This is a genomic window from Streptomyces sp. NPDC001513 (genome assembly GCF_042894695.1).
Lineage (GTDB): Bacteria > Actinomycetota > Actinomycetes > Streptomycetales > Streptomycetaceae > Streptomyces.
This window is the reverse complement of record NZ_JBIAVU010000004.1, coordinates 337,436-391,713: the sequence shown is the minus strand read 5'-3', so window position 1 is coordinate 391,713 and position 54,278 is coordinate 337,436. Positions and strand designations below refer to the sequence as shown.

Below are 54,278 nucleotides of genomic sequence, written 5' to 3'. Positions count from 1 at the left end.
AAGTACGTGATGTCGAAGGTTGCGTACGTCTCCGGGGCGCGGGCCACGGAGCTGTGCCTGGTTCGGCTGGGTGATCTGTTCTGGGACCAGGGACAGTGGGGCCGGTTCCTCGTCCAGGGAAATGGAGCCCGTGGCTCGGGACCGCGCGAGCGGATGGCGTTCATGTTCGCCGAGGGCCGTGAGCTGCTGTGGTGGTACGTGGAGGAGGTCCGGGGCTTGTTCCCGGACGTTGCCGAAATCGTGGAAGCCCGCGCCCAGGGCGACGTCGACGACGCACACGGGGCAGCCACGCTCCTCCTGGCCAGCATCGAACTTCTGGACCGTTACGAGAGCGCGTTGAAGACTCACGGCACCCGGCACGAAGCCGAGGGGGCGCTGCACACAGCGCCCCCGCCCCTGACCCGCACAGCACGGAGCCCGTAGCTCACCAGTAGAAACAGCGCGGATCGCCACCACCGGCGGCCCGCGCCGCCGCATGCCCGGGCCTCGGCTCCCGCGCCGGCGCCCAGGCCCGCGCCGCGGCCCCGCCGCATCGTCCGGTGGATCATGACCCATCCGGGCAACCTCCCGGACGAGGACACCCTCACTCTCAAAGAGATCCGCGCCGGCTGCCCCGAACTCGACGCGGTCACCGACCACGTCCGCGACTTCGCCGAGATGATGCGCGACCTGCGCGGCGACCAGCTGCCCCAGCGGATGGAGCGGGTCGAGCAGGACCCCTGCCCGCACTGCACCCCCTGGTCAACGGGCTTCGCCGCGACCAGGACGCCGTCATCGCCGGACTCTCCAGCCCCTGGAGTTCTGGCCAGGTCGAGGGACAGAACACGCGAGTGAAGTTCATCAAGCGGGCCGGGTACGGCCGCGCCAACTTCGACCTTCTGCGCAAGCGGATCCTGCACAGAACCTGATGGCCAGTCACAAGATCAGCGCCCGAGCCCACAGCCCCGCAATCGCCGATCACGAAATCGCGACGGCAGCCGCGACCGGGCCCCAGCGTCCCTTTCCGTGCTCCTCCATGGCCGGGCGTGCGCCCGTGCTGGGTGGGCCTGTGGTGGCGCCGGCCAGCGGCGAACCCACGGCGTCGGGGCAGCGAGAGTGGCGGGATGGACGGACTGGGTGGGGCGCTGGAGCGGGCAACTGCGGATGGCGATGTGGTGGACGGCTGGCTCCAGGGGCTGGCGGGCAATCAGGTGCTGCCGGTGGAAGTGCTGGCCCGGCTGCTGGAGTTCGACGAGCTGCCGATGCCGAGCTTCTGGCTCAAGTACAGGACCTTGGATGCCGCAGCGACGGAGCTGCTGGTGGCTTCGCCGCAGATCCAGCACCGGCTGGACGTGACGGAGAACGCGACGGCGGACGTCGACGTGCTGGCCCGGCTCGCGCGGGATCCGGAACCACGGGTCCGGTTCGTGTACGCGGTGGTGCTCTTCGAGTACAAGCGCCGTATCCCTGCCGGGGTGCTGGAGATCCTGGCGCAGGACCTGGAACCGAAGATCCGGCGGATCGTCGGCGAGAGTGAGAAACCGCCCGTCGCGGTGCAGGAGCCGCCGCCCGTGCTGACGGCGGAGCAGCGGGTGACGCACCCGGATCCGGCGGTGCGGATGAAGGCCGCCGCTGATCCCGAGGTACCGACCGTCCTGGCCATGCGACTGGTGGAGGATCCCGAGAACGACGTCCGGCTCGCGGTGTCGATGCGGGAGGAGCTGACGGAGGAACAGCGCACGGCCATCCCTTGCACGGTGTGGCAGCACTTCTGGTCACCGCCGCCCTGGATCGCACGGCAGGCGACCGACCCGGAGGCGGCCCGCCGGATCGCGCGGTCGGCGCACGTCGGGCTGCGGCGGGTGCTCGCGGCTCAGCCGCACCTGACCCCGGGCGTGGTGGCCCTGCTGGCCGCGGACGAGGACGAGTGGGTGCGGCGCACATTGGCCGAGTCCTGCGAGGACGCGCCGCACGAGCTGCTGGTGGAGCTGTACGCCACGGTGCAGGACCGGTACTGGTCGGGGTACCGCAACCACCGCAACTTCGCCCGGCCCGGGTTGGCCCGGTTCGCCGACGACCCCAACCCGCGGCTGCGGCACGCCGCGTTGGACGACCCGGAGGCCGGGCCGGAGCTGGTGCTGCGGCTGGCCGACGACCCTGAGGTGGGTGGCTGGGCAGTGCGCGACCCCAGGCTGCCCGCCGATGAACTGCTCCGGCGGCTCACCCTGCCGGCACATGCCGCCGCTGCCGCAGGCAATCCGGCACTGCCGGTGGCGGTCATGCACCACCTGCTGGACCTCGCCCGGGCACGCTGACCTTAGGCGACCGGCTGATGCATGGCCTGCAGGGCGATCAGCCCGCCGTCCAGCGAGAGGTATGCCGTCAGGCGGACGCAGCGTCACAAGATCAGCGACAGAGCCTGAAGTTCCCCAGGTGCTCGTGGTGGGGGCGCTTGGTGGGTCGCGGGTCAGTCCCACCAGAGCACGACGAGCAGGTGGCGCTTGGCTGCGTCGACGTAGAAGTCGCGCAAGGCGGTGAAGTGCTGCAGCAGGTATGCCCTCAGACCTCCGGTGATGGAGCCCACCTGGCCGATCAAGGATTCGGCGTCACGCTCGTCGGCCGGCAGGGCGGCGAGAAGGACAGGCATGTCGATCTGGCCAAGCAGCTCGGAGACACGCGCCACTTGAGAAGCGGCCAGGCCGGTGGGGGCGTCCCCGAACGGGGCTATGGCGTGTGGGGGCGTGTTGAGGAAGCCGAGGTCAAGAGCCGTATCGCCGTCGGTGGCCTGGCGCAGAGCATCGCGATGGACCTCTTCGAGTCCGGCCACCTCCCCGGCGCGTTTCAGCAGCGCCGGTGCCCAGTCCAGGTCCAGTACGTCGTACGCCGGTGGATCCCAGTGGGGATCGCGGTCCGATGACGCGGCGGCGGACTGACGGCAGGCGGCGAGATATCCCTCGGGGATGCGGGCGAGCTGCTGAGTAACGGCCATGACGGCAGTATCCCTGCCGCGTCTACCGGATTTCGGGCTGCAGGCTTGGAGGCACCCACGGTCGCCGTCCCCATGGGGACTCGTGACCGGGAGGGGGAATTACGTGACGCTCAGGTCCCGAAGCCTGGGGAAATACGTGACCGCTCACAAGGGGCAGGCGGCGGGCCGGCTGCGGGTGCCGGTGGCGGCGTGGCGGTGGGCGACGGGTTCGGGTCTGGTCCCGGCCGCGGACGTCGGGCCGGGCCGGTGGTCACGTGCGGTGGTGAGGCCGCCGACTCGGAAGCGGCCCGCGCTGCGCTGTGGGGTCCGGTGGGCGCAGGGTGGGCGGCGGACCGGCTGACGGAGGCCCTCGGGCTGCGGCTCCCGATCCTCCGGCCGAGGGTGACCGCCTCGGCGGTCGGCCACCTCGTCAAGGCCGGCCTCCTGATCTGCCTCGGCGGGGCACCGAGTACGTCCAGTACGTGGGCACGCCGTCAACCCGCCGATGCACGGCACCGGACGGCGCGGCTTGACGGGCAAGATCCGAAAGAGACGACCTACCGGCCGGCGGTCGGGTCGGGCAGCGGCTTGCCGTCGCACGAGGCATCCTCGGTCGGCATCCGGCCGTCGACGAGGAAGCCCTCGACGTACGCGTCCACGCAGGGGTTGTGCGACTGGTAGACGCCGTGGTCGCCGCCGCCGACGGTGATCAGCCGGGATCCGGCCGTCCTCCGGTGGGCCCGCAGCGCGCCCTCGTAGTGGGTGGCCGGGTCGTGGAGCGAGTTGAGCATCATGATCGGCGGCAGGCCCCGCCCGGTGACCTGCACCCGGGGCGCCCGGGAGCGCGGCCAGGCGGCGCAGACCGAGGCGAAGGTCAGCTCACGGGCCCCGGCCATCGGGTGCGCGGCGCTGTCGGCCACGCTCCGGCGGACCCAGTAGGCGCTGTCGTGGTTCCACGGGGTGTCCTGGCAGATGACGGAGAAGAAGTCCGCCGCGAACTGCGCCCCCAGCGGGTGCTTCAGCTTCTCGGCCAGGGCCTTGCGGGCGGCCGACGGAGCCGCCTCCGGGTGCTCCAGGACACCGAGCAGCATCGCCAGGTCGGGGAAGCGGTCGCCGCTGTAGATGATGGAGGTGGCGGCGGCGTCGAGGTGGTTGGGGGTGACCGTCGTCCCCTCCAAGTCCAGCGGGTGCTCGCCCAGCGCGCGCCGCAGCCGCTCGTACGAGGCCTTGGCCTCCTCGGCGGTCCGGCCCCAGTGGTACGTCGCGTCGTTCGCGGCGAGCCAGGGCAGGAAGTCCTGTTCGAACCGGCGCTGGAAGCTCACCGGCTGGCCCGTCAGGAACTCCTGCCAACTGCCCGTGAAGCCGATGTTGCTGTCGAGCACCACCCGGTCGACCCGGCGCGGGAACTCGGTTGCGTAGTAGGCGCCGAGGAAGGTGGCGTACGAGGGGCCGTAGTAGGACACCTTCGACTCGCCGAGCAGCGCCCGGAACAGGTCCATGTCGTGCACGGCCTGGTCGGTGGTGATGTACGGGAGCAGGTCGCCCGACCGCCGCTCACAGTCCCGTACGAAGTTCCGCGCCCGGTCCACGGTGGCGTCCACAGCCCGGCGAGAGTGGTCGCGCAGGTCGCCGCTGGTGAACAGGGCGTCCACCGCGTCCTGGTCGGAGCAGACCACCTGCGTGCTGGCCCCGACCCCGCGCTGGTCGAAGCCGACGACGTCGTACGCGGCCGCCAGCTTGGGCGAGTACGCCGCCAGCCCCGCCGGCCGGCCCAGCCCCGAGGCGCCCGGCCCGCCAGCCGCCATCATCAGCACGCCCCGCCGCGCGGCGGGGTCCGCGGCCCGGTGCCGGGACACCGCGACGGTCAGGTCCGCCCCCGTGCCCGGGCGGTACCAGTCGCGCGGCACCGTCATGGAGGCGCACTCCTGCGCACCGGACTGGCACGGCTGCCAGTCGAGGCGCTGCTGCGCGTACCGCGCGGGCACGGCCGGCGCGCCGCCTTTCGCTGCGGCGGCGCTCGCCGGCGACGTGGGCAGGGCGGCGAGGGCGAGCAGCCCGCACGCGGCGGCCGTGGCCCACCGCGCGGGCTTCTTGAAGAGATGCATGTGGGTGGTTCCCCCGGTCGGAGCGATTCGGTACACCCCGATCCTCGGAGAACCCGGCCCACCGGACGATCCCCCCAATGCCCGTATCCGGGGTGGTGCCAGCACCACCCCGGCCTGGCCAGGCCGCCTCGACCCCGTCGAGGCCGGACGCGGCTCGGAAGTCGGAACTTTCGGGTGCCCTGCCTGGCCGTGTGCCAGGCCCCCCTCCAACCACACCGGACGGTCGTTGCCCGGGTGAGCGCGACCTGGGCGCTTCTCCTTGGCGATCCGCTGCCGGTCCCTGGCACAGGCATCTTCGCGGGCCTCGGGGGAGACATGCTTGCCGCAGGTGGTGGTCGCGGCGCTGTCGGTGACCGGGGCCAGCGAATACCGGATGGGGGAACGCGTCGCCTTGCCGGGGAGAGGCAGGCGGGCGACACCGTCGGGAAGTTCGGCGTGCAGCGCCCCGTGCCAGCGGACCCACAGGGCGGGGCGCCCGCGCAGGGCAACTACTGATCCTCTAGCGGGTCCACGTACGGATGGAATCGCTCGATCCGGCGGAGCCCTCACCACTTCTCGGAGAGTCCTTCCAGGGGGGCGGCAGCTCCGGCCCGGTTGATGCGGTCGGCAGTGGCGATGGCGTCGGTGATCCAGGCTCGGGCACGGAGGGTGGTGCCAAGGTGATCGGCGAGGGCCGCGGTGATGTCCTTGAGCTGGGCGTCGCGGTTGAAGACGTCCAGGACGAGGGCGGCGAGCGGGGCGAAGTCGCCGTCCTGGGCGTGCTCGACGGCGGCGGACATGCTCGAGCGTATGCGGTAGATGCCCGCAGCCTGCTTGAGCCCGCGCCAGAACCGGGCGTCGTCGTGGCCGGGAAGGTCGTTAAGGAGGGCGGCGAGCCGCTCCTGGTCGTCGGTCATGGTCGACTCCTTCGCGTCGGCGTCCCGCCAGTATCGGAGCCGGTGATCGCGGAGGAGACAGTTTCGGGGAACTCACCTGGGGCGGCTACGCGGCTACGCGGCCACCTGGACCGCCTGACAGAAGACGGCTCCTGGCGAGCGCCCGCCCTCGGAGCAGGTCCGCCACACGGTGCTGGCCACCCGCCAGGTCCTGACCACCCCATTGGAGGCGCGGCCGGGCCGCGGGCCTCACCGGCGGCCGCCCGTTCCCGCTCCACCACCCCCGCGGCCGCGCCCGGCCATGTATGTGTGGCCCTGCCGAGGCCGCGGTACCCGACCGGACCGGACTGGATCGGGGCTGGTGCTGGCGGGGCCGGCCACGGAGCCTGCCCGACAGCCGGCCCGGATCCCAAACGTGGTCACGGGGGTGCGCCAGTTCCTGCTCCACGGCATCACTACGAAGGCGGTGCCGTCGGCCGTGATGGCCCAGCTCTACGAAGTGGCCAAGGACTGGGAGCTGCCGATCGAGGTCGGGTCGCTCGCAGCGCACGGGACCGGTTCATCGTGATGCTGGGGCGGGCCGGGTTGCGTCCGGGCAGGCGCGGCCGGCCTGCGGGCTTGGAGGTGGCGAGTTCCGCCTTCAGCGACGCGATCGCCTGCGCGGCCTGCCGCTGCTGCCGGGTCAGCCCGCCTCGACCGCCCGCCAGCTCGCCAGATGCGCCGCCAGCTCACGTATCGGGCTCCGGCTCGGTGACCACGAACGCGTCGCCCGCCCACCGCACGCTCACCTCACGCACCCCGTCGGACCCCTTCCTGGGCGGCCTTCCACAACCGGGTCCGGTCCTCGCGGTTCCGCCCGGCGGTACACCAGTGGGGGTGGGAGTCGATCCGCTCGGCCAGTGCGAACAGGTCGGCCCGCAGCTCCGAAGAGGGGCTCGGCGCCGCCCCAGCTGGCGAGGGCCTTGCCATTCCGGTAGGCCTCGGCGAGCAGCGCCATGACGCGAGGGCCTCTGGCGGCGAGCCTGGTGTCTCCGGCTACGTGTTTCTGATTTGCGCAGGCTGCGGCATCACAGGATGTGCAGAAAGTCGGAGGCGCCGCTGTCCGCGCGTCTCATAGCATCGGGCCGCACTGACCCGTCGAGTATCACCAAGGACTTTGTGAATCACTCCGATCTCCTCGCCAAGGCCCCCTCGCTCGCGGCCGATATGGCTGCCGCCGAGCACAGCCCGGACATCCAGCTGTCCCAGACTCGTCACCGCGCCGCGCTCGTGGCGAGCTGGCACATCGCGCCGGGCTCAACCGTCCTCGAACTCGGCTGCGGCCAGGGCGACATGACCGCCGTCCTTGCAGAGGCGGTCGGGCCCCAAGGGCGCGTTGTGGCCGTTGACGTGGCCGCACCCTCCTACGGGACGCCGGTCACGCTCGGAGGATCCGCAGCCCGGCTAGCGGCAGGCCCACTCGGGCCACGCATTGAATTCCGCTTCGACACCGACGTCCTCGACCCGTCAGTCGACTTCCCCGAAAACACCTTCGACCACGTGGTGCTCGCACATTGCTCTTGGTACTTCACATCCCTCGGACAACTCCGCGACACACTGGCCCGGGTACGGCCGTGGGCGCGGCGACTGTGTTTCACCGAGTGGGACTTGACGCCTGCCTCCGACGACCAGTTGGCGCACCTGATCGCCGTGCTGATCCAGGGGCAGATCGAGGCCGCAGGATCGCATGGCGAGGGCAACGTGCGCACAACTTTCTCCCGTGAGGCCCTGCTGCGGCTCCTGCCCGAGGCCGGCTGGACGGCCGATGGCAGCAGGCCGGTCGATACCGAAGAACTTCAGGACGGCGACTGGGAAATCGCTGCATGCCTCGACCTGGTGGAAACGGAGGAGCGTCTGGCCGTGCTGCCCGAGCCGGTGCGACAGCTCGTCCTGAGCCAGACCGACGTTCTCCGGGCCATTGCCAAGCCGCACGGCAACCGCGCGCTCACCGCGTATTCAGTCACCGCGCGCTGAGTGAGTGTTTGAGATCTATGGTCAGGGGGTCTGTACCGCTGGACGATGGGGCTTGTGGCGTCCGGTGGACTGGCCCGGTGGTACTGCCGGGAGTGTGGTGTTCCGCTGTCGGTGACTTCGTCACCGACAGTGGTGTTTTGCTCGGGTAGGTGCAGGTCCAGACGGTGGAGGGTGCTGGAGCACGCCCGGCGGCGGGTGGCCGCGATGCAGCGTGGGGACGAGGTTGTCTGTCCGGCCTGCGGGCGGGGATGGGCGGTGGGGGTCGAGCGTCGGCGGTCGGCGGTGTTCCGTTCGCCGCGGTGCCGCACAAAAACCTGGCGGGAGAAGACGTCACCGAATGACGTCACGGTGACGCCATAGCCGAACGCCGCCTCATATGTCTCGTTTGCCACGGCGAGACCTGGTGTTCCGCAGAGGTGGTGAAGAGCGGGTTCCGGGCACCTCGCGCGCCCTCGGTCTGCGCCTGCCGCCGTCGGTCATGGACGCTTCATTCTGATCCTGACCCGGGCCGAATCCCCTGTGGTCACCATCTGGTGGCCGGTCCGGCCGGGGGCAAGGGGCGGTGGAAGTACAGGTCAGAACGAGTCGGGAACGTCACCTGGTCGCGTTACGAGCAGATCGTCGCCGAGGCCCGCGAGCTGGTTGCGCAGGTCGCTCGGGCTGGAAAGGTGGCTGCAGGGGTGCATTGGGCGGGGGACCGTAGGTGCGACCGGAGGTGCCCCCGAATTTGATGATCTTCCGTTTCCCCAGTTCAGTGGCCCTGGGCAAGCCCCATCCGTCAAAGCGGTCTGCGGTGCGGTGGGCTCTCGGCCGCCGCTCTCCCCTGTCCCTGCCCGCCACTGCTGCCCAGGCTGACGGCCGGGACGACGGCCTGTGGGAACGTGCCACTCCGTTGCTCTCGCGAGGGTCGTCCGCCGTTTCGTCCGTTCGGAGGACGGGATTGAACAAGGAGGGTTGGTGAGATGGAGGGACCGATTTCCCCTCCTTCCGTTCGTCCTCAGGAGATCCCATGCCTACTGCCACTTCTCCCACCGGTCTTCGCAGGTCGGAACCCGACTTCCTGGAACTGCTTCGGATTCCGGTGATTTCCAGCAGGTATTCACAGGAGCAGGAACTCTGTGTCGCCGCTTGCGGTTCCTTCTGCTTTCAGGGAGGCAGTAAGCGGCGGTCGCCGAGGGTCCGAGCCCGAGCCGAGATGACGGCCCTTGGCTGACCCGCCTTCGGCCCTCAGTGCTCGGGGTGGTTCCCCGGCCTTGCGGCCTTGCGTTCCTCCGCTCGAACAGCGAAGGAACGCAAGGCCGCACCGGTCATCTGGAACACGTCCGACTTTCCACTGCGGCGTCGTCCGCGCTGGACCCGACCGCACCCCTACGCTGCCGGGTCCCTAAGTGGCTTTTGTTGTTCCGAACTTGAGGAGTGCTGGTCGAGCGGGAGTCACCTGAACTTCCGACCCGACCGGTCCTCCTCCCCCCCCCGCCATCGTGACTTCCGCGTCCATCACATCGAGCGGCAGCAGGACCGCGCGCACCGGGTGGACGTCACGTCGCCGAGGTGCCCGGCCGCACGGCGGGGCCAGAGCACCCACAGGCACGACGCCTGACGTACCGCCACCACCAGCGTCCTCGCAGCAGTGCGCAGCTTGTCACCGGAGCGGTGGGAGACGAGGACGTCCGCACTGGCCAACCGGCGGCGACTGCGAAAATCGCTGTCCGATGACCGGGGCACGGTGATAGACATCCGGCGTGGAAAAGAATCTTGAGTTCCCTGACCTGTTGCGACTGATCGATGAACGGTCGACCGCCTTCCGCGCCGTGGTCGCCGCCGCGCCCGGTCTCGACGCGCAGGTGCCGACCTGCCCCGGGTGGACGCTGTTCGATCTGGTGAAGCACCTGGGTGGGGGAGACCGTTTCTGGGCCGCCATCGTCGGCGCGGGGTCTGCCGACGCGCCCCCGGCCGAGGCCGTCGCCGCGCGCGCCGCGCTGGAAGTGCCGCAGGAGCGTGAGGCCCTGCTGGCCTGGCTGGACGCGTCGACGCAGCTTCTGCTGGGCGCCCTGCGCGCGGCGGGACCGGAGAGCGGTTGCTGGACGTGGTGGCCCGCGTCGCAGTCACCTCAGACCGCCGGCGGCACCGCCCGGCACCGGGTCCAGGAGACCGCTGTGCACACTTACGACGCCCAGTTCGCCGGGGGCTCCCCGCAGCCGCTGCCGGTCGAGCTGGCACTCGACGGTGTGGAGGAGTTCCTGTTCACCGTCTGCGCAACGCCGAGTGCCTGGCCGCACAAGCCCACGGCCTTCGACTTCCACGCCGCCGAGGGCCGCTCCTGGCGCCTCACCGTCGACGGCGACGGCGCACGCATCACCCGCATCCCCGCGCCCACCGCCGCGACCGGCGAAGACTCGGACGCAGCCGGCGCCTCCGTCCACGGCACGGCCAGTGAGCTGGTCCTCTACCTGTACGACCGGATCCAGGCCGACTCCTTGCACGTTGACGGAGACGCAGGGCTGCTCGACCTGCTCCGCGCCTGGGAGCCGGAGGAGAAGTAGGACGTAGCGGGGGCGGTTGGCCGCGCCTCGAGCCGGTAGGACACGACTCTTCGCCAGGTTCGTCAGTCGCGGCACCGGGCTCAAACCCGCCCTGTTGTCGCATTTCTACGGCAACGCGGGATTGGGGCCCACTTCAGCCACTCTCGCGTGTGACTGTCTGGCTCACAGGCTCGGGAACGCCAGAGACCACGGGGCGCGCGAGCGTGGGTATCCCACCGACAGGTCGGACGCCGAGTGGGCGGTGGTCCGGCCACTGCTGCCGGTGCCGGGCTCGCTGCGGGGCCGGCGCGGGGCGGGGCGGGCAACCGGAGGCTTATTGCCACCGCGCGATGCCGGACGCGATCCGCTACCTGGTCGACAACGGCACGAAGTGGCGGGCCATGCCTGCCGACTTCCCACCTTGGGACCGGGTCTACGCGTTCTTCCCGCGCCGGCGCAACCACGATCTGGTCCGCGAGTTCCACGACAGGCCCCTCCGCCTGGTCCGCGAGCGGGCCGGGCGGGCCTCGGGGCCGGGCGCGGGCGGGATCGACTCGCAGTCGGTCAAAGCGGACGCGGTCGTCGGCTCTGACAGCCGCGGCTTCGACGGCGGCAAGCTGATCAACGGGCGCAAGCGGCACGTCGTGGTCGACACCCTTGGCCTGCTGCTCGCGGTGATGGTCACCGCAGCGGATGTGGGCGACCGCGCCGCGGCCCAGGTCCTGCTCACCCAGGTCACTGCCGCGCACCACCTGCCGGCCCTGGTCTGGGCCGACGGCGGATACACCGGCAGCCTCGTCGAGTTTTGCCTCGCGGCCCTCGCCCTGGTCCTCGCCATCGTCAAACGCAGCGACGACATGCGCGGCTTCGTCGTGCTGCCCAAGCGTTGGATCGTCGAGCGGTTCTTCGCCCACCTGATGCGAAGTCGCCGTCTCGTGCGCGACTTCGAGCGTTCCATCCCCAGCACGGAGGCGATGGTCTACTGGTCGATGACGATGCTCATGACCCGCCGCGTTGCCCGGCCACGTCCTTCGCGAGCGTGAATCGGCCAGGTGCCGGCTCGATCAGCCAGCCACGCGCCGTCAGCCGCTTGGCCTTCGATCGCAGTGCCCCCACCTTCCCGGTACGGGGTCCAGGCCGAAGCAGGCGGCCATCTCCTGGCACGTCAAAGCTCCTTGACCGAGCCAGTTGCGGTCACTGAAGGCCTGCAGGATGCGCTGGTAGTCCACCGACAGCGCCGACCAGGCCAGCCCCGCGCGCCACACCGGCACCACTGTTTTCGGCTTCGCCGCCTCCGCCGGTTCGGGCCGCGCCGGCTGCACACCGGGAGCCGGCAGACCCTCGGAGGCGGCGGGGCCGACGACGGCGTCGTTGCCCGGGGCCAGTACAACAGCGAGCTGCACGGCCAGGTGCTCGACCACCGGTCACGGCACCGCGAGCGGGTCCTCCAGGAACAGCCCCACGTACCGGACCGTGTACATCTGGAGCGCGAAGCCCAGCTGATGATGATGCGTACGCCGCAGCGCGATCAGGTCCCGGTCGACGTCGTCGAGGAAGAAGAACCGTTCCGGCTCCGGCCTCGTCGGCTCCTCGGCGAACTTCCCGTACGCCTCGGCCTGATCATCAGTTGAGAACTCCACCGGGGGCTCTTTCCGCTAAACGCAATGGGTTTGCTTTAAGTCGCCGCCATGCCTTAGTGTCACTTAAAGCAAACTGTTAGCTTTTGGTGTGGGGGATTGCTCCATGGCTCCAGCTCGATCAGGAGAGAACGCTCATGTCCGCTGCTGAACTCACGCCGCCGGAGGCGGCCCTCTGGGGCGACCGTGCAGGGCTCCCGCTGCGGGCCGACCGGCACGCCGCGGTGGCCGCCACCGCCAACCACATCCACTCCGTCGTGACGGTCCTGCGGGAACTGGACTTTGGGGACACCCCGCCTGCCGCCGCCTACCGCGCGGGAGAGGAGAAGAACGATGCAGCCGTATGAACTGTCCCTCGCCGCAGCCGCCGACGCGATCCGGGCACGGAAGCTGTCCCCTGTCGAGCTGGTGGACTCCGTCCTCGACCGGATCGAGAAGACCGAACCGCACCTGAAGGCCTACGTCACCGTCACCGCGGAACAGGCACGCCTGGGAGCGCGCGAGGCCGAGCAGGAAGTCGCGGCCGGCCGCCTGCACGGCCCGCTGCACGGTATCCCCATGGGGCTGAAGGACCTGATCGACGTCGCCGGCGTGGCCACCACGGCCAGCTCCCGGGTCCGCGCGGACCACCGCGCGGAGGCCGACAGCACGGTCGCCGCACGTCTGGCCGCGGCCGGCGCGGTCTTGGTCGGCAAGACCCACACACATGAGTTCGCCTACGGTCTGACCACCCCGCAGACCAACAACGCCTGGGACCGGGATCGGGTCGCGGGCGGCTCCAGCGGCGGATCCGCCGTCGCCATCGCCGCAGGCACCGCGACCTTCACGCTGGGCACCGACACCGGCGGGTCGATCCGGGTGCCCTCTGCGCTCAACGGAGTCGTCGGCCTCAAGCCGACCTACGGCCTCGTCCCGCGCCACGGCATCACGTCACTGTCCTGGTCGCTGGACCACGTCGGGCCGATCACTCGCACCGTCGAGGACGCGGCCCTGGTCCTGACCGCCCTGGCCGGCCACGACCCCCGCGACCCCGCCTCCCTGGCCACGTCCGCCGCGGACTACCGGCCGGGCGCGGGTACGGATCTGACAGGGCTGCGTGTTGGTGTGCCGCGCAACTACTACTTCGACCACGTCGACCCGGAGGTCGAGGCCGCCGTCCGCCGCGCCATCGCCGAACTCGAGACCCTCGGCGCGCGCCTCGTCGAGGTCGAGATCCCGATGACGCGCTACATCCAGGCCACCCAGTGGGGCCTGATGGTGCCGGAGGCCACCGCCTACCACGAGCGAACCCTGCGCGCGGCCCCCGAGCTGTACCAGGCGGACGTCCGCATCCTCCTCGAAGCCGGCGAGCTGATGCCGGCCGGGGACTACCTTCGCGCCCAGCGCTCCCGCACCCTCATGCGGCAGGCCTGGGCGCGCCTGCTGGAGGAGGTCGACGTGATCGCCGCCCCGACGGTCCCGGCGACCGCGGCGAAGGCGGACCAGTCCACTCTCACCTGGCCGGACGGCACCGTCGAGGGTGTCTCCGACGCCTACGTACGCCTCTCGGCCCCCGCCAACATCACCGGGGTGCCCTCGCTGTCCGTGCCGGTCGGACACGACACGACAGGCCTGCCCATCGGCATGCAGCTGCTCGGCCGCCCCCTCGGGGAACGGGCGTTGTTGAGGGTCGGCCACGCCTACGAGCAGACGCAGCCCGCGCGCCGGCTGGCGGCGGTATGACGAACCGACCGCGTGGCCCCGGCCGGAACGGCCGGGGCCACGCGAGTCCACCCACCTTTCAAGAGCGGAGCATCGCGGCGCCTCCGCGAACCAGACCCCCAGTCATCGTCGAGACCGTCCAGGATGCAGTCGGCGGTGGCGGCCGGCGAAGTGAGTCCTGTCGTGTCGGCAGGGCTCAGTCCCGTGAGGCTGACAAAATTGGCAAAAGATGCTCTGCGGGACGTCTCAGGCCAAGATGCCTTTGAAAGTCAGGGGCGGATGCCGACAAGAACCCGGTCCGTAGTGCCGCTGCTCGCGATCTGTGCGGGCTACTTCATGGTCATCCTGGACGTGACCATCATCAACGTCGCCGTTCCCGTCGTGGGACGGGAGCTGTCGGCCTCACTCACCGGAATCCAGTGGATCACCGACGGCTACACCCTGGCCTTCGCCGGCCTCCTCCTCACCGGCGGCGCGCTCGGGGACCGCCTGGGCAACCGCCGGGTCTTCTGCACCGGGGTCGTGGTGTTCACCGCAGCCTCGGCAGGCTGCGGGCTGGCCCAGCACACCGGGACCCTGATCACCGCCCGGCTGCTGGAAGGAGCCGGAGCGGCGCTGATCGTGCCGGGCTCGCTCGCCCTCCTCCAACAGACCTACCCCTCACCCGCCGAGCGCTCCCGCGCCTTCGGGCTCTGGGGCTCGATGGCCGGCATCGCAGCCTCCGCCGGCCCCCTCCTCGGCGGCCTCCTCGTCACCACCATCGGCTGGCGCTGGGTGTTCTTCATCAACCTGCCCATCGGATGCGCCTGCCTGCTGCTGACCCTGCACCACGTGGCCCCCTCACCCCGGCACACCTCCCGCTCCCTGGACTGGCCCGCCCAGTGCGCGGTCGTCGCCACCGTCGCCCTGCTGACCGCCGTCCTGAACGAAGCCGGACGGCACGGCTGGACCGACCCGCTGATCCTCACCGGAGCCGGCCTGTGCCTCGTGGCCGCCGCCTCGTTCGTCCTGCGCGAACACCTGGCCACCGCACCCGTACTGCCCCTGCGGCTCCTGCGCTCTCGCGCGATGAGCGGCGGCGCCGTGATCGGCCTGCTGTTCAACCTCGCCTTCTACGGCATGGTCTTCACCGCCAGCCTCTACTTCCAGCAGCACCGCGGCCTGAGCGCCCTGCGAACCGGGCTCGCCCTGTTCCCCGCGGTCGCGATGACGATGTTCGCCTCCGTCCTGTCCGGGAGACTGGCACGACGCACCGGAGACCGCCCCCTGGTGGTCGCCGGCATGCTGCTGGCAGCAGCGGGCCTGGCCGGCTGGGCAGCCGCCGGCACAGACCCGGCCTATCTGCTGCTCATCGCACCCATGATGGCCGCGGGCTTCGGCACCTCCTTCGCCCTCACCGGCTCGACCACCACCGTCATGACAGCCGCACCCGAGGCCTTCTCCGGCACCGCCTCCGCCCTGTTCAACACCACCCGCCAGATCGGCAGCGCCACAGGCGTCGCACTCGGAGGCTCACTCCTCGCCTCCACCACCGACTTCACCACCGGGCTGCGCACCAGCATGGTCATCGGCGCGGCCGCCTACCTGACAGCGGCCGTCCTTGCGCTCTACTGCATCCCGCCGAAGCGGAACCACCGCACAGCCACCTGAAGGCCCGGCAGCCGGCGACCGAGCCAGCGAGGCGACAGGGTCAGCGCTTTCCCGTTACAACCCCTTCGAGGCACCCGACCTTCCGTGGTGGAAGCGCCGAATCGAGCTCTGACCCCTTTGGCCGACGGCCCTACCGCTGCCGGGTGCTGCTACTTCTCGGTTCTGGCACAGACCTTGGGGAGCGGTTGCGGAGGGTGACGACGTCGTTCGATTGAGGGGGTGGTCACGAGCCTGACTGTCCGGCTCGAACGCTCACCTCGTAGCCTCCGCGTATGACTGATGATCCGTTCCAGTGCCGCTGCGTCCTCTGCCACGACTACGGTGACCGGGACGAAGCGGACCGCACGGATCTGACAATCACCGAGAATGTGCAGCGTCATGGATGGCATGTCGTGATGGTTCCCGAGGACGACATTGGTCCAGGGTTCGCCTACACGATCGGCCTCGCGCACACTCACAGCGCACCTGAGCTCGCCATGTTCGGGCTCGATATCCATGTCATGCACCGCATTCTCAACGGGCTCGGAGGGAAGGCCGCCGCGGGTGCTGTACTGGCTGACGGTCAGAAGCATCCTGACGTTGTCGACGGCCACCAGGTCGCGCTCAGGCAGGTCGATCTGCGTTGGTACCGGACCTTCTTCGGGCAGGCCATCGGGTTCTACCGGCGGCCTCCTTTCCCTGTGCTGCAAGTTGCGTGGCCCGACGCGGATGATCGATTTCACTGGGCCGAACAGGCTGAGGAGAGGCATCGGGTGTCGCAGCCTCAGTTGTGGCTGCCACCGAGTGAGCACCCTGTCGGGATCTGGACGGCCGAGCTCTGACCTCGAACGTGCCGACCAGCGACGGAGCAACTGTCGCCAGGGGCTACTGGAGCAAGATCATTTTGCGGACCAGCTCGAATCCGGCTCGGCCGTAAAGCTGTCTCTTGATCTTCTTGATGCGGTTGACGGCGCCCTCGATGCTGTTGGAGCTCCAGTCGAGTGTGAGCCCTGCTGTCACGGCGTCGAGATCTCGGAGCAGGTGGAGTGCGAAGCCGGTGAGGCCGGGTAGCTGGATGGCGTCGACTGCATCGATCCAGGTGGGGAGTGTGGAGCCGAGGTGGCATGTGAGTATCTCGCCAAAGTCGCGGACGTGTCCGGCAGCCTTGTCCAGTTCGGGGCAACGGGCCAGGACCTCGTTCAGGCCGGCCCTGTCCTCCTCGGTCAGGGCCGTGGGGTGCCGGGTGAGCCAGCCGGTCACCTGCCGAACTGACGGCGGCCGCGGTGCCGCGCCGGCCGAAGCCCTGCGGAGGGTCGCGATGTGGGCGCGGACCATCTGGCAGGTGACGGGCGCGTTGGCGGCGATGAGTTCGCCGTGCAGTCGGGTGACGCTGGTGCATCCCTCGGAGAATCGCCGCTCCACGTAAGGCTTGTAGGGGTCCAGCCTGCTGGGACGGGCCGGTTCTCGCGGATGGTGTCCTGCCGGCGTGCGGCGTTCGCATACCGGAGGACGGTGTTGAGGCCGCAGCCCAGGTGTCGGGCGATCGCCCGGCGTGAGTGGCCTTGGGCGAGGAGCTGGTGGACCAGCGCGTGTGCCGCCTTCTTCCGCTCGGCTCGTCGGCCAGCGGGCTCCGAGTCGTCCTGCGGCCGAACGGAGGCCCCTCCGGTGGCCTCCGGCAGCATGCTGCTGGATGAAGAATTGCGCAGGCAGTCGCGATGGGCGGCTACGCAGGTTTCCACGGCTCGGCCGAGCCCTGCCACAGGTGGAACCTGTCGGCGACCTGCAGGGCGTCGGGGGCACCGCGTCGTGCGCCCTCGGCGTATGCGCCGGCCCGGTCCCGGCAGATGATCTCCACGCCGGGATGGTGGAGTAGCTCTGGCCGCGACGGATCGCCAAGTCGTCCACGCTCAGTACTCGCGGCGTGCTGAACCTTGGATCGGGCAATGCCATGACCCTGCGTAACAAGGTCATCCGTCCCGCGCCGAAGCCCAGCTGGGCAGTGAGCCGGGGGAACGCCTCGGCGAACGTCCGGCGCGGGCAGTCCGCCGCTCCCTAGATGAAGCGCCGGACCGTCAGCCGGATCACAAAGCCCTGCTCAGCGAGTGGACGGTCCTTCAGCATGCGCTGGTATCGGTCGTGGACTCGGTCCGAGAAGCGCGGCCGCAGTCCGGACATTCGGCGTCGGCCGGGCGGCCTCTCGTCACCACCTCGACTGTGCCGAACGCGGCTGTGACCGCCTCGACATCCACATCGTCGATCCCCTCGAACACCAGCGAGTTCCAGAACGGTGCATCGGTCTGAATGACCAGCACCACCACCGTCCAGAACCGACCACAGCAGCGGCCGACAAGGGCGAACCGACTGGCGCTTTGTAAAGGACCACATCACCCTGCACGCACGCCGAGCTGAGGCGACGGGATCCCTAGTGCTGTGGCCGCACGGGTTCGGCGGGCCGGAAGGGGTATCTCTTGGGGCCTGGCCGTGCTGAAGTCGATCCGCGCCGCCCGATTGGTGATGTCATGAAGCCCCGAGCAGGTTTCCCTGCGGCACGGTCGCGACTGGTCTCAGGTTGTCTTGGTCTGGCCGCCGTCGATGAGGAATTCGGCGCCTGTGATGTTCGCGGCGCGGGGTGAGGCCAGGAAGAGCACGAGGTTGGCGACCTCTTGAGGTTCGGTGAAGCGTCCTGTGGTGATGCCCGTCTGCTGGGGCACCACCAGGTCCATGGCCTCCTGGGCCGTGGTCCCTGCGCTGGCCGCCACGGCGTCGGCGAAGCCGCCGGGGGCGGTCCAGAACGGGGTGCGGACCGGTCCCGGAGCGATGGCGTTCACCCGTACGCCGCGCGGCGCAAACTCCTCCGACAGTGCCTTGGTAAGGCTGGTCAGCGCGGCCTTGGCCGCCGAGTAGTCCACCACTGTGGGGAAGGGCATCCGGGCGTTGATGGAACTGATGTTGACGATCGCGCCTTCGCCGTCCGCGAGCAGGTGCGGCAGCGCGGCGCGGCTGGCGCGGACGGCGCTGAAGAAGTTCAGGTCGAAGCCCCGCTGCCATTGTGCGTCGTCGATGGCGAGGAAATCGGTGCGGGGCTTGGTGGCTCCGACGTTGTTGACCAGGACGTCGATCCTGCCGTGATGTTCCATCGCCGCCTGGATCAGTGCCTCCACGCCTTCGCTGGTAGCCAGATCGCCGGCGACGAAGGCCACGTCATATGTCTCACGCAACGCGGCCAGCTCACGGGTCTCGGAACGGCTTCCGGCGACCACACGCACGCCCTCACGCAGGAAGGCCTCGGTGATGGCCAGGCCGATGCCTTTGCTGGCACCGGTGACGACGGCGACTTTGTCGGTGAGCTCCAGATCCATCGGCACGCACTCCTGTGTCATGAACTCGGCATGGATTTTTCGCATGAATCGTGCATTTATGGGCATTGTGTGCGTCGGATCCTATGCGCCCTCGCAGGCACGCCGTGCCCTGCTGTTGGGGCATGAGACCACCGTCAGCTGCGGCCGGTCCTCGACTGATCCGCTGGCCCTGGAGATTGCAACGTGGTTGCCGACCCCGCACGGCCCACAGGAGTGATGACCGGGCGGTAGCTGCACAAGCAACCAGTGACATCGAGATGCGGGGCCACACCGGCAGGACCCGGAGAGTTGGGACGTAGGGTCGAGGGATGCGTGGACAGGGGTGGGCGAAGCGGATCGGCGCGGTGGCGGGGGCGGGCGCTCTGACGCTGGCGTGGGTGTTGGTGGGGTGCGACTCGGTCATGGAGGCGATGGGGGAATCGCTGCCGACGGGTAGGCCGGAACCCTGCCCGGAGGGCGGGGTGCGACTGGTCGAGGGTGAGGGGAACGCGGCGATGGGGCTACGGGTGGCCGACTTCCAGCTGATCAACTGCGGTTCGGCGGCCTACCGGTTGGAGGGCTACCCGGAGATCCGGCTGCTGGACGGGGAGGACCGGCCCCTCCAGGTGGACATCGGGCACGGGACGCACGGCGTGACCTCGTCCGCCGCGGCCGACGGGGACGCGCCGCCGCGGCGGGTGACGCTCGAGCCGGGCCAGGCCGCTACGACGGGGCTGCTGTGGCGCAACCTGGTCACCGGCTCGACCGTGCCCGCCGCCGAGGGGCGGGTGCTGGAACTCGTCCCCAAGCCGGGCGCACCCCGGCTGACGCTGCGACTGAGCGCACCAGTGGACTTGGGCGACACCGGCAAGTTGGGGCTGAGCGCCTGGTCGGCGCCCGGGCGCTGACCGCCGGCCGCCCCAGGCCGCCGCCGTCCGGCGATACCCGGGCGCCGGGCATCGTTCTGCCGCGCGTGACGGAATCGGAGGGTATCGGCTACGCCCGGGGGCTCGGGCCTCGTGGTGTCTCCGGCTACGTGTTTCTGATCTGCGCAGGCTGCGGCATCACAGGATGTCCAGAAAGTCGGAGGCGCCGCTGTCCGCGCGTCTCATAGCATCGGGCCGCACCGACCCGTCGAGTATCACCAAGGACTTTGTGAATCACTCCGATCTCCTCGCCAAGGCCCCCTCGCTCGCGGCCGGCATGGCTGCCGCCGAGCACAGCCCGGACATCCAGCTGTCCCAGACTCGTCACCGCGCCGCGCTCGTGGCGAGCTGGCACATCGCACCGGGCTCAACCGTCCTCGAACTCGGCTGCGGCCAGGGCGACATGACCGCCGTCCTTGCAGAGGCGGTCGGGCCCCAAGGGCGCGTTGTGGCCGTTGACGTGGCCGCACCCTCCTACGGGACGCCGGTCACGCTCGGGGAATCCGCAGCCCGGCTAGCGGCAGGCCCACTCGGGCCACGCATTGAATTCCGCTTCGACACCGACGTCCTCGACCCATCAGTCGACTTCCCCGAAAACACCTTCGACCACGTGGTGCTCGCACATTGCTCTTGGTACTTCACATCCCTCGGACAACTCCGCGACACACTGGCCCGGGTACGGCCGTGGGCGCGGCGACTGTGTTTCACCGAGTGGGACTTGACGCCTACCTCCGACGACCAGTTGGCGCACCTGATCGCCGTGCTGATCCAGGGGCAGATCGAGGCCGCAGGATCGCATGGCGAGGGCAACGTGCGCACAACTTTCTCCCGTGAGGCCCTGCTGCGGCTCCTGCCCGAGGCCGGCTGGACGGCCGATGGCAGCAGGCCGGTCGATACCGAAGAACTTCAGGACGGCGACTGGGAAATCGCTGCATGCCTCGACCTGGTGGAAACGGAGGAGCGTCTGGCCGTGCTGCCCGAGCCGGTGCGACAGCTCGTCCTGAGCCAGACCGACGTTCTCCGGGCCATTGCCAAGCCGCACGGCAACCGCGCGCTCACCGCGTATTCAGTCACCGCGCGCTGAGGCTCACGCCTTCCAGAGCCGGGTCCGAGACACCACGGGGGTGGATCCATGACGTGGGAACGTCCTGCGTACTACGAACTCGGCTACGGCGAGGACTTCGGCCTGACCGCCCTGACCGAACGCCTCAGCCGTCCCGGCTCCGCCACCAACCCGGCCGCCGCGCTCGGGTTCGCGGAAGAGCTGGCCGACCGGTCGGAGGGCGAGGAGGCCGTCGAGCTGGGCGAGGACGCCCGCCGCCTGCTGGCGTCCGAGCTCCCGGAACGGGTCCTCCACACGGTGTGGCTGGCCTCCACCGGGAACGCCTTCGACCCGACCAGCCACGGCATGACCTGCCGTGCCTGGCTGGAGCGGATCTCGGAGGTGTCCACGGCACGGCTCCGGCAGAACAAGGCTTCCTATATGCCGCCGCCGGTACGGCCGGTACGGGACACGCGGCTGAGCCAGGCGGTCGTGGCGGAACTCCGCGTCACGGCCCCGGCCCTGGCGCACGCATCTCCGCTGCCGAAGCTCGTCGACTGCCTGGAGCAAGTGGTGACCGGCGCCGACGCCGATCTCGGCATGCGCCTGTTGCTCCGCGCGCTCAAGGCGTACTCCGTGCCCGTCCCGTACGGGCAGTACCACCGCCTGGTGGCCCTCGGCTGGCAGTTCGGCCTCCCCCCGGGCGCCGTACACGACGGCCTCACGATCACCTGGCCGCCGGTCAGCGCCGCCTCCCGCCACGGCATCAACGGGGACTTCGGGCTCTCCCGACTCGCCAGGCAGTTCACGGCGGGCTGGCACTACCGCACGCCCCGCGAGGCAGTCGCAGCCGCCGCGAAGGCAGACGGCTACGAGCGCCCTCCGGGGTCGGAAGCAGCGGTACTCCTGGAGGACACCCGCCGGGTGCTCGATTCCGGCCTGTCCGATCACGCGATCACCGTATTGTGGCTGGCGGCAACGAACCGCGGCTACAACATCGACTGGTTCGGCGTCGGCGGCCGGGAGTGGCTGGAGCAGGTCGCCGAAGTGTGCGAGGAGCACCTGACCGAGGTCGCACCCGCCTACGTCCCGGCAGTCCCGACACCGGCCACCGGTGCCGGCGACGAGGTCCTGAGCGAGATCCAGGGCATGTCCCCCCTCGCCGCGAGCACGGCGGTCAGCCCCGACTTCCACCCCCTTGAAGGCACCACGGTCATGGAAGCCCTGGAACAGATCGCCACCCAGGCCGACCCCGACCTCGGGTTCCGTCTGCTTCTGCGCACAGTGGAGGTCCTCCAGCTGCCGCTCACCGAGGAGCAGTACACCCGCTACGAGGCCCTCGCCAGCCGTTTCCACTACGGCGAGGACCACCTCCTCTTCTCGGTTGACCACCTGGTGCAGCGCACTTGACCCACCTGCCCGAACCGGTACGCACAACCAGAGCGCCCCTTCCTCCGGAGGGGCGCTCTGCGTCATCGGATCCTCAATCGGAGGCGCCGTTCGGCGTGCCGGGGCCGAACCACCAGTCCCAGCTCGGCAAGCTGCGCCAGCGGCTCCTCGGTGACTTCGTCGCGTCTGCTTTTGGTGTTGGCCAGCCACACCCCGAGTCTGACCTCGGTCCCATGCCCACCAGGACTACGGGGCGCGGCCGGTGAGCGGCAGCTCCCAGTAGCTCCCAGTGCGCGAACCCTGCTGTGCGACTACGCGGACGAGGTCGACGGGGTACGCGTCATTTGCCTCATTGACCGCTGCGGATCTCGTCGATGCGCTTCGCCAGAGCCTGTGTCTCCGCGATCAGCCGCCCGTGGGCCTTCTTCTGCTCCTCGGCACCCCGGTCCCTGAACCCCCCGCTGAAGTGGGGTTGGAGCTGGGTCCACCAGCCGTAGTCGAGCATGGCCCACGCCTGTGGGCAGAGGGGGGCGCGGGTCTTCGGGAGATAGCCGCTGTCGACCAGGGACTTCTGGTACGTCTTCGGGTCGCTGCCCTCCAGATAGCACAGGAAGTTGAAGGCTCGTTGCTGGGTAACGGGGTGGTCGCTCGACATGCCCTCCAGGGTCGGCGTGCCTTCCTTGCGCGCGATCTCGTCGAAGAGGATCGCGGCGGCCAGCGACGGGCCCGGCCCTACCTCGTTGACGGTGTAGAAGGACGCGAAGCCGTCCGCCGCGTCCTCTTCGAGGCCGAGGTTGGCCAGGAGGAGCTGGCGTTGCAGGGCGTGGCCCATCTCGTGGCCGAAGATGAACTCGGTCGACAGCACGGTCAGGTCGTCGGTGTTGTACTCGGACGCGGGGAACGGGGCGGGCCGTTCGACGGTCTTCACGACGTCGGCGAGGGCCTTCTCGATCTCGGTCAGGAACGGTGGCGGGACGAAGATCGTCCTGCCGTCGGGCTGGGTGACGGCGTCGGTGACGCCGGGCGGCACGGCGGTGGTGACCTTCACGACCATGTCGTGCGGGAGGGTGAGTGATCTGTTCACCCAGTCGGCCGTACGCTCCAGCACGCGGGAGTTCCGGATCAGTGCCACGGCCTCCCGGTCCTCCGGTTTGACCGTTTGGGCCTCGTAGACGACGGTGACCCTGCCGGAGCGCGCCGCCTGGGGGCGGGGCCCTGCTCCAGGCCCCTGCCCGGCGTCGCGGGCCTCGCCACCGCACCCGGTCGAGACGACCCCGGCGAGGACCAGCACGCCCGCTAGGACGATGTGCGCCCGCTTCGGGCAACCGGCGGTGTTCGGCATCCTTGATCGGCTCCCGTCGCGTGTCCCCGCACTGATCCTCCGGCCGTCCGGAGGCGGGTGCCCGTCGAGCCGCCCGTACGGGGGACCGTTCGCTGTGTGGGCGACGGGCCGGCAAGCGCCAGACCTGGCAGCTGGACGCCGCGCACCGCTTCCGGTCCTGGACGGTCGAGTCGGGCAGCGGGTCGACCTGGGTGCAGAACTCCGCCCGCGTCAACCACTACGCCGGCGACTCCGACAGCCCGAGCTGGATCGTCGAGGACGCGGCCACGGGCCAGGTGACCCGCAACGTGGACTCGCTCGGCGGCGGCCTCGCGGCGACCACTGGCAAGACCGGTCAGGTCGTGCTCCAGCTGTCCTCGCTCCACGGGGACGTGGCGCTCCAGCTCCCGCTGGACGCCGCGGTCGCCCCGGTGGTCCTCGACACGGACGAGTACGGGCAGCGCCGGGCCGGGATCCCGGCCGCCCGCTACGGCTGGGTGGGCACCGACCAGCGCTCGGCGGAGACGCAGTCCGGCCTGGTCCTGATGGGGGCGCGGCTCTATGATCCGGTCACCGGACGGTTCACCTCGGTCGACCCGTCGGTCGACCCGGTCGAAGGCGGCAACGCCAATGCCTACGACTACTGCTCCGGCGAGCGCTGGTCGGCTGCAAGGACGTCAGCGGGAACTTCGGCATCAACGACATCTGGCACGAGGGCAAGGCGTGTGCCAGGTACTGGTGGGCCTGCTGGGGTGTTGCGGACGTGAGCTGGTGGGCGTCCAGGCGTTCGGCGACGCCCACGAGGGCAAGCACCGGTACACCAAGAACAAGTACGACCGGGCCGACTCCATGGCGGACTTCCACAACAACAGGGTGGGACGCAGCATCGGTTCGCAGATCACGGCGTGGACGCGCTGGGGTGCCCAGAGTGCCGCCTGCAGCCGCTGCCAGCGGGCATGGAACACGGGGAGGATGGCCAACCGCGGCGACTACATGTGACCGACCGCGGGGCGCGGGGCGGTCGTCGACCGCCCCGCGCCCCGCGCCTACCTCATCCTCACGGAGAAACGCATGCCGGTGAACCAGATGCCGCGCCCGTCCCGTCGACTGCCCGTCGGCTGGGCCATCACCCTTGCCTTCGATTTCCTGGCCACGATCCTGGCATCCCTCGTGCTGTGTGCCGTGGGCCTGCTGCTGCCCGGGATCACGGAGGACCACGGCCCCACCACCGAGCCCACCTCACCCAGGGCCCTGGCCTTCTTCCTGACCGCCCTCCTGCTGGTCTTGTCACTCCTTGGAACGGCGGTCCTCCTCTCGCGGGCCGGGACCGAGCGCCTGCGCGCCCTCGCCCTGTGGCTCTCGGCGGTTCGTCTCGCGCTTGTCGTGCTCCCGGCCGCCGCCTTCGGCGTGTACGGCATCGTCACCATCGAGCTCGCCTGACGCGACCCCGGTGCCCGCCTTCGGCGGCGGTTCCTCCGCAGCACACCGTCGGGGCGTGGTGCATGATCGGTCCTTCGGCGAACTCTCCCAGGGTCGTACCGGTGGTGCTGATCCCGATGTCACCGGACCATCCCCGCCAGTCAGCCGGGATACGGCAGCGTGGCCTGACGGGTCGGCAGGGATCACGACTCCGTATCTGATTGGGAAGCGGAAGAGAAGAGTCCCTTTTGTGCGTTGAGGAGCCGGTAGCGTACGCGCGTTCGATCTCGTACACGTCCCCAAGGAACCCTTCATGGCCACGCCTCCCGCGCCGCAGTCCCCCGACCAGCCCGCCGCTCCCGGCACGTTCGACGCCCCCGTCGCGCCGTCCGAGCCCGCGAAGAAGAAGGGCGTCCTGGGGAAGAAGATCCTCGGCGTCGTCGTGGCGATCGCGGTCGTACTGTTCTGGCGCCTGGGCCTTCCCTACCTGACGGGCGAGGCCCCGGTGCACGCGGAGGCCGGCGACTGTGTCGTCGTCACCGGCCCGGAGAACGACCCCAAGGTCGAGAGCGCGAGCTGCACCGAGAAGGTGGCCGACCTTTACAAGGTGATCAAGGTCGTCGACAACACCTTCAACCTCGACAAGTGCGAGGGCGTGGCCGAGGTCGCTCTCGCGCAGCAGCTCGAGTCGGACAAGTTCGTCCTCTGCATGGAGCCCGTCAAGAACTGACGCCCCACACATGGCCGTAGGGGCCGGACCCGCCGGGTCCGGCCCCTACGGCGTCCCGCAGGCTGTCAGGCGGTGCGCCCGTTGCAGAAGCTGGACGCCGTCACCGGGCGCTGCTGTTCACCACGGCCGGGCACGGCGGCACGGTTCTGGTGCGGGGAGGCGATGGGGAACCACAACCGCCCGCAGTGGGACGCCGACATCGACTTGACCAGACCGCTCGCGGACGTGCACGCGCACCTGACTGTGCTCCGGAGCACGGCGGTTGTCTGCCGGAGTGGCTCACCGTGGTTCTGGCCGAGCTGACGAAGTGGACGTCCGAGGCCGCAGTGCGGACAACGCCGGCCGCGTCCGCCGCCTTACCGTCCACCTCCCCGCCCCCTACGCCAGCGTTGGGTGGGCCGATCCGTCGAGCGCGGTGAGCAGCTCGTGCTCGCGGGCCGTGCTCAGGCCGGCCCGCCGGGGCCGGTCCAGCCCCTCGGCGCGCTCCCACCGCAGGAGGGCTTCCAGCATCTCCGCGCGCGGGCGATGGCGCAGCCCGGCCGCGCCCGCGGCGGCCCCGCTGCGCGAGGAGAAGCCAGCCCACTCCGGGTCCGTCATCCACATGGCCAGCGACTCGGGACCCATGAACTGCTCCACCCCCTGGTCGAGGAGCCACTGCGGGTCCGCCGTCGCCACCGGGCCTTCGTGGCCGCCCACGCGCCGCGACAGGTCGACCCACTCGTCGAAGGGGACGACGGGTCCGACGGCGTCGAAGGTCCCGGTGGATCCCCGCTGCGCGAGGTCCAGCAGCCAGCCCGCGAGGTCGCGCACGTCGACCGCCTGGGTCGGCAGCCCGGGGGAGCGGGGTACGAGCATGGGCTGCTCCACCTCGCGGGCGGAGCGGGCCACCCAGTACCCCGAACGCCCGCTGTGGTCGCCGGGCCCGCCGATCAGGCCGGCCCGGGCGACGACGAGCCGGTCCCCGACCGCCTCGCGCGAAGCCGCCTCGCAGGCGACCTTCGCCTCCCCGTACGCGTCCCGCTCGACGTACTGCCCCTCGGCCGGTGCCAGCAGCGCGGCCGACTCGTCGGCGCCGACCGTGCCGTGGTCGGCGTAGGCGCTGACGGAAGAGACGTACGTCCAGTGCCGGGCCCGCCCCGCCAGGGCGCGGAGCGCGCCGCGGACGAAGGCGGGCTGCCAGGACACCTCGATCACGGCGTCCCAGTCGCGGTCGAGCAGGTCGGCGTAGGCGGAGTCCTGCTTCCGGTCCGCCGCGACCAGCCGTGCTCCGGGGGCTACGGTCCCGCTCTCGCCGCGCGCCAGGCACGTCACCACGTGCCCGCGCCCCAGCGCCTGCCCTGCTATCTCACGGCCCAGCCACGCGGTCCCGCCCAGTATCAAGAGGTTCATCCGCCCACTTCAGCACACCGGGAGCGCCGGAAGACCCCGGGTTCGCGCTCGGCGAAGGGCCGTCACAGGTCGCGCCGCATGCAGGCGCGGGGCCACCGGTCCAGGCCGTGTTCCGACTCGCGGGCCCGGATCTCCCGCAAGCCGGGGGCGAGCCCGCCGTCGTCCAGCAGCCGGAAGCCGCAGCGCGCGTAGTACGGGGCGTTCCACGGCACTTCGGTGAAGGTGGTGAGCGTCAGGGCGGGCACTCCCTCGCGCGCCGCGAGGCCGGCCAGGTGCTCCAGCAGGGACCGGCCGATTCCGCGGCGCGCACGGTCGGGATGGACCGACACCTGCTCGACGTGGAGGTTGCCGTCGACGCGATCGGCGATCAGGTACGCGACAGGGACGCCCGGGCCGGTGTCGACGTCGGGGCCGTCGACCGCGACCCAGGCCATCCCGGCCCGCTGGTAGCGGCCGAGCTCGCCGAGCGTCAGCGGCTCGTCGTCGGCTATCTCCCGCATGCCGATGTCCCGGAAGCAGATCCCGGCGGCCCTCTCGATGTCCTGGAGGGCGGTCAGTTCGTCCATGTGTGCTGCGCGAATGGGCATGGGCGCATTGTCGGTGGGCGGGCCTTCCGACGGCACCCGGGTATTGCCGCCCCAATGCGGCCATAACCGGTCGGCCCGGCCGGACCGTTGTGCTCCGTACGAGTTCTCTTGGGGTGCCCGTTCGGCCCCAGAGCCGAGCCATGATCATCATTTTGGCCCTCCATCGGTTTGATACGGCTATGCCACGAATGCGACGGACACAACCGACCAGGGTGTGGGGTGCCGTTGCTGCGGTGACGGGGGCCATGCTGGTCGTCGCCGCAGCACCGGGCCGGGCGCCCGATGCGGACACGACGGAGCGGACCCTCGCCGGTCCGCCGCGGGAAGCAGCGGTCACGCTGCTGGTCGGGAGGGTGCTGGAGGAGGGCCACGAGGCCGGCGGAGGGCGGTGCGCGGTACGCATGTTCCGGCCCGGACTGTGCAGCGGCTGGCAGGAGCAGCGGGTGCTCGCCACCGCCCGCGGGGTGGGAGCCGTACTGAAGGAGCCCGCCCTGTACGAGGGCAGCGCGGCGCGCGCCGCCCGGGAGCAGGTGCTTCCCACGGACGCCGGCGGGCCGCTCGAGATCACCCTCGCCGACTCCGGCCGCCTCACGGACGTGACCGTGCAGGACGGACACGGCCGCCGGCTGGCCGGTGAGCTCGGCCCGCACAGCGAGCGCTGGCTGAACACCGAGCCGCTGAGGGCGGGGGAGACGTACACCGTGCGGGTCGGCGCCCAGGACACGGGCGGCATCCCGGTCGGCGTGACCATGGCCTTCCGGACGGCGCCGGCAGCGGACGGGGGCAGGCTGACGGCCGAGTTCGGGCCCGGCCCCGGCACGTACGGGGCCGGGGAGATCGTGACCGCCACGCTCAGCCGGCCGGTCCCCGCCGACGACCTCGCGGCCCGCGCCCGCCTGGAGCAGGCCCTGCAGGTGACCTCGGAGCCCCACGTGGAGGGGGCCTGGCACTGGGTCGACGACTCGACCCTGCACTACCGGCCGCGTACGTACTGGCCCGCGCACACCGTGGTCCGCGTGCGCAGCGGTCTCGACGGGGTCCAGGTGGGGGACCACGACTACGGAGGTCCCTCCGACGACCTGCAGTTCACCATCGCGGACCGGATCGAGGCCGTCACCGACTCCGCCACCCACCGGATGACCGTACGCCGCAACGGACGGATCATCAGGACGATCCCCGTGACCACCGGCAAGGCGGGCTTCCGGACCCGCAGCGGAATCAAGGTCGTCCTGCGCAAGGAGCCCAAGGTCCGGATGCGCGGGGACACCGTCGGCATCCAGCGCGGCACCAAGGAGTTCTACGACCTGCCCGTCCTCTACGCGACGCGCGTGACCTGGAGCGGCGAGTACATCCACGCCGCGCCCTGGTCGGTCGAGGCGCAGGGCGAGGAGAACGTCAGCCACGGCTGCACGGGCATGAGCACCGAGGACGCCGCCTGGTTCTTCGAGACGGTCCGCGAAGGCGACATCGTGGAGGTGGTCAACAGCGGCGGGGCGAAGATGGCCCCCTTCGACAACGGCTTCGGAGACTGGAACATGGACTGGCGGACCTGGCTCGCGGGCAGCGCCCTCGCGGACGCGGGGGGAGACCCGCACGGTTCGCCGCTCTCCCCGTCCCGGCTGCACCCGACCACCTGACGCCCCGCCACCGGGCGCCCGGCCTGCCCTACGATCACCACATGATCAAAGGAGTGATGTTCGACTTCTCCGGCACGCTGCTGCGCATCGAGTCGACGGGGGAGTGGCTCGCCGCCGCCCTCGCGGCGACGGGCGTGTCCCTGGCCGAGGGGGAGTTCGACGAGACGGTGCGGCGGCTGACGGAGTACGGCGCCCTGCCGGGCGGTCCTTCGCCCCGGCAGGTGCCCGCACACCTCGAAACCCTCTGGCACGAGCGGGACATGAGCGCCGAACAGCACCGGGCCGCCTACGGTGGGCTGGCCCGGGCGGCCGGTCTGCCGGCGCCGGAGCTGCTGGCGGCCCTCTACGACCGCCACATGAGCCCCGCCGCCTGGCGGCCCTACCCGGACACCGAACCGACGCTGCGTGAACTGCGGCGACGGGGGCTGCCGGTGGCCGTGGTCAGCAACATCGGCTGGGACCTCCGGCCGGTCTTCCGCGCGCACGGGCTGGACGAGCTGGTCGACACCTACGTGCTCTCCTTCGAGCTCGGCGTACAGAAGCCCGACCCGGAGATCTTCCGGGTCGCCTGCGGTCTGCTCGGGCCGGCGCCCGCCGACGTACTGATGGTCGGCGACGACCGTCACGCGGACGGCGGCGCGCGGGCGCTCGGCTGCCCGGTCCACTTCGTGGACCACCTGCCGGTCGACCAGCGCCCCGCCGCACTGGAGCCGGTCCTCGGCCTGCTCGAAGCGCGGTAGCGGGACCGGTCAGGCCGCGGCGTCGTCCACGTTCCACTCCCGCGGCAGCGCCCCGTCGCAGAACACGCAGACGAAGTCCTCCTCCCGCACGATGTTCAGCTCGCGGCAGGCAGGGCACCTGCGGAACACCACCTCGTGGGTGAACCCGCGCGGGTGCGCTATCCCGGCCGCGTCCAGCGCGTCCGCGACGGCCGGCCACGAGCCGGGGTCCGGGCAGTAGCCCGTCGACTGGTTGCTGACCTCGCGGACCGCCCAGCGACCGGACTCCGGGCGGAAACCGATCTCACCGGCGCTCAGGACCGGTCCACCGCCGGCGCACACCACGTGCTCACTGCGGCGCGGCGCCAGCCGCAGGACACCGGAGGTGTCGACGACGAAGGTGAAGGGCTCGGCCGGTTCCGCCGGCGTCCGGGCCGACGCCGACGCCCAGTCGTCGAAGTCCGCCGCCGTGCGGATCCTCCGCCCCTCGTTCCCCGGCCGTACCAGCGCCCGCAGTTCGGCCGGCCCGACGTACCGGTAGCTTCGCCCTCGCCCTTCCATGGCCGTCAGCCTAAACCGGCAGGCGGAACGCCCGCCCGGTGTGCCATTCTCGGGGCCATGCCCGAAACCAGGCCCGACACCGATGGCGGACTCGCCCTGAACCGTGCGCTGTGGAACGAGCGTGCCCGGATCCACGGTTCGACGCCCACCGACCGGTTCTACGACGTCGAGTCGTTCGTCGCGGGCCGCGAGACCCTCTACGCCGTCGAACGGGAGCTGGCCGGTGACGTGGCCGGCAAGGACCTGCTGCACCTGCAATGCCACTTCGGGATGGACACGCTGAGCTGGGCCCGCCGAGGAGCCCGGGTCACCGGGGTCGACTTCGCACCGACGGCGATCGATCGGGCCCGGCTGCTGGCCGACAGGACCGGTCTCGACGCCACCTTCGTCGAAGCCGACACCCAGCGGCTGCCCGCCACCCTGGCGGCGCGCTTCGACCTGGTCGTCGCCACGTACGGGGTCCTCTGCTGGATCGCCGACCTCGACGGCTGGATGCGCGGGGCGGCGATGGCGCTGCGACCCGGGGGCAGCCTGGTCCTGGTCGATCTGCATCCGGCGTTCCAGTCGGTCGCCGCCCTCGATCCGCTGGTCGTCGACTGGCCCTACGGCGGCGGCGAGCCCCAGCACGAGACGGTGACCGGCACCTACGCCGAACCCGACCTGAGCCTGCCGGCGCAGGACAGCGTCCAGTACCCGTACTCGATCGGGGAGATCGTCACCGCGGCCGCGTCCGCGGGCCTCACGGTGAAGCACCTGGGCGAACACGTCGCCGCCGAGTTCGACCCGCGCGGCTTCCTGTCCCCGGGCCGGGACGGCCTGTACCGGCTCCCGTTCGGGGACTCCCACCTCCCCGTCCTGTACTCACTGCACGCCGTGTCACCGCTGCCGCACGCCTAGTCTTCCCGGGGTCCTCAACTGTGGGACTGGCTGTAGTGCCGGGCGAACTCCTCGAAGTAGGCCGCCTCGCCCCGGTACTTGATCTCGTCGAGGTCCGGGGCGGCCTTGATCTGGTCTTTGGTCCGGTTGATGTAGATCTTCCTCTCGGCCGTGTCGATGCGCTCGATCGTGCCGGCCGGGAGGAGTACGTGCTTGCCGAAGATCCAGATGCCCGTGTCGACGACGAGGTGGGCGGCGTCGACGGCATCGGAGTGCTTGTCGACCTTCCCGATGCTGCCGTCGGTGGCCTCGACCTTGAACCCGACGAGGTCGAGGCCCGGCTCGTGTCCGGAGGCCGGGTCGTAGCCCCAGATCTTTTTCTCGGTCATGGCTCATCCCTCTCCGTACGAGGTGACCGTCCCCGGGCGGGTACGTGCCACCGCCTCCCGGGCGCCTCCCCGGATCCGGCCGGCCCATGCGCGGGACGCAGGCATCCGGCCGCCCCTTCCAGGATGCGCCTCGGCTGAAGCTTTGCCTGCGGCAGGTGCACGCGGAGTAAGCGCGGGTAAACCCTTCATGACCCCGTTACGGCCCCCGTTTGCCTTCGGTTGAAGGGATGATTCCGCATGGTTCCTCGTATTCGTCGTTCCTCAGCCGGAAATCCCTCCGATGTCGCTACGGGGAGAGCGTCCGGCGGTGGCCCTCTGGCGGCCGACCCTGACGTGGCGCGGGCGGTCGGGATGATCATGGCGCTGACGCCGTGCTCCGCCCGGGACGCCCGCGTCGTGCTCGCGTCGGCGGCCAAGGCCGCCCACGTCACGGTCGCGGAGCTGGCCGGGGCCGTCATCGCCGCACCGCACGGCACGGCGCTTCCGGCCCACGTCGAGCGGGCCCTGCGCCACGCGGTGGAAGCGGCCCGCAGCCCGGTCCGCCCCGCGCCCGCGCCGGCCCCACCGGTGGCCATGCTCGCCAACCGCGCCCTGACCGAGAAGCTCCTCGCCCGGTTCCGGGCCTGTCAGGCCACCCTGGCCGCGGAACCCGGCAGCGAGGACGCGCGCCGCGAGATGGACGACGTGGCGTACACCCTGTGCGTGCTGATGGGCCGACTCCGCGCGTACGACGCCGTCATGGCGGCCCAGGACCGCCTCGACCTGTCCGCGTAGCGCCGGGTCCGTCCCGACCACTCGGCGCGCGGGTTCGGGGGCCACTGCACCGGATGAAGGCTGCCGGAGCGGAAATGCGCCCGGTTCGCCCTTCGGCGCCGCGAGCCTGCCGTCCATGAGGGCCGTGGGCCGGCACCGGTAGCCAGACCGGAACCAGGGCGTGTGTGCCGGGCCGGACACGGGGCAGACGCCCTGTAGGCGGCCGAGAGGCAGCGACCGGAACCGATCCAGGAGAGGAAGGTGTGCGGCGTGACCACCGGCGACCCCTTGCTCCGGCAGACCAGGCCCGCACAGACGGTGGACGCGTGCGAGGCGCGCGTGCTCGTGGCCGGACTGCTCGCCCCGGCGCCCGACGGGTCCGGGCCGGGCGACGCCGTCATCGCCGACGCCCTGCTCGTCACGTCGGAACTGGTCACCAACGCCTTCCGGCACGGGGGCGGACTCACCGGCTTCACCGCCGAGACGGACGGCCGCACCCTCACGATCACGGTCAGCGACGCCAGCAGTGAGGCTCCCCGCACCGCCGCGGACCACGGCGCCCTGTCGGAGGGCGGCTTCGGATGGGAGCTGGTCCACATCCTGGCACGGAGGGTCTCCGTGGCCCTCCTCCCCGGCGGCGGCAAGACCATCGAGGTCACGCTCGCCCTGGCATGACCGACGGAGGCGCCGGCGCGGCTGGGCCGGCGTTCGCGGCGAAACTGGTCCGCCCCGGGTTCGTGACCACGGGGCGGCAGCCGATGTCTGCCCGGCTCGTACGGCCTCAAACCACCCGGCGGGGGACCACCGCCGGGGTCACCGCGGCCCCACCAGCTGGCCGAAGGCCAGCGCACCTCGGCGGTCCACCACGAGTCGCGCCGCGGCTCGACGGCCACGCGCGTGCCGCCCGTTCATGCGTGCAGGCAGGCGTTGGAGACCGCCTCGGAGACCCCTCCCACCCGAGGCCCTGGTCCTGCACGGCTGCTGCCCGGGGTGCCGACCGGCCGCCGTCGGCGGATACGGCCGTGGGGTATGCGGACGGCGAAAACCGGGCCGGTGGCGAGTCGACCGCCACGCAAAGGGTATAAATCGGTGTGAAGCCGACTGTATGGTCCGGCTTCCCCGTCGGAGGCGGAGGCCCCCTCTCATGACTCCGAACACGTCCAGTACCCCGTACTCCTCCTACGCGTACCCGTCGTACACGGCGCGCCGTGACCCGGCCGATCCGCTGGCCGAGCCCCGGAAGGCCAGCACGGCCGACGCCCGGGCCCTCTCCGCGGTCCTCTTCCGGCGGCTGGGCACCCTGGCGGAGGGAACCGCGGAGTACTCGTACGTCCGCAACACCCTCATCGAACTCAATCTCAGCCTGGTCAAGTTCGCGGCCCGCCGCTTCCGCGGCCGCAGCGAACCCATGGAGGACATCGTCCAGGTTGGCACCGTGGGCCTGATCAAGGCCATCAACCGGTACGACGTGACGCGCGGCGTGGAGTTCACCTCGTTCGCCCTCCCCACCATCACCGGCGAGATCAAGCGCTTCTTCCGTGACACCAGCTGGGCCGTGAAGGTGCCCCGTCGCCTCCAGGAGCTCCGCCAGGGCCTGGCCAGGGCCTCGGACGAGCTGGAGCAGACCTTGGGCCGGCTCCCCACCGACGCCGAACTGGCCGCGCACCTGGGGATCGGCGACGCCGAGCTGGCGGAGGGCCGGCAGGCCGCACAGGCCTACTCCTCCCGCTCCCTCGACATGACCGTGCAGGAGGACGCCGACCCCGGCACGGCCCAGCGCGCACTCGGCCGGGAGGAACCGGCATACGAGCGGATCGAGGACCTGGCGGCCCTCAAACCGCTGATCGATCGGCTGCCCGAGCGGGACCGGGAGATCCTCTCCCTGCGCTTCGGGCAGGAGCTGACCCAGTCCGAGATCGGAGAGCACCTCGGCATCTCGCAGATGCACGTGTCGCGCCTGCTCAACCGCACCCTGCGGAACCTGCGCAGCGGACTCCTGACCGATGAGCCGCCGGCCGGTGCCCCGCCGGCCGACGAGCCGGCGGCGGAGCCGTCGCCGGACCCCGGCGAGGGCGGAGCACGGGCGGTACGCCGGGAAACCGCGGCGTACCGCTGACGACAGGGCACGGGCAACCGGGGCCCGGGGACCCGGGACCCGGGCCGGGTTCAGGCCGGGCGGGAGAAGACCCGCCTGGTCAGGCGGTGCAGCCGGGGGTAGCGCTCGCGCCGCATGCGGGAGTGCCGGTCCAGTTCCTCGATGAGCCGCTCCGAGCGCTTGTCCACGCCCAGTTCGTCGAGCACCCGGTCCGCTTCGGCGAGCAGCGCCCCGTACAGCTGCCAGGCCCCCGGATGGACGCCCGCCTCCGTCTGGAGCAGCACGGCGAGGCGGTCCCGGCTGACGCGGGCCGTCGACAGTTCGTGCGCGAGCTTCTCCTCGGCCTGTTCGGCGTTGGCGCTGACCTGCGCGGTGATCAGCTCCGCGAAGCTCTCCACGGCGACGGCCAGGTGCCCGTACAGCTCGCGCAGCGCCTCGGCGATGGGCGGTGGGAAGAGCGGACCCGTCGACTGTGCCTTCGCGAGGTCCGTCAGGGTCCGGCAGGAGACCCGCAGTACCACCGCGCAGATCTCCAGGGTGTCCAGCCCGGTGCGGAGCACCAGGCGGAACAGGAGTCCCTCGCGCACCCGCGGGTTCAGCCGCAGGCTGTCCTCCGCCTGCCGTAGCGACGCGTCGACGAGCGCGATGTCGTTGTCGAGCCGACGGGCCTCGTGGAGGTGGGCGGCGGCCTTCTCGACGGGCGTGTGCTCGGCGAGCTGGTCGCCGATGTGACCGAGGAGGGCACGCATCCGCCGGGCGAGGTCCGTGATGGCCTCGCTCGCCGGCCCGATCCACACGGGAGGTACGAACAGGAAGTTGAACAGCAGACCGACCACCGCGCCGATCAGCGTCTCCAGCACCCGGTCCCAGGCGGTGTCCGTCACGCTGGTCACGCCCAGCACCAGCATCGCGCTGATCGCGACCTCGGGTACGAACTCCCCGGCCTTCACCAGCGGCCCGATGGCGAGCGAGACCAGGATGATCAGCCCGAGGCTCCACCAGGTCAGGCCCACGAGCGCGCTGAAGCCGATCGCGAGCAGCACCCCGGCCACGACCGAGTTGACCCGCCGGATACCGGTGGTGAGCGTGGAGTAGAGGGTGACCTGGACGACGAGCAGCGCGGTGAGCGGAGCCGTCAGGGGCGCGGGTTCGTCACTGAGCCGGAGCGCGACGACGTACGAGATGACGGCGGCCGCGGTCGAGCGCACGGTCTGCACGACCGCGGGCTCCCGGTGACGGCGGACGAGGGCGCGCAGGGGGGCGGTGGCTTGTGGCATGTTCCGCCCCTTCCCCGCCGACGGGAAGATCAACGGGGTGTCGACGCGCCTCTTGCGGCGCACGGGCCGCCGCGGCCGTCCCCGCTCTCGCCGCCGAACCAGTAGTCGCCCGCGGCCAGCGGCCACGAGGACACCGCCCGGTCCCGGGGCTCGGCACCGGGGCCCCGGGGGTGGCGGCGGACCTCGGCCTCTTCGTCAGGACGCTCGCGTTCCAGCACAGGAAGACTCCCTTCAGCGGGGTGGGGGACTGTTCCATCCTCGGGGCCCGCACCCGATGGCGCACGACGAGAGCGCGCGCGGCAGCTCCCGGCAGGCTTTCCGGCCCGGCCGGACGCGCCCTTCAGGGAGCGGTGCTCTGTGTGGTGATCAGGTCGATCAGTGCCGGCAGGCCGCCGTCGCGCAGCGCCTTGCGCTGCCGTTCGGCCGCGGTGCCCTCCCGGAGCAGCCGGTGGACGAGGGAGGTCACCTCGCGGACGTCCCCGGCCTCCTCCAGCGCGGGCAGGATGTGCCGCACGAGCAGGGCCACGGCCGCACGGGCCTCCAGCCGGGCGCCGTCCGGTCCGACCAGAGGTCCCGACACGCCGTGCCGGGCGGCCTGCCAGGTCGCGGCCTGCAGCATCTCCTGCGCGCAGGGGGGCGCGGGCACCCCGCGGGCGGCGTCACGGAGGGCGGTGGCGACCAGCGCCCGTACGATGCCCGCGAACATCACCGCGTCGTCGGCCCGCAGTTGCACGTCGGCGCACCTGATCTCGACGGTCGGATACTTCTCCGACAGCCTCGCCTGCCAGTACAGCTGGCCGATGTCCGCGATGACGCCGGATTCCACCAGTTCGGCCGCACGCAGGTCGTAGTCCGCGTCGTCACGGAACAGGGGGGTGGGGCCGCTCACCGGCCAGCGTCCGAAGACCACGGTGCGCCAGCTCGCGAACCCGGTGTCGTGCCCCTCCCACAGCGGGGAGTTCGCCGACATCGCCAGCACCGTGGGGAGCCAGACGCGGATCCGGTTCAGCACGTCGACGCCCAGCGCCCGGTCCGGGATTCCGACGTGCACGTGCATGCCCGTGATCAGCTGTTCGTCGACGAGGCGAGCGGCATGGCTGCGCATCGCCTGGTAGCGGCTGACGGGGGTGACGGGCACCGGCGCGATGCCCTTGACCGGCGCGGTTCCGGTCAGCGCCGCCTTGCAGCCGCTCGCCTCGGCGGCGGAGCCGACGGCGTGCCGCAGCCGCAGCAGGTGGCCGCCGACCTCCCCCAGGTCGGTGCAGACGGGCGTGGCGACCTCGACCTGGGCCTGGAGGAGCTCGGCCTGCACCTGGTCCCCCGCGGAGACCGGATCGAGGCCGGCGGCGACCCGTACCGCGGCGCCGTGGGGCACCGGCAGACCCGTCTCCGGATCCACCAGCAGATACTCTTCCTCGACCCCGACAGTGATCATCTGTGTGCGTACCCTGCCGTCGTCCGATGTGTGCGAGCGATGTGTGCGTCCGTCTGCCCGCCACGGCCGTTCCGCAAACCGGCCGTCACCTGGGGCGCGTACCCGCCGGGAAGCCGGCTCAGGTGGCAGGGTGGACGACATGTGCGGCCGTTACGCCTCCACCCGCAGCCCCGAGGACCTCTCCGGCCTCTTCGGGACCGCGCCCCCGGACCCGGGGCACCTGCTGGAGCCGAGCTGGAACGTCGCCCCCACCGACGCGGTGTGGGCGGTGCTGGAGCGCGCCGACCGCGAGACCGGGCTGCTGGAGCGCCGGCTGCGCCCCCTGCGGTGGGGGCTGGTGCCGTCGTGGTCCAAGAGCGCGACGGGCGGCGCGAAGATGATCAACGCGCGCGTGGAGACGGTGCACGAGAAGCCGGCCTACCGGCGCGCCTTCGCCAAGCGCCGCTGCCTGCTCCCGGCGGACGGGTTCTACGAGTGGGATCCCGTCCCGGCCTCCGGCACCGCCAAGGCGTACAAGCAGCCGTACTTCATCCGCCCCGAGGGCGGCGAGGTGATGGCGATGGCCGGGCTGTACGAGTTCTGGCGCGACCCCGCCGTCGCCGCCGACGACGATGCCGCGGCGTGGTGGGCGACCTGCACCATCCTCACCACCGAGGCCACCGACGCGGCCGGCCGCGTGCACCCGCGCATGCCGCTCGCCCTCGCCCCGGCCGACTACGAGGCCTGGCTCGACCCGTCCCACCAGGACGCGGACGAGCTGCGCGCCCTCCTCGCCGCTCCGGCGGGCGGCCGGCTGGACGTCCGCGCGGTGTCGACCGCCGTCAACAACGTCCGCAACAACGGCCCCGAACTCCTCGACGCGCCGTAGTGCCGGCGTAGAACCGGCCGCAGTGCGGGTCGCAGCGAGGGCCGCGCCACCGTACCGAGAAGCCGCCGAGGGTCCGGCCACCCGAGCGTGTACAGAATTCTTGACATCGTGTTGTGCTTGCTTGACACTTCAGGTGTCGGGTTTTCTTTACATGGGGAGTGGTTGTGGCAGTCGAGGAGAAACGCGCGTGGATCATGATCGTGGTGACGGTCGTGTCCTACGGGGCGTATCTGGCCGTGGTCCTCGGGCGGGCCGGGGACACCCCGCTCGCCCAGGTGCCGTACGTCGCCGCACTGCTCTGGAGCGTGGGCGCCGCGATCGTCGCGTCGATCGCCCTGCACATCACCGTGGCGCTGCTCGCGCCCGAAGGGGACAACACCAAGGACCAGCGCGACCGGGAGATCCACCGCTTCGGTGAGCACATCGGACAGTCCTTCGTCGCGATCGGCGGTGTGGCCGGACTCGTCCTGGCCATGACCGAGGCGGACCAGTTCTGGATCGCCAACGCCATCTACCTGGCGTTCGTCCTGTCGGCGCTCCTCGGATCCATGGCGAAGATCGCCGCCTACCGCATCGGCTTCCAGACGTGGTGAGGCCGACGAAGGTCACCAACACCATCCGCGCCCTCCGCTTCGCCAACGGCGAGATGACGCAGGCCGAGCTCGCCCGCCGCATCGGCGTGACCCGGCAGACCGTCATCGCCATCGAGCAGGGCCGCTACTCGCCCTCCCTGGAGAAGGCCTTCGAGATCGCCCGCGTGTTCGCCGTACCGCTCGACGCGGTGTTCCAGTACGCCGTGACCCCTACCGAGACCGAAGCAGAGGAAGACGACTCATGAAGGCCATCGTCCAGGACACATACGGACCGTCCTCGGTCCTGCGGCTCGAAGAGACGGACCGGCCGGTGCCCGGCCGCGGCGAGGTCCTCATACGGGTCCACGCGGCCGGCGTCGACCAGGGCGTCTGGCACCTGATGGAGGGCAAGCCGTACGCGGTGCGCGCCATGGGCTTCGGCCTCCGGGCACCCAAGGTCCGCATCCGCGGCATGGACCTCGCGGGGCGGGTGGAGGCGGTCGGCGCGGACGTCACCCGCTTCCGGCCGGGCGACGAGGTGTACGGCAGCTGCGACGGGTCGTTCGCCGAGTACGCCTGCGCCAAGGAGGACGCGCTCGCGCCGAAACCGCGCGACATCGGCTTCGAACAGGCCGCCGCCGTACCGGTCTCCGCGTGCACCGCACTCAAGGCCGTGCGCGACGTCGGACGGGTGAAGGCCGGGCAGTCCGTCCTCGTCCTCGGCGCGTCGGGCGGGGTCGGCACGTACGCCGTGCAGCTGGCCAAGGCCTTCGGCGCCCACGTCACCGGAGTCTGCAGCGGGGCCAAGGCGGACCTGGTCCGGTCCATCGGCGCCGACGAGGTCGTCGACTACGCCGAACACGACCCCGTCGACGGCAGCCGGCGCTACGACCTCATCCTCGACATCGCCGGGAACCGGCCCATCTCCCGGCTCCGCCGCGCCCTCACCCCGCGCGGGACCCTCGCCATCGTCGGCGGAGAAGGCGGCGGCCGGTGGCTCGGCGGGAACCAGCGGCAGGTCGGGGCGCTCCTGATGTCCCCCTTCGTCGGCCACCGCCTGCGCACCGTCGCCGCCATGGAGCAACACCACACCGACCTCCAGGTGCTCAACGAGCTCATCGAGGCCGGGTCGGTGACCCCCGTCGTCGACCGGAGCTACCCGCTGGCCGAAGTACCCGATGCGATCCGCTATCTGAGGGAGGGCCACGTCCGCGGGAAGATCGTGATCCGGCTATGACCCGCCGAGCGTGATGCGGGCGGCGACGGGCAGGTGGTCGCTGCCGGTGGCGGGCAGCGTCCGGACCTCGGCCACCGTCGCTGAACGGGTCAGGATCTGGTCGATCCGGGACACCGGCAGGGCCGCGGGCCAGCTGAAGGCAAGGCCCCGCCGGGGCGCCCGCAGCCGCGAGGTGAGCGGGGCGAGACCGCGGTCGTCCACCGTGCCGTTGAGGTCACCCAGCAGGATCACCGTGTCCAGCCGCTCGGCCGCGACGGCCGCGCCCAGCAGGCGCGCGCTCTCGTCCCGCGGGCCGGAGCTGAAACCGCTCGGCCGGATGCGCACCGAGGGCAGGTGGGCGACGTACACGGCGATCTCACCCCGCGGCGTACGCACGCCGGCCCGCAGGCCGCGGCTCCAGCCCTCCCCGATCCCGGCCGGCTTGATGTCCAGGCGCGTGACCTCCGTCAGGGGATGCCTCGACCAGAGGCCGACCGTGCCCTCGACGGCGTGGTGGGGGAACTCCGCCGCCAGGGCCGCCTCGTAGGCCGGCAGGGCGGCGGGCGTCAGCTCCTCCAGGGCGACCAGGTCCGGCGCGGCCCGCAGCAGTGCGGCCGCGGTGCCCGCGGGATCGGGGTTCTCGTCGCTGACGTTGTGCTGGACCGCCGTGATGTCGTGCGGGCCGCCGTCGGAGGGGAGCAGCAGGCCGCCGAAGAGCACCGCCCAAGCGGCGGCGGGCAGCAGCAGGGCCAGCAGGGCGGTGGCCGAGCGGCGCACCAGGGCCGGTACGAGGAGGACCGGAACCGCCAGGCCCAGCCAGGGCAGGAAGGCCTCCAGCAGACTGCCGAGGCGGCCGACGCCGTTGGGCACGGCCCCGTGGAAGGCCAGCAGCCCGGCGGTCAGGACGGCGAGCGAGGCCGTCACGCGCCCCCGCGACCAGGCCGAGCGGCCCCGCGCGTCCCCGCCCCAGCGCCGCCGATCACCATCGCGCCACCGGGCGGCGCCCGCCCGGCGCCACCGGCCGCCGCCGCGCACACCGCTGTCGACCTGCTCCGCCAACGCCGCCCCGCCCCTTCGCCTTCGGACCCGATTCCCGTCCCGCAGCCATGAGCACGACGTTGCCCGGTACGACGCACCGGCCACCGGCCGGGTTCCCTCCCGCCGACGGAGCGTGCGTGGAAGAGTGATCGCCGGGACGTGACGAGGGGAGAGCCGCATGAGTGCTGCCATGAGTGCCGCGAGGATCGCGATCGTGACCAGCGAGACCGGTGCCGACGAGGACCCGGACCTCACTCTGGTCCTGACGGCCCTGCGCGCCGCGGGCCTGTCCGCGGAGGCCGTGGCCTGGGACGCGGACCCGAAGGAATGGGAGGGCTTCGACCTGGCCGTCATCCGCTCGACCTGGGACTACGTAGGACGGCTCCAGGAGTTCCTGGCCTGGGCCGACGCGACGGCCCGGGTCACCCGGCTGTGGAACCCGGCGCCGCTGGTGCGCTGGAACAGCGACAAGCGCTATCTCCGGGAGCTCGCCGAGCGCGGAGTCCCCGTCGTGCCGACCCGCTTCGTCGAACCGGGCGGGCCCTACGGCGAGGAGGACTTCGACGCACCTCACGGAGTGGTGGTCAAGCCCGCGGTCTCCGCGGGAGCCCGCGACACCGCACGCTACGAACCCGGCCGGCAGGCGGATGCCATGGGCCATGCCCGGATGCTGCTGGACCAGGGCCGTACCGCCATGGTCCAGCCCTACCTGCGCCGCGTGGAGGAGGGGGAACGCGCCCTGGTCTTCTTCTCCGGCACCTTCAGCCACGCCATCCGCAAGCAGCCGGTGCTCACCGAGGCGGGGGTGACGGACAACTTCCGGGTGCCGCACCCGGGGGCCGCACCGTACGAGCCCTCCGAGGCGGAGATCAGTACGGCGCGGCAGGCGCTGGCCGCGGTGCCGCCGCCGGGCGACCTGCTGTTCGCCCGAGTGGACCTGGCCCTGGACGAGTCCGGGCGACCGGTGGTCATGGAGCTGGAACTCATCGAGCCGAATCTGTTCCTCCGGCTCGACCCGCAAGGGCTGGAACGTTTCGTCGAAGCCGTGGCGGCCGAAGTCCGGCACGCCACGGCTTAGGTCGTCTCTTTCGGATCTTGCCTGGCCCGCGTCGTCTGGCACCGCACCTCGCCGCGTTGTCGGGGCGCCCAAGTACGTCCAGTACTCGGGCGCCCCTCCGCCTTGCGATGCACGGCGCCAGACGACGCGGGCTTAACTGGGGGTACCTCCCAGCGGTAGCTGGGGGAGCAAGATCCAAAAGAGACGACCTAGCCCGTCTCCGAGCCGCTCCGGCCGACGGTCCTGCTAGCCCAGCCGTCCGAGGCGCGTTTGCCGGCGGCGGCGCAGGTAGAGGCCTACGGCTGCCCCGGCCAGGGCGGTCGCCGCCACCCCCGCCGTCGTCCACCAGACGGCGTCCCCCTCGGACCCGGAGTCGGCGTCGGAGTCGGCGGCCGGCACCTGCGCCGCGGACGCGGCCGGGGCGGAGGCCGACGGGGAACCGGCCGACGGCTGCGCGGCGGTCGGCGTGCCCGGAGCCGCGGCGGAGGCGGTCGGCGCACCGGAGGCCGGTGCCGGGTCCACCACGGGTACGGCGACTTCGAGGTCGCCGTGTCCGAGGGCCGGGAACCCCACGTCGACGCTGACCTTCCAGGAACCCGGCGGCAGGGTCTCGGCCGTGGTCCAGCCGGCGGGCGCCGCGGCGGTATCGCGCACCAGGCGCCAGGGGCCCTGGGTGCGGGAGCCGTCGATGCTGACCGCGTTCACGGTGGCGGCGACCGCCTCGTCGACGGCGTCCCCGTCGTTCTCCCAGGTGATGTCGGCGGTGACGTGGCCCGCCCGCTGCCCGGTCACCACCACCTTCACGGTGTCTCCGTGGGCGTGGGCCGCAACAGGGGTCAGCAACATGAGGCCGAGTGCGGTCAGGACGGCCGAGAAAGCGATTCGTATGCGCATCGTCGGGGTGCTCCGGTCGAGATGAGGGGGACCGGCGGACGGCCGCGCGGGGCGGCCGTCCGCCGGGGGCGGTTTCACGGCGTCAGGGCGTCACGGCGTCGGGGCCGCGAGGGCCCGCGAAGCCGTGGCGTCGTGTCGCGGCAGTGCTCAGCCGGCCTTCTGGAGGGTCCAGGCCTGAGCCGCGCGGCCGTCCGCACGCTGGAGGTCGAGCAGCCAGTTCCCGTAGTAGGGGCGGTTGCTGACGGTGAGGGCGAAGCCGCCGCTCGGGTCGGTGACGGTGACCGTGCCACCGCGGGAGGTCAGCTTCCAGGCCTGCGCGCCGTTGCCCTTGTCGCAGGGCTGCTGCGCGACCCACATGCCCGCGGCGGGCGTGCTGCCCGGCTGCAGGCACTTGCCGGAGACCGCGGACCGCATGCGGACCTGGCCGTTGCCGGCGTCGTCGAAGAACCACTGCTGCTGGGCGTACCCGTTGGCGCGGCCGCCGACGAGCACCGTGCCGTCGGCGGTGCGGCCGCCCCACACCTCTGCGGCCATGCCCGTGCTGCCGTTGCCGAGCGTGTACTTGCTGCCCGGGGTGGTCGCCCCGCCGCCCGTTCCCGGCGTCTTGAAGGACGCGGCCTTGCCGGGTCCGCTGTCACGGCCGGAGCTGTCGCGGACCGAGACGGTGACCGAGTACGAGGTGTTGGGCTGGAGGTTGTAGATGCGCAGTGCCTGCGACTGGACCCAGGTCAGGTGCTTGCCGTTCAGGAGGACCTGGTACCAGGAGACACCCTCGACCTTGGGCCAGCTCACCACGACGGAGTTCGACTGGATCTGGGCCGCGGTCGCGGCCGGGCCGCCGCCGGGCTTCTTCGTCGGCGTGGGCGTCGGCTTCTTCGTCGGGGTCGGCGTCGGGTTCGGGTTCGGACCCGGGTCGGTACCGCCACCGCCCTTCGTGCGCATCAGGAACTGGTTGTCGGCGATGTTCCAGTGCGTGGCCAGGTAGCTTCCGGCCTTGGGGCTGGTGTGGAAGTAGTCGTCGTGGTTGCAGTCCAGGATGTTCTCGGCCGCCTGGTTGGTGCAGATGTTGCGCATCTGCGGGTAGTACGGGGTGTCCGAGTAGCACATGACGTCGTACTCGTCGGTGCAGTGGGCGCCACGGCTGGTGTTCGGGGCGCTGTTGTTGACCGCGCCCAGGTTGTGCCCGAGCTCGTGTGCGGCGGTGTGGCCGCCCCAGCAGCCGGAGTCCGTACGGCCGTAGGACGGGCCGAAGTTGCTCTGGTTGGCCTGGCCGGGCCGCTCGTCGCCCGCGAAGGTGCCGATGCCGCAGTAGACCTGGCTGTCCGCGAAGATCATGTACTTGCGGTCGCGGCGGTCGAGGCCCTTGCCGGCGAGCGCGTTGTTGGTCGCGCTGAACTCGGCCATGGCCGAGGCCGGGAGCTCGATGTTGAGCACGGTGGGGGTGCAGTCCGCGGCCGTGACGTAGCGGATGTGGCGTACGCCGCCGGTCTCCTGGGCGCTCGCCGAGTAGATGAGGTCGGCGTCGGCCGCCCACTTGCGGAACGAGGCGACGTACTCGGAGTAGCGGTCCTTGCCGGGGGCGTGGACGTACACGACCTGCACGCGGTTGCCGGTGCTGCCGTCGCCGTCGCACTGGACGGTCTGGCCCGCGGGGCCCGCGGCGACGGCCTGGCTGCCACCGGCGGCGGCCGGTTCGGGCGCCTTCGCCTTGGTCGCCGCGGCGTCGGCGGCGGGCGCGTCCTGAGGACGCCCGCCCCCTTCCTTGGAAGCCGGGTCCTCGGCGGCGGGGCGCGAGGGATCGGCCGCCGGAGCGCTCTCCTTGACGGCCGGGGCGATGTCCTTCGTGATGTCGACGCCCTTGGGCGGGGCGTCGGGGCCGTGGGTGCACAGGCCGGTGTCGGTGCGGTAGACACCGACGCAGCGGTCGCCCTTCGGCGCGGCCTGGAGGCCGTCGTAGACCATGCCGCGCTCGTTCTCGTTCGCGGGCGCGGCGGCGATCGGGTCGGGCTCCTGGTCCCGGGCGGGCGCGGCGGCCGGTGCGGCGGCCTCTGCGGCCTGCACGGGTGCCACCGCCTGGGCGCCGTCGCCGAGTCCGGAGTAGGCGATGCCTGCGGCTATCACCGCCGCCGTTGCCGTGGCGGCGGTGACGAGTATCAACCTCCGCGGTTTGCGGCGGTGGTCGGTGGCGGCACGACGTCTGCGTCGTCCTGTCATGGGCACCTCAAATCGTTGTCGGAAGACTGGGTGCGCGGAAGCCTGCCAGACGAATGCCGCGGAGAATTCGGACAAACGGGTGTGCGCCTCGAGAAATCATTCCGTTACCTGTCGGCCGGATTTGACGAACACTCAGTTTCCAGTAAAACAAAGGGAGTTACGCGCGTTGCGCCGCAATGGTCCAGGCCATTTGGAGAGGGTTGTTATCAAATCGAGATATGAAGCGGAGGCTTATTGACGGGAATTCAGTCAGTAATTCACCTAATTGCTACCAGCCGAATTCCCTCCGTCACGACCCGTGAGGGCGTGTCAGCGTCGGCCGGTGAGCGCGGAGGTGAGGCGGCGGGCTTCGGTGACGATCCGTGAGGACCCGGTGCGGGCCGCGGCCGCCACCACCTCCACCGGCGCCGGGCCCGTGGCCCCGCAGCGCTCCACGCACGCGGCGGCGACGGCCAGCACCTCGCCCGCACCCCGTGTCGACGGCAGGAGGGCCGGCAGCACCTCGGCGAGCACGGCCCACACCGTGGCGTACGCGCCCGCCGCCGCGGCCGAGCGGGCCGCGTCCGCCAGCCGGTTGGGCTTGACCGTGCCCAGAGTCACCATCGAGGCCAGCTCGCGGCCCAGCAGCGGAGCGTCCAGCTCACCCCGGCCCGCCAGCACCAGCAGGGCCTCCACCGCCGGGCGGCGGCTCGCCGGGTGCCGTCCGCCCAGCCCCGCCGCGATGGCGGAGTGCAGCCCGGGCCCCGCGGGTCCGCCCAGCAGGGCGAGGTGCGGCAGCATCCAGGCGTCGCCCTCATCGCCGGCCGTCGCGGCCAGCGTCACACCCGGTAGCAACCACCGGGCCTGGACGTCCCGGTCCTCGGGCAGCACCGCCGCCCGTACGGCATGCCCGCCATGCCAGTGATAACACCGGGTGAAGCCCTCGTGGGGGCGACCGAGCCACTGGAACGCCTCGGGGAACTCCCGCCGCAGCACGGGCCGTTCACCATGTGCGAAGGCGACCTGCGGCACGGCCGCGCCGACCCGCGACCAGGCCCGGTGCGCCTCGGGATCGGGCATGACGACCCGGCGCCGCCCCGTGCCCGGTTCACCGTCGGCGCCGAGCCAGGCGGCGAGCCGATCGCCCTCGGCGGTCCCGAGCCGCTCCGCGGCCGCGGCGGCCGCCGGAACCGCCGGATCGTCCCGCCGTACGCGCAACAGGGCCTGCCCGAAGTCCGCGGCTCCGGGGCGGGCGCCCAACCGCCGGTACTCCGCGAGTCGTTCGACGAGCTCGTCCGCCTCCATCGCGCCCGTCTCCCACGTGGGTGTGGCCAGCAGGAACGGCTGCGGGGCGCCGGACCGCAGCGCGTACCCGATCTCGCGCACCCGCGCCGCGACGACCAGTTCCAGCCCGCCCTGCGCGCACTCCTCGTGCCCGCGCTGCCGGCGTATGTACGCGGGCCCCAGGCTGTACCCCGCCACCCGCCACAGCAGCGCGGCCACCACCACGTCCACCGCGGTGAGCCGGTCCGCCTCGGTCTCCTCCTCGGGGTAACGGTGCCCCAGCCTCGTGGACAGGGCCGCGGCGAGTGCGTGGCGGTCGCGGTGCGCCTGCCGCACGAGTCCGTCGAGGACCCGTTCGAACTCCGCCACGGTGTGGACGCGGGAGTCGAGATGAGCTGCCGTCAGCTCGACGGCTCCGACGAGCCCCGAGGGCGAGGCGTCGAGCCGCCGGGCAGGCGGAACGGGCGGGAGGGTGTCCCGAGTGGCGGTCCAGATCATGCCCCCACGCTAGGAGCGCCCACTGACATCGGCTGTGCGGGACAAGGCTCTTCCTACGGCGAGACGGTCTCTTCCCCGCACGCACGCACCTGTTCCCGTACGTCCGGAACGGATGCCGGATCGCAGGACAGGACGACCAGGAGCCTGCTCGTGTCCGTGCCCTCGGGCCGCTTGACGGAGGACCAGCGCCGCCCCGCCCGCAGCAGGGTCGCGAAAAGCCGCCGCCGTCCGGCGGCGTCCCCGGCCAGTACCTCGTCCGCGGCCTCGACGATCACCACGTACTGGTCGGCGGGCAGCCATTCCAGATCGCGCAGACAGTCGTAGAGGGCGTCCCAGTTCCACCCGAAGTGGTCGGGCAGCCTCAGCCCGTCGTAGAACTGCCGGAAGACGGCGTCGGTGTCGCACATCTGCCGGCCGTCGAGCCGCGCCACGTACGTCCTGCCGGTCAGCAGCAGCTCGACGGGCAGGGAGCCTTGTTCCGGAACGACGTGTACCCAGGTCACGGTGTGCACCTCCCTGCTCCCGGTCAGGTGGCTTCGCCGATGACGCTTCGCGCCGCGAGGCGGAAGTCCTTGACCGCTTGGTAGAGGGTTCGCTCTCGTTCGGCGGCAAGGGCGATGTCTTCGGCCTTGCGGGTCGTGTCTCCCGCGTGCGCGTTCTCGACCATCCGCCGCATGGCGTGGGAGAGATCTCCGGAGGCGGCGGTGACGCGCTCCGCGACTTCCGCGACGGATGCCGGCCCTTCGAGGATGACGACCTCGACGGCGCGATGGACCTCGCGGGCCAGGGTGATGAAGTGGCCCGTCTTCTCGTCGATGTCGGGCAGGTCCGGTTGGTCCGAACGCAGCGCGGCAAGGACGGCGTCCATGGCTATGTCGCGGTCGTGGAGAGCGCTGAGGTAGCGGGCGTAAGCGTCCCGGCGATGCTGGCGGCTCCACTGGGCGTGCTGGGACCGGGCCTGGGCACGGCCGTTGACGATCGCGGCCGCGATGGTGGTGGCGGAGCCGACGGCGGCGCCCAACAGTGCGGCAAGTCCTGAGTCCATGGGCCCAGTCTGCCCGCTCTGGTTGCTCATCCGGATCAGAGGCTCCGCCAGTGGGCCCGTCAACGGCGTGGCCAGGGGTAGGAGGGATCCACGGTGATCTCCACCTGGTGCGGAGCGTCTCGGGGGAAGGTCCAGATGCGGCCCGCGGTGCTGGTGGCGGTGACCGAGGTTGCGTCCAAGGTGACGCTGCTGAACGGGTTGGAGGAGCAGGAGACCGCCAGCCACTCCAAGGTGCCTTCGTCGTCGTCCCGGATCAGGGCGACCCAGCCGATACTCCCGTGGTCCACTCCCTCGCCGCTCAGGGCACGGTTTCCGAGGTGGGTACACGAGGCGTGTGTACCGTCGATGCTCATCCAGTCGCCGGGGGTCCACGCGGTGGCTCTCAGGATCTCCCTCCACTGCCAGTCCTCGGCCCGGGCGTCATCCTGCCGGTCCGGCGGCGAGAACCGCATGAGGCTCATCACGGACAGGGAGCCGTCGGAAAACACGATGAAGTCTCCGAAGGGCGCCTCGCGGGCCTTCCAACGTCCACGTACCTGGTTGGCGTCGGGCATCGCATCGAAGGAACTCACGCCCACCATGATGACAGTGAGGACGGATCTCGCAGCGGACGGGCGGTGTGCCGGGGCCGGCCGACGCCCGGCCCCGGCTTTGAAGTCTCCAGTAGCCGCTGTCGGTGGCTCAGCTCTCCAGGATGCTCAGGTAGATGCGTGCGAGGCGCTCGGGGTCGGTGAGGATGTCGAGGGCGGTGATCCTGCCGTCCTGGATGGTGAAGGCCATGACCGAGATCGCCCGGCCGTCCGCCACCGCGACCACTCCAGGGAGCCCGTTGACGAGCACCGGATGGGCCGCAGCCGCGAACCGGGCGAAGGTGATCGCCTGGGAGGCGACCTCCGCCGCGCCGTGGCGGACCAGGCCGGGGCGCAGCGTGCCGCCGTCGGAGCGGGCCACGACATCCGGGTCGAGGACGGCGACCAGCGCTTCGAAGTCCCCGCCGCGCGAGGCGGCGAGGAAGGCGTCGACGACCGTACGCAGCCGGGCCCGGTCCGGGTCCGGGGCGGGCGCCGCGCCCTGGACGCGGCGCCGGGCCCGGCTGGCGAGCTGCCGGGTCGTGGCCGCGGTCCGTCCCAGAACGGGGGCGATGTCGTCGAAGGGGACGGCGAACAGGTCGTGCAGGACGAAGGCCAGGCGCTCGGCGGGGGCGAGCGTCTCCAGGACGACCATGAGCGCGATGCCGACCGAGTCGGCCAGGAGTACCTCCTGCTCGGGGTCGAGGCCGTCCGCCCGGCTGACGACCGGGTCGGGGATGCGGACCTGCCCGTCCTGGTCGTGCAGCGGATCCTCGCGCCGCGTGGTCCGCGAGCGCAGCATGTCCAGGCACACCCGGCCGACCACGGTGGTCAGCCAGCCGCCCAGGTTCTCCACCGCACCCGCGTCGGAACGGCTCAGCTTGAGCCAGGCCTCCTGTACGGCGTCCTCCGCCTCGCTGAGCGACCCCAGCATCCGGTAGGCCACCGCCCGCAGATGGGGCCGGTGTTCCTCGAAGCTCCGCGCCAGAACGTCCTTCTCGCTCACCTGCAGCATCCCCCTGTGCCGATCCGTCGGTTGGGACGGACGATAACCGACACATCCAACGGGCAGCGGCAGCGCACTCGTTGGCGTGGCGGCCGGACGCGCCTGATCCCCCGGCCGGGAGGGCCGGGGAATCAGGCGTGCTCAAGACCGCGGACGCCGTCTCCCCCGGAGTGTCGACCGCCTCGGTCACACTCTCCCTCGCCGTTTTCACCACCCTCTACGCGGCGCTCGCCGTCGTCGAGATCAGGCTGCCCGTGCGGCCGACGTCCTGCCCTCGTCCGCCGACCCGGACCGGCGCCTGACGGCCGCGGGCGCGGCGGCCGGCCCGTACACGCTGGGGATCCTCACCCGGGTCGCGGCCTTCGGGGCGCCCGTGGTCATCGCCTGCCAGGCCTGGACCTACTGGGCTTCCGCAAACGGATCGGCAGCGTCCGTACGGTCAGGCGGGCTGCCACAGCTCGATCCGATGGCCCTCGGGATCGGTGACCCAGCCGAACCGGCCGACACCCTCCATGTCCTGCGTCTCCTCCGCCACGTCCGCGCCCTTGCCGCGCAGCTGCGCGAGCATCGCGTTCAGGTCACGGACCCGGAAGTTGAGCATGGACTGCTGGGAGCGGGAGCCGAAGTAGTCGGTCCCGGACTCGAACGTCGCGAACACCGTCGGCCCGGCCCCCGGATGCCACAGGCCGTGCTCGTCGGCGTCCAGGCCGAGGCAGTCGCGGTACCAGGCGTTCAGGGCCGCGGGGTCGGCGGCCCTCATGAAGTATCCGCCGATTCCAAGTACACGTTCCATGCCGCCATCCTGCCACGGAGGCTATTCCATGGTGGCCGCGCCGAACCGACCCGCCTCGGAACCCCGTTGGCGCGTCGGCCGAACAGCCCCCTCGCACCGACGTGAAACCGAACGGAACGACGTCCACCCCGCGGAACGAGTGGAAGTGATCCGGCATGACAGTGATCGACACCATCCGGCTGCTGGCGGCCCTCGCCGTGATCTGCGCCGCCGCTCACGGATGCGGCTTCCTCTTCGGAGCCCTGCGCCAGCCCCCCGTCATCGGCGAGGTCGTCGGCGGCATCCTCCTGGGCCCCTCGCTCCTCGGGCTCCTCGCCCCCGCCGCCAGGGCCGCGCTGTTCCCCGCCTCCGGGGCGGTGACCAGCGCCCTGGACGCCATCTACCAGCTCGGCCAGCTGCTCCTGATGTTCCTGGCCGGCGCGGAGCTGCGCATCCGGGCGGGCGGCCGGGAACGCCGCACCGGGGCGATCGTGGCGGCGGCCGGACTCGTGGTGCCCTTCGCGGCGGGCGTCGGCATCGCGGCGCTGGTCCCCGCCTTCTTCGCGGGGCCGGCGGGCTCCACGGTGACGACCGCCCTCGTCGTGGGGCTCGCGATGGCGGTCGCGGCCATCCCGGTCATCTCGCGGATCATGATGGATCTGAAGATCATGGACACCGCCTTCGGCCGGATCGTCCTGATGGTCGCCGTGATCGAGGACGTCATCCTCTACGTCGTCCTCGCCGTGGTCCTCGGCCTCGCCCGCTCCGGCACCGGCCACCCCGTCGGCCTGTGGGACCTGATCGGCACCACCGCGCCCGCGCCGACCGCCGCGTACTTCACCGTCGTCAGCCTGCTGTTCTTCGCCGCGAGCCTGACCTGGGGAGCCCGGCTCTTCCACCGGCTGGCCCGCCACCGCGCCAACATCGTGGCCCGGCAGAGCCCGGTGGCCTTCCGGCTGATCTTCCTGTGCGCCGTGGTGCTGCTGTGCCTGGGCCTCGGCGTCAATGCCGTGTTCGGCGCGCTGATGGCGGGCATCTGCGCCGCCCGCGGCGATCAGGCGGCCGAGGACGGCACCTCTCCCGGGACCGAACGGGAAGCGGCGGTCTGGGGCGCCATCCGCCAGTTCTCGATGGCCTTCTTCATCCCCGTGTTCTTCGTCCTGGTCGGCATGCGCCTGGACCTGGTGCGCGCCTTCGACCCGGTGTTCTTCCTGTGGTTCCTGACGCTCGCCTGCGGCATCAAGATGGCCGGCATCTGGGCGGGGGCGCGCCTGGCGGGGGAGGACCGGGTGTTCTCCTCGTCCCTCGCGTTCGCCCTCAACGCCCGGGGCACCATCGGCATCGTCCTGGCGGGCGTCACCCGCCAGGCGGAACTCATCAACGACCGCTTCTTCGTGGTGCTGGTCCTCGTCTCCCTCGTGACCTGCCAGATCGCGGGCTTCCGGCTGGCGCGGGCGGCCGACCGGCTCCGGGAGACGACGGGGCCGGCTACCGGGCCGGCTACCGGGCCGGCCCTTACGGGGCTTCGGCGGCAGCGGGGGAAGCCGGCACGCTCAGGAACGCGCGCAGGTCGATGACCTCGTAGCCGTCGGCCACGGCCGCGTCGACGATCAACGGGAGGGCTTCGGCGTCCAGGACGACGCCGTCGCCGTTGCTGCCGACGTGCATCTGGATGATCGCTCCGGGGGTGAAGGCGTCCACGGCCCGCTCGACCGCCTCGTCCACGGTCATGCCGCCGTCCGGCCCGAGGTAGCCGTTGGTGTCCGCGGTGAACTCGATGGCCGCGTAGCCCAGTTCGTTGACGTCGGCGACGGACTGCCGGGTGGTGGAGCTGTAGGGGAAACGGAAGAACGGCAGCGGCTCGGTCCCGGACGCCGTCCGGATCGCCGCGTCGGCGCGGCGCACCTCCTCGGCCCGCTCCGCCGTACTGATCTCACCGAAGTAGGGGTGGCTGTACGAGTGGTTGCCGAGGCCGTGCGCGGCGCCCATGGCGCGCACCGCGGCGGGATGGGCCTCGGCGAACTGCCCGGTCGGGAAGAAGGTGGCGGGCAGTTTCCGCCGCCGCAGTTCGGCGAGCACGGTGTCGATCCCGGCCTCGTCCCACGCGGCGTTGAAGGTGAGCGCGATGACCTTGCGCGAGGTGGGCAGCCGGCGGATCTCACTGCCGAGGAGCGAGGCGGGCGGGCGCGGACCGGCGGGCGGGCCGCCGGCTTCCCGACGGCCCGCAGCCGGACCGTCCGTGGGCGGCGCGGTGGGCTGCGCGGTGGGTTGCGCCGCCGCCGCGCCGGAGCGGGGTACGAGTCCTGCGGCCAGCAGCGCCGCCAGCGCGGCACGTCGTCCTACCTCCACCACCGTCACTCCCTCCGGTACGCCGCCGCCGTCGCGGGGGCCTGCCACGACTATGCGACGGCGCGCACGCGAGCCCCCGCAGCCCGTGCCGGGCACGCGGGTGATCTCCACGGCGATCCGAAAGAGACGGCCTACTCCGGGCGGCGGCGCAGGTGTGTCGTGAGGTGGTGTTGCAGGGGCTGCCCCACCGCGGCCATGTCGTGCAGGACCGTCAGCTCCTCGCCGTCGACCGTGTAGCGGCGCCGCGTGCCGGTGACCTCCTTGGCCAGCGGGGTCAGCGACACGTCCTTGGTCTCGATCTCGATCTCCGCACCGGACACCCGGCCCACGTACGTCTCGACGATCCCGGTGGGATGGGCGAGCACGACCTCCAGGGAGGCATCGGCCGTCACCCGCCACCACCCCGCCTCACGTCCCGCCGGACGGATCGGCGCCCCGGAGTCGTCGATCAGCCACGCGCGTGCCTCGTAGCGCAGGAAAGGGCGGCCGTCGTGGCTGAAGGTGATCTCCTGCGCGTAGCGGAAGTCCTTCTCCAGCGTCGGGTACTCGCCCTGCCCGCGGCCGTGCCAGCGCCCGAGCAGGGGCAGTACGGGCCGCAGCAGCGGGTGCGGCTCGGGGCCCTCGCCCGGGACGTGGCTGTCGGGGTAGGGGTTTTCCTGCACCGGCTCGAACATGTTCACCTTGCCTGTCTGCGTGGACCCGAGGGGTCCACGCAGACTAGCGCGAGGCGGTCAGCGGGCCGGCAGGCCTGCCGCGACCGAGGCCGGTACCGGCGCGAGACCGGCCGGGCGGGTGGTGAAGGTGCCCCGGCCCCGGGTGCGGCCGCGCAGCCGCGACGCGTAGCCGAACAGCTCGGCCAGCGGCACGGTCGCCGTGATCACCGCGGTCCCCGAGCCCGCCGTGGACCCCGAGACCCGGCCGCGGCGGGCCGCGAGGTCACCCAGCACACCGCCCACCCCGTCCTCCGGAACGGTCACCGTCACCTCCACGACCGGCTCCAGCAGTTCCACCGCGCTCAGACGCAGCGCCTCGCGCAGCGCGAACCGGCCCGCCGCCCGGAACGCCATCTCCGAGGAGTCCTTGGAGTGGGTCGCCCCGTCGGTGAGCGTGACCCGCAGCCCCGTCACCGGATGGCCGCCGAGCGGGCCCTCGGCGAGGGCGTCCCGGCAGCCGGCCTCGACGGCACGCGCGTACTCCTGCGGCACGCGCCCGCCGACGACCGCCGACCGGAACTCGAAGGCGGCCTCCTCCAACGGCTCGACATCGACGACGACGTGCGCGAACTGGCCCGCGCCACCGTCCTGTTTGACGTGCCGGTAGACCAGGCCCGTCACCCCGCGCACGACGGTCTCCCGGTAGGAGACCTGCGGCCGGCCGACGACGACCTCCACCCCGTGGTCGCTGCGGATCTTCTCCGCCGCGACCTCCAGGTGCAGTTCACCCATCCCCGACAGCACGGTCTGCCCGGTCTCCGCGTCGGAGCGGACCACCAGCGAGGGGTCCTCCTCGGAGAGCCGCGCCAGGGCCGCCGAGAGCCGCCCGGTGTCGATGCTGCGACGGGCCTCGACCGCGACCGACACCACCGGTTCGGCCACCGAGGGCGGT

General features: G+C 71.5%; 58 protein-coding genes and 3 pseudogenes (2 of these 61 running past the window's edge). 32 read left to right on the top strand and 29 right to left on the bottom strand.

The window, feature by feature from the left end:
• The 4 genes from ACFYZ4_RS11095 to ACFYZ4_RS11080 all read left to right on the top strand — a co-directional run.
• On the top strand, nt 1-423 hold the 3' portion of the coding sequence (locus ACFYZ4_RS11095) for a hypothetical protein (RefSeq protein WP_390783681.1). 45 nt of this gene lie to the left of the window's left edge; only the last 423 of its 468 coding nucleotides appear in the window; the start codon falls outside the window, past its left edge; its stop codon occupies nt 421-423.
• 123 nt (nt 424-546) lie between these two features.
• Nucleotides 547-834 carry a hypothetical protein gene (locus tag ACFYZ4_RS11090; protein ID WP_390783832.1) on the top strand — a complete coding sequence of 96 codons (288 nt, stop codon included), beginning with the start codon at nt 547-549 and terminating at the stop codon, nt 832-834.
• Nucleotides 774-908 carry a transposase gene (locus ACFYZ4_RS11085; protein WP_390783823.1) on the top strand — a complete coding sequence of 45 codons (135 nt, stop codon included), beginning with the start codon at nt 774-776 and terminating at the stop codon, nt 906-908. The genes ACFYZ4_RS11090 and ACFYZ4_RS11085 overlap by 61 nt, the downstream gene beginning before the upstream one ends.
• 195 nt (nt 909-1,103) lie before the next feature.
• Nucleotides 1,104-2,294 carry a hypothetical protein gene (locus ACFYZ4_RS11080; protein WP_390783680.1) on the top strand — a complete coding sequence of 397 codons (1,191 nt, stop codon included), beginning with the start codon at nt 1,104-1,106 and terminating at the stop codon, nt 2,292-2,294.
• 152 nt (nt 2,295-2,446) lie between these two features.
• On the opposite strand, the gene ACFYZ4_RS11075 is transcribed toward ACFYZ4_RS11080, so the two are convergent.
• The 3 genes from ACFYZ4_RS11075 to ACFYZ4_RS11065 all read right to left on the bottom strand — a co-directional run bounded on the left by ACFYZ4_RS11075 (nt 2,447) and on the right by ACFYZ4_RS11065 (nt 5,948).
• Complete coding sequence (locus tag ACFYZ4_RS11075) at nt 2,447-2,968, bottom strand: DUF1877 domain-containing protein (protein ID WP_390783679.1); 522 nt, start codon at nt 2,966-2,968, stop codon at nt 2,447-2,449.
• Between the two features lie 536 nt (nt 2,969-3,504).
• Complete coding sequence (locus ACFYZ4_RS11070; protein WP_390783678.1) at nt 3,505-5,052, bottom strand: alpha/beta hydrolase; 1,548 nt, start codon at nt 5,050-5,052, stop codon at nt 3,505-3,507.
• 545 nt (nt 5,053-5,597) lie between these two features.
• On the bottom strand, nt 5,598-5,948 hold the full coding sequence (locus ACFYZ4_RS11065) for a hypothetical protein (protein ID WP_390783677.1): 351 nt from the start codon (nt 5,946-5,948) through the stop codon (nt 5,598-5,600).
• A gap of 394 nt (nt 5,949-6,342) precedes the next feature.
• On the opposite strand from ACFYZ4_RS11065, the gene ACFYZ4_RS11060 reads away from it, so the two are divergent.
• The 4 genes from ACFYZ4_RS11060 (at nt 6,343) to ACFYZ4_RS11045 (ending at nt 11,505) form a co-directional block, all read left to right on the top strand.
• Nucleotides 6,343-6,495 carry a hypothetical protein gene (locus ACFYZ4_RS11060; RefSeq protein WP_390783676.1) on the top strand — a complete coding sequence of 51 codons (153 nt, stop codon included), beginning with the start codon at nt 6,343-6,345 and terminating at the stop codon, nt 6,493-6,495.
• Between the two features lie 590 nt (nt 6,496-7,085).
• Nucleotides 7,086-7,940 (top strand): class I SAM-dependent methyltransferase, encoded by an 855-nt coding sequence (locus ACFYZ4_RS11055; protein ID WP_390783675.1) that lies wholly within the window; start codon nt 7,086-7,088, stop codon nt 7,938-7,940.
• Between the two features lie 1,742 nt (nt 7,941-9,682).
• Complete coding sequence (locus tag ACFYZ4_RS11050; protein WP_390783674.1) at nt 9,683-10,483, top strand: maleylpyruvate isomerase family mycothiol-dependent enzyme; 801 nt, start codon at nt 9,683-9,685, stop codon at nt 10,481-10,483.
• 329 nt (nt 10,484-10,812) lie between these two features.
• Entirely contained in the window at nt 10,813-11,505 is a 693-nt protein-coding gene (locus tag ACFYZ4_RS11045) for an IS5 family transposase (protein ID WP_390783673.1), read from the top strand.
• Here the strand turns inward: ACFYZ4_RS11045 and ACFYZ4_RS11040 are convergent.
• Nucleotides 11,462-11,784: pseudogene (locus ACFYZ4_RS11040) on the bottom strand (hypothetical protein); the annotation flags it as partial. The gene ACFYZ4_RS11045 and the pseudogene ACFYZ4_RS11040 sit on opposite strands and share 44 nt — an antisense overlap.
• 105 nt (nt 11,785-11,889) lie before the next feature.
• Nucleotides 11,890-12,102, bottom strand: a pseudogene (locus ACFYZ4_RS11035) (DUF4158 domain-containing protein); the annotation flags it as partial.
• Between the two features lie 134 nt (nt 12,103-12,236).
• Between ACFYZ4_RS11035 and ACFYZ4_RS11030 the strand changes: the two are divergent.
• The 4 genes from ACFYZ4_RS11030 (at nt 12,237) to ACFYZ4_RS11015 (ending at nt 16,271) form a co-directional block, all read left to right on the top strand.
• Complete coding sequence (locus ACFYZ4_RS11030) at nt 12,237-12,446, top strand: hypothetical protein (protein WP_384347268.1); 210 nt, start codon at nt 12,237-12,239, stop codon at nt 12,444-12,446.
• Nucleotides 12,433-13,821: an amidase gene (locus ACFYZ4_RS11025; RefSeq protein ID WP_390783672.1), complete on the top strand. Its 1,389-nt coding sequence runs from the start codon at nt 12,433-12,435 to the stop codon at nt 13,819-13,821. The genes ACFYZ4_RS11030 and ACFYZ4_RS11025 overlap by 14 nt, the downstream gene beginning before the upstream one ends.
• A gap of 258 nt (nt 13,822-14,079) precedes the next feature.
• Nucleotides 14,080-15,450: an MFS transporter gene (locus ACFYZ4_RS11020; protein WP_390783671.1), complete on the top strand. Its 1,371-nt coding sequence runs from the start codon at nt 14,080-14,082 to the stop codon at nt 15,448-15,450.
• A gap of 272 nt (nt 15,451-15,722) precedes the next feature.
• A complete protein-coding gene (locus ACFYZ4_RS11015; protein ID WP_390783670.1) occupies nt 15,723-16,271 on the top strand; it encodes a DUF4262 domain-containing protein in 549 nt (182 codons plus the stop codon).
• Between the two features lie 43 nt (nt 16,272-16,314).
• On the opposite strand, the gene ACFYZ4_RS11010 is transcribed toward ACFYZ4_RS11015, so the two are convergent.
• The 5 genes and pseudogenes from ACFYZ4_RS11010 to ACFYZ4_RS10990 form a co-directional block, all read right to left on the bottom strand.
• On the bottom strand, nt 16,315-16,851 hold the full coding sequence (locus ACFYZ4_RS11010) for a transposase (RefSeq protein WP_390783669.1): 537 nt from the start codon (nt 16,849-16,851) through the stop codon (nt 16,315-16,317).
• Nucleotides 16,852-16,979: 128 nt separating this feature from the next.
• A pseudogene (locus ACFYZ4_RS11005) lies at nt 16,980-17,111 on the bottom strand (hypothetical protein); the annotation flags it as partial.
• 41 nt (nt 17,112-17,152) lie between these two features.
• The gene (locus ACFYZ4_RS11000; RefSeq protein WP_351303267.1) at nt 17,153-17,284 is read right to left on the bottom strand and encodes a hypothetical protein; all 132 of its coding nucleotides are present in this window, start codon (nt 17,282-17,284) and stop codon (nt 17,153-17,155) included.
• Between the two features lie 259 nt (nt 17,285-17,543).
• Complete coding sequence (locus tag ACFYZ4_RS10995) at nt 17,544-17,747, bottom strand: hypothetical protein (protein WP_390783668.1); 204 nt, start codon at nt 17,745-17,747, stop codon at nt 17,544-17,546.
• A gap of 246 nt (nt 17,748-17,993) precedes the next feature.
• Nucleotides 17,994-18,788 (bottom strand): oxidoreductase, encoded by a 795-nt coding sequence (locus ACFYZ4_RS10990; protein ID WP_351303276.1) that lies wholly within the window; start codon nt 18,786-18,788, stop codon nt 17,994-17,996.
• A gap of 308 nt (nt 18,789-19,096) precedes the next feature.
• Between ACFYZ4_RS10990 and ACFYZ4_RS10985 the strand changes: the two genes are divergently transcribed.
• The 3 genes from ACFYZ4_RS10985 to ACFYZ4_RS10975 all read left to right on the top strand — a co-directional run bounded on the left by ACFYZ4_RS10985 (nt 19,097) and on the right by ACFYZ4_RS10975 (nt 22,145).
• On the top strand, nt 19,097-19,675 hold the full coding sequence (locus ACFYZ4_RS10985) for a DUF4232 domain-containing protein (protein WP_390783667.1): 579 nt from the start codon (nt 19,097-19,099) through the stop codon (nt 19,673-19,675).
• Nucleotides 19,676-19,922: 247 nt separating this feature from the next.
• Entirely contained in the window at nt 19,923-20,777 is an 855-nt protein-coding gene (locus ACFYZ4_RS10980) for a class I SAM-dependent methyltransferase (RefSeq protein WP_390783822.1), read from the top strand.
• A gap of 48 nt (nt 20,778-20,825) precedes the next feature.
• Nucleotides 20,826-22,145 carry a hypothetical protein gene (locus ACFYZ4_RS10975; protein ID WP_390783666.1) on the top strand — a complete coding sequence of 440 codons (1,320 nt, stop codon included), beginning with the start codon at nt 20,826-20,828 and terminating at the stop codon, nt 22,143-22,145.
• Between the two features lie 328 nt (nt 22,146-22,473).
• Here ACFYZ4_RS10975 and ACFYZ4_RS10970 read toward each other — a convergent pair whose 3' ends face one another.
• The gene (locus tag ACFYZ4_RS10970; protein WP_390783665.1) at nt 22,474-23,466 is read right to left on the bottom strand and encodes a DUF4344 domain-containing metallopeptidase; all 993 of its coding nucleotides are present in this window, start codon (nt 23,464-23,466) and stop codon (nt 22,474-22,476) included.
• 191 nt (nt 23,467-23,657) lie between these two features.
• Here ACFYZ4_RS10970 and ACFYZ4_RS10965 point away from each other — a divergent pair, with 191 nt between their 5' ends.
• From ACFYZ4_RS10965 to ACFYZ4_RS10950, 4 genes are all read left to right on the top strand, one after another.
• Entirely contained in the window at nt 23,658-24,212 is a 555-nt protein-coding gene (locus tag ACFYZ4_RS10965) for an RHS repeat-associated core domain-containing protein (protein ID WP_390783664.1), read from the top strand.
• Between the two features lie 4 nt (nt 24,213-24,216).
• Nucleotides 24,217-24,444 carry a hypothetical protein gene (locus ACFYZ4_RS10960; protein ID WP_390783663.1) on the top strand — a complete coding sequence of 76 codons (228 nt, stop codon included), beginning with the start codon at nt 24,217-24,219 and terminating at the stop codon, nt 24,442-24,444.
• A 72-nt stretch (nt 24,445-24,516) separates the two neighbouring features.
• A complete protein-coding gene (locus ACFYZ4_RS10955; protein ID WP_390783662.1) occupies nt 24,517-24,885 on the top strand; it encodes a hypothetical protein in 369 nt (122 codons plus the stop codon).
• 292 nt (nt 24,886-25,177) lie between these two features.
• A complete protein-coding gene (locus ACFYZ4_RS10950; RefSeq protein WP_390783661.1) occupies nt 25,178-25,594 on the top strand; it encodes a hypothetical protein in 417 nt (138 codons plus the stop codon).
• 378 nt (nt 25,595-25,972) lie between these two features.
• Here the strand turns inward: ACFYZ4_RS10950 and ACFYZ4_RS10945 are convergent, their stop codons facing one another.
• A complete protein-coding gene (locus tag ACFYZ4_RS10945; RefSeq protein WP_390783660.1) occupies nt 25,973-26,983 on the bottom strand; it encodes an NAD-dependent epimerase/dehydratase family protein in 1,011 nt (336 codons plus the stop codon).
• A 62-nt stretch (nt 26,984-27,045) separates the two neighbouring features.
• Nucleotides 27,046-27,570 (bottom strand): GNAT family N-acetyltransferase, encoded by a 525-nt coding sequence (locus tag ACFYZ4_RS10940; RefSeq protein ID WP_390783659.1) that lies wholly within the window; start codon nt 27,568-27,570, stop codon nt 27,046-27,048.
• A gap of 233 nt (nt 27,571-27,803) precedes the next feature.
• Between ACFYZ4_RS10940 and ACFYZ4_RS10935 the strand changes: the two genes are divergently transcribed.
• Together ACFYZ4_RS10935 and ACFYZ4_RS10930 are read left to right on the top strand one after the other, a co-directional pair.
• On the top strand, nt 27,804-29,207 hold the full coding sequence (locus ACFYZ4_RS10935; RefSeq protein ID WP_390783658.1) for an Ig-like domain-containing protein: 1,404 nt from the start codon (nt 27,804-27,806) through the stop codon (nt 29,205-29,207).
• 41 nt (nt 29,208-29,248) lie between these two features.
• A complete protein-coding gene (locus tag ACFYZ4_RS10930; protein ID WP_390783657.1) occupies nt 29,249-29,947 on the top strand; it encodes an HAD family hydrolase in 699 nt (232 codons plus the stop codon).
• A 9-nt stretch (nt 29,948-29,956) separates the two neighbouring features.
• Here ACFYZ4_RS10930 and ACFYZ4_RS10925 read toward each other — a convergent pair whose 3' ends face one another.
• Nucleotides 29,957-30,487 (bottom strand): hypothetical protein, encoded by a 531-nt coding sequence (locus ACFYZ4_RS10925; protein WP_390783656.1) that lies wholly within the window; start codon nt 30,485-30,487, stop codon nt 29,957-29,959.
• Nucleotides 30,488-30,544: 57 nt separating this feature from the next.
• Between ACFYZ4_RS10925 and ACFYZ4_RS10920 the strand changes: the two genes are divergently transcribed.
• A complete protein-coding gene (locus ACFYZ4_RS10920) occupies nt 30,545-31,384 on the top strand; it encodes a class I SAM-dependent methyltransferase (protein WP_390783655.1) in 840 nt (279 codons plus the stop codon).
• A gap of 14 nt (nt 31,385-31,398) precedes the next feature.
• Here the strand turns inward: ACFYZ4_RS10920 and ACFYZ4_RS10915 are convergent, their stop codons facing one another.
• On the bottom strand, nt 31,399-31,752 hold the full coding sequence (locus tag ACFYZ4_RS10915) for a PRC-barrel domain-containing protein (RefSeq protein WP_351299538.1): 354 nt from the start codon (nt 31,750-31,752) through the stop codon (nt 31,399-31,401).
• A 357-nt stretch (nt 31,753-32,109) separates the two neighbouring features.
• Here ACFYZ4_RS10915 and ACFYZ4_RS10910 point away from each other — a divergent pair, with 357 nt between their 5' ends.
• From ACFYZ4_RS10910 to ACFYZ4_RS10900, 3 genes are all read left to right on the top strand, one after another.
• Nucleotides 32,110-32,526 carry a DUF5133 domain-containing protein gene (locus tag ACFYZ4_RS10910; RefSeq protein WP_384351329.1) on the top strand — a complete coding sequence of 139 codons (417 nt, stop codon included), beginning with the start codon at nt 32,110-32,112 and terminating at the stop codon, nt 32,524-32,526.
• Nucleotides 32,527-32,775: 249 nt separating this feature from the next.
• Nucleotides 32,776-33,180 (top strand): ATP-binding protein, encoded by a 405-nt coding sequence (locus tag ACFYZ4_RS10905; protein ID WP_351299531.1) that lies wholly within the window; start codon nt 32,776-32,778, stop codon nt 33,178-33,180.
• Between the two features lie 469 nt (nt 33,181-33,649).
• On the top strand, nt 33,650-34,621 hold the full coding sequence (locus ACFYZ4_RS10900; RefSeq protein WP_390783654.1) for an RNA polymerase sigma factor SigF: 972 nt from the start codon (nt 33,650-33,652) through the stop codon (nt 34,619-34,621).
• 50 nt (nt 34,622-34,671) lie between these two features.
• On the opposite strand, the gene ACFYZ4_RS10895 is transcribed toward ACFYZ4_RS10900, so the two are convergent.
• Entirely contained in the window at nt 34,672-35,877 is a 1,206-nt protein-coding gene (locus ACFYZ4_RS10895) for an aromatic acid exporter family protein (RefSeq protein WP_390783653.1), read from the bottom strand.
• Between the two features lie 340 nt (nt 35,878-36,217).
• The gene (locus tag ACFYZ4_RS10890) at nt 36,218-37,312 is read right to left on the bottom strand and encodes a glutamate--cysteine ligase (protein ID WP_351299523.1); all 1,095 of its coding nucleotides are present in this window, start codon (nt 37,310-37,312) and stop codon (nt 36,218-36,220) included.
• Between the two features lie 139 nt (nt 37,313-37,451).
• Here ACFYZ4_RS10890 and ACFYZ4_RS10885 point away from each other — a divergent pair, with 139 nt between their 5' ends.
• The 4 genes from ACFYZ4_RS10885 (at nt 37,452) to ACFYZ4_RS10870 (ending at nt 39,989) form a co-directional block, all read left to right on the top strand.
• Nucleotides 37,452-38,180 carry an SOS response-associated peptidase gene (locus tag ACFYZ4_RS10885; protein WP_390783821.1) on the top strand — a complete coding sequence of 243 codons (729 nt, stop codon included), beginning with the start codon at nt 37,452-37,454 and terminating at the stop codon, nt 38,178-38,180.
• 164 nt (nt 38,181-38,344) lie between these two features.
• A complete protein-coding gene (locus ACFYZ4_RS10880) occupies nt 38,345-38,773 on the top strand; it encodes a hypothetical protein (protein WP_351299520.1) in 429 nt (142 codons plus the stop codon).
• Nucleotides 38,770-39,018, top strand: coding sequence for a helix-turn-helix transcriptional regulator (locus ACFYZ4_RS10875; protein ID WP_384351344.1), 249 nt, complete (start codon nt 38,770-38,772; stop codon nt 39,016-39,018). The genes ACFYZ4_RS10880 and ACFYZ4_RS10875 overlap by 4 nt, the downstream gene beginning before the upstream one ends.
• Nucleotides 39,015-39,989 (top strand): NAD(P)-dependent alcohol dehydrogenase, encoded by a 975-nt coding sequence (locus ACFYZ4_RS10870; protein WP_390783652.1) that lies wholly within the window; start codon nt 39,015-39,017, stop codon nt 39,987-39,989. Before ACFYZ4_RS10875 ends, ACFYZ4_RS10870 begins: the two co-directional genes overlap by 4 nt.
• Here the strand turns inward: ACFYZ4_RS10870 and ACFYZ4_RS10865 are convergent.
• A complete protein-coding gene (locus ACFYZ4_RS10865; RefSeq protein ID WP_390783820.1) occupies nt 39,984-40,892 on the bottom strand; it encodes an endonuclease/exonuclease/phosphatase family protein in 909 nt (302 codons plus the stop codon). The genes ACFYZ4_RS10870 and ACFYZ4_RS10865 overlap by 6 nt on opposite strands.
• Before the next feature lie 292 nt (nt 40,893-41,184).
• Here ACFYZ4_RS10865 and ACFYZ4_RS10860 point away from each other — a divergent pair, with 292 nt between their 5' ends.
• The gene (locus tag ACFYZ4_RS10860) at nt 41,185-42,084 is read left to right on the top strand and encodes a RimK family alpha-L-glutamate ligase (RefSeq protein ID WP_390783651.1); all 900 of its coding nucleotides are present in this window, start codon (nt 41,185-41,187) and stop codon (nt 42,082-42,084) included.
• A 225-nt stretch (nt 42,085-42,309) separates the two neighbouring features.
• Here the strand turns inward: ACFYZ4_RS10860 and ACFYZ4_RS10855 are convergent, their stop codons facing one another.
• The 7 genes from ACFYZ4_RS10855 to ACFYZ4_RS10825 form a co-directional block, all read right to left on the bottom strand.
• Nucleotides 42,310-42,957, bottom strand: a complete 648-nt coding sequence (locus tag ACFYZ4_RS10855) for a hypothetical protein (RefSeq protein WP_390783650.1) — start codon at nt 42,955-42,957, stop codon at nt 42,310-42,312.
• Nucleotides 42,958-43,104: 147 nt separating this feature from the next.
• Nucleotides 43,105-45,171 (bottom strand): RICIN domain-containing protein, encoded by a 2,067-nt coding sequence (locus ACFYZ4_RS10850; protein WP_351304328.1) that lies wholly within the window; start codon nt 45,169-45,171, stop codon nt 43,105-43,107.
• 309 nt (nt 45,172-45,480) lie between these two features.
• On the bottom strand, nt 45,481-46,932 hold the full coding sequence (locus tag ACFYZ4_RS10845; RefSeq protein WP_390783649.1) for a hypothetical protein: 1,452 nt from the start codon (nt 46,930-46,932) through the stop codon (nt 45,481-45,483).
• A gap of 53 nt (nt 46,933-46,985) precedes the next feature.
• On the bottom strand, nt 46,986-47,435 hold the full coding sequence (locus tag ACFYZ4_RS10840; RefSeq protein ID WP_390783648.1) for a barstar family protein: 450 nt from the start codon (nt 47,433-47,435) through the stop codon (nt 46,986-46,988).
• Between the two features lie 23 nt (nt 47,436-47,458).
• Entirely contained in the window at nt 47,459-47,977 is a 519-nt protein-coding gene (locus ACFYZ4_RS10835; protein ID WP_390783647.1) for a proline dehydrogenase, read from the bottom strand.
• 59 nt (nt 47,978-48,036) lie between these two features.
• A complete protein-coding gene (locus ACFYZ4_RS10830) occupies nt 48,037-48,549 on the bottom strand; it encodes a hypothetical protein (protein ID WP_390783646.1) in 513 nt (170 codons plus the stop codon).
• 109 nt (nt 48,550-48,658) lie between these two features.
• Nucleotides 48,659-49,552: a sigma-70 family RNA polymerase sigma factor gene (locus ACFYZ4_RS10825; protein ID WP_390783645.1), complete on the bottom strand. Its 894-nt coding sequence runs from the start codon at nt 49,550-49,552 to the stop codon at nt 48,659-48,661.
• Nucleotides 49,553-49,689: 137 nt separating this feature from the next.
• Here ACFYZ4_RS10825 and ACFYZ4_RS10820 point away from each other — a divergent pair, with 137 nt between their 5' ends.
• The gene (locus tag ACFYZ4_RS10820) at nt 49,690-49,854 is read left to right on the top strand and encodes a hypothetical protein (RefSeq protein WP_384349389.1); all 165 of its coding nucleotides are present in this window, start codon (nt 49,690-49,692) and stop codon (nt 49,852-49,854) included.
• A gap of 137 nt (nt 49,855-49,991) precedes the next feature.
• Here ACFYZ4_RS10820 and ACFYZ4_RS10815 read toward each other — a convergent pair whose 3' ends face one another.
• Complete coding sequence (locus ACFYZ4_RS10815; RefSeq protein WP_390783644.1) at nt 49,992-50,345, bottom strand: VOC family protein; 354 nt, start codon at nt 50,343-50,345, stop codon at nt 49,992-49,994.
• Nucleotides 50,346-50,500: 155 nt separating this feature from the next.
• Between ACFYZ4_RS10815 and ACFYZ4_RS10810 the strand changes: the two genes are divergently transcribed.
• A complete protein-coding gene (locus ACFYZ4_RS10810; protein ID WP_390783643.1) occupies nt 50,501-51,901 on the top strand; it encodes a cation:proton antiporter in 1,401 nt (466 codons plus the stop codon).
• On the opposite strand, the gene ACFYZ4_RS10805 is transcribed toward ACFYZ4_RS10810, so the two are convergent.
• The 3 genes from ACFYZ4_RS10805 to fusA all read right to left on the bottom strand — a co-directional run.
• A complete protein-coding gene (locus tag ACFYZ4_RS10805) occupies nt 51,840-52,673 on the bottom strand; it encodes a polysaccharide deacetylase family protein (RefSeq protein WP_390783642.1) in 834 nt (277 codons plus the stop codon). The two genes, ACFYZ4_RS10810 and ACFYZ4_RS10805, sit on opposite strands and share 62 nt — an antisense overlap.
• A gap of 131 nt (nt 52,674-52,804) precedes the next feature.
• Complete coding sequence (locus ACFYZ4_RS10800) at nt 52,805-53,347, bottom strand: FABP family protein (protein WP_351289163.1); 543 nt, start codon at nt 53,345-53,347, stop codon at nt 52,805-52,807.
• Between the two features lie 57 nt (nt 53,348-53,404).
• Nucleotides 53,405-54,278: the end of an elongation factor G gene (gene fusA, locus ACFYZ4_RS10795; RefSeq protein ID WP_390783641.1), read on the bottom strand. It continues 1,199 nt past the right edge of the window; only the last 874 of its 2,073 coding nucleotides appear in the window; the start codon falls outside the window, past its right edge; its stop codon occupies nt 53,405-53,407.

What these genes read in the sequence shown, in the direction of transcription:
- ACFYZ4_RS11090 (WP_390783832.1), top strand. Translation starts at nt 547, where the DNA reads ATGACCCATCCGGGCAACCTCCCGGACGAGGACACCCTCACTCTCAAA.
- ACFYZ4_RS11080 (WP_390783680.1), top strand. Translation starts at nt 1,104, where the DNA reads ATGGACGGACTGGGTGGGGCGCTGGAGCGGGCAACTGCGGATGGCGAT.
- ACFYZ4_RS11075 (WP_390783679.1), bottom strand. Translation starts at nt 2,968, where the DNA reads ATGGCCGTTACTCAGCAGCTCGCCCGCATCCCCGAGGGATATCTCGCC.
- ACFYZ4_RS11070 (WP_390783678.1), bottom strand. Translation starts at nt 5,052, where the DNA reads ATGCATCTCTTCAAGAAGCCCGCGCGGTGGGCCACGGCCGCCGCGTGC.
- ACFYZ4_RS11065 (WP_390783677.1), bottom strand. Translation starts at nt 5,948, where the DNA reads ATGACCGACGACCAGGAGCGGCTCGCCGCCCTCCTTAACGACCTTCCC.
- ACFYZ4_RS11045 (WP_390783673.1), top strand. Translation starts at nt 10,813, where the DNA reads ATGCCGGACGCGATCCGCTACCTGGTCGACAACGGCACGAAGTGGCGG.
- ACFYZ4_RS11030 (WP_384347268.1), top strand. Translation starts at nt 12,237, where the DNA reads ATGTCCGCTGCTGAACTCACGCCGCCGGAGGCGGCCCTCTGGGGCGAC.
- ACFYZ4_RS11025 (WP_390783672.1), top strand. Translation starts at nt 12,433, where the DNA reads ATGCAGCCGTATGAACTGTCCCTCGCCGCAGCCGCCGACGCGATCCGG.
- ACFYZ4_RS11020 (WP_390783671.1), top strand. Translation starts at nt 14,080, where the DNA reads ATGCCGACAAGAACCCGGTCCGTAGTGCCGCTGCTCGCGATCTGTGCG.
- ACFYZ4_RS11015 (WP_390783670.1), top strand. Translation starts at nt 15,723, where the DNA reads ATGACTGATGATCCGTTCCAGTGCCGCTGCGTCCTCTGCCACGACTAC.
- ACFYZ4_RS10990 (WP_351303276.1), bottom strand. Translation starts at nt 18,788, where the DNA reads ATGGATCTGGAGCTCACCGACAAAGTCGCCGTCGTCACCGGTGCCAGC.
- ACFYZ4_RS10985 (WP_390783667.1), top strand. Translation starts at nt 19,097, where the DNA reads ATGCGTGGACAGGGGTGGGCGAAGCGGATCGGCGCGGTGGCGGGGGCG.
- ACFYZ4_RS10975 (WP_390783666.1), top strand. Translation starts at nt 20,826, where the DNA reads ATGACGTGGGAACGTCCTGCGTACTACGAACTCGGCTACGGCGAGGAC.
- ACFYZ4_RS10970 (WP_390783665.1), bottom strand. Translation starts at nt 23,466, where the DNA reads ATGCCGAACACCGCCGGTTGCCCGAAGCGGGCGCACATCGTCCTAGCG.
- ACFYZ4_RS10955 (WP_390783662.1), top strand. Translation starts at nt 24,517, where the DNA reads ATGCCGGTGAACCAGATGCCGCGCCCGTCCCGTCGACTGCCCGTCGGC.
- ACFYZ4_RS10950 (WP_390783661.1), top strand. Translation starts at nt 25,178, where the DNA reads ATGGCCACGCCTCCCGCGCCGCAGTCCCCCGACCAGCCCGCCGCTCCC.
- ACFYZ4_RS10945 (WP_390783660.1), bottom strand. Translation starts at nt 26,983, where the DNA reads ATGAACCTCTTGATACTGGGCGGGACCGCGTGGCTGGGCCGTGAGATA.
- ACFYZ4_RS10940 (WP_390783659.1), bottom strand. Translation starts at nt 27,570, where the DNA reads ATGCCCATTCGCGCAGCACACATGGACGAACTGACCGCCCTCCAGGAC.
- ACFYZ4_RS10930 (WP_390783657.1), top strand. Translation starts at nt 29,249, where the DNA reads ATGATCAAAGGAGTGATGTTCGACTTCTCCGGCACGCTGCTGCGCATC.
- ACFYZ4_RS10925 (WP_390783656.1), bottom strand. Translation starts at nt 30,487, where the DNA reads ATGGAAGGGCGAGGGCGAAGCTACCGGTACGTCGGGCCGGCCGAACTG.
- ACFYZ4_RS10920 (WP_390783655.1), top strand. Translation starts at nt 30,545, where the DNA reads ATGCCCGAAACCAGGCCCGACACCGATGGCGGACTCGCCCTGAACCGT.
- ACFYZ4_RS10915 (WP_351299538.1), bottom strand. Translation starts at nt 31,752, where the DNA reads ATGACCGAGAAAAAGATCTGGGGCTACGACCCGGCCTCCGGACACGAG.
- ACFYZ4_RS10910 (WP_384351329.1), top strand. Translation starts at nt 32,110, where the DNA reads ATGGCGCTGACGCCGTGCTCCGCCCGGGACGCCCGCGTCGTGCTCGCG.
- ACFYZ4_RS10900 (WP_390783654.1), top strand. Translation starts at nt 33,650, where the DNA reads ATGACTCCGAACACGTCCAGTACCCCGTACTCCTCCTACGCGTACCCG.
- ACFYZ4_RS10895 (WP_390783653.1), bottom strand. Translation starts at nt 35,877, where the DNA reads ATGCCACAAGCCACCGCCCCCCTGCGCGCCCTCGTCCGCCGTCACCGG.
- ACFYZ4_RS10890 (WP_351299523.1), bottom strand. Translation starts at nt 37,312, where the DNA reads ATGATCACTGTCGGGGTCGAGGAAGAGTATCTGCTGGTGGATCCGGAG.
- ACFYZ4_RS10885 (WP_390783821.1), top strand. Translation starts at nt 37,452, where the DNA reads ATGTGCGGCCGTTACGCCTCCACCCGCAGCCCCGAGGACCTCTCCGGC.
- ACFYZ4_RS10870 (WP_390783652.1), top strand. Translation starts at nt 39,015, where the DNA reads ATGAAGGCCATCGTCCAGGACACATACGGACCGTCCTCGGTCCTGCGG.
- ACFYZ4_RS10860 (WP_390783651.1), top strand. Translation starts at nt 41,185, where the DNA reads ATGAGTGCTGCCATGAGTGCCGCGAGGATCGCGATCGTGACCAGCGAG.
- ACFYZ4_RS10855 (WP_390783650.1), bottom strand. Translation starts at nt 42,957, where the DNA reads ATGCGCATACGAATCGCTTTCTCGGCCGTCCTGACCGCACTCGGCCTC.
- ACFYZ4_RS10850 (WP_351304328.1), bottom strand. Translation starts at nt 45,171, where the DNA reads ATGACAGGACGACGCAGACGTCGTGCCGCCACCGACCACCGCCGCAAA.
- ACFYZ4_RS10845 (WP_390783649.1), bottom strand. Translation starts at nt 46,932, where the DNA reads ATGATCTGGACCGCCACTCGGGACACCCTCCCGCCCGTTCCGCCTGCC.
- ACFYZ4_RS10835 (WP_390783647.1), bottom strand. Translation starts at nt 47,977, where the DNA reads ATGGACTCAGGACTTGCCGCACTGTTGGGCGCCGCCGTCGGCTCCGCC.
- ACFYZ4_RS10815 (WP_390783644.1), bottom strand. Translation starts at nt 50,345, where the DNA reads ATGGAACGTGTACTTGGAATCGGCGGATACTTCATGAGGGCCGCCGAC.
- ACFYZ4_RS10810 (WP_390783643.1), top strand. Translation starts at nt 50,501, where the DNA reads ATGACAGTGATCGACACCATCCGGCTGCTGGCGGCCCTCGCCGTGATC.
- ACFYZ4_RS10800 (WP_351289163.1), bottom strand. Translation starts at nt 53,347, where the DNA reads ATGTTCGAGCCGGTGCAGGAAAACCCCTACCCCGACAGCCACGTCCCG.